Origin of the sequence: Halomonas sp. 11-S5 (genome assembly GCF_029889825.1) — a bacterium.
Lineage (GTDB): Bacteria > Pseudomonadota > Gammaproteobacteria > Pseudomonadales > Halomonadaceae > Halomonas.
Genome location: NZ_JARANW010000027.1, coordinates 1 through 45,978 on the forward strand (window position 1 = coordinate 1; position 45,978 = coordinate 45,978).

39 protein-coding genes and 1 pseudogene are annotated in these 45,978 nt (G+C 67.1%); 15 read left to right on the plus strand and 25 right to left on the minus strand.

Features of this window, described 5'->3' with window-relative positions; all coding sequences use genetic code 11:
- The first annotated feature begins 340 nt into the window (after positions 1-340).
- The 11 genes and pseudogenes from OP497_RS14955 to OP497_RS15005 all read left to right on the plus strand — a co-directional run bounded on the left by OP497_RS14955 (position 341) and on the right by OP497_RS15005 (position 12,638).
- Positions 341-595: an SHOCT domain-containing protein gene (locus tag OP497_RS14955; protein WP_280549806.1), complete on the plus strand. Its 255-nt coding sequence runs from the start codon at positions 341-343 to the stop codon at positions 593-595.
- A gap of 86 nt (positions 596-681) precedes the next feature.
- Entirely contained in the window at positions 682-3,117 is a 2,436-nt protein-coding gene (locus OP497_RS14960) for a copper-translocating P-type ATPase (protein WP_280549808.1), read from the plus strand.
- A 105-nt stretch (positions 3,118-3,222) separates the two neighbouring features.
- Positions 3,223-3,356, plus strand: a pseudogene (locus OP497_RS14965) (DUF2933 domain-containing protein); the annotation flags it as partial.
- Positions 3,349-5,049: a DUF3141 domain-containing protein gene (locus tag OP497_RS14970; protein ID WP_280549810.1), complete on the plus strand. Its 1,701-nt coding sequence runs from the start codon at positions 3,349-3,351 to the stop codon at positions 5,047-5,049. The pseudogene OP497_RS14965 and the gene OP497_RS14970, both read left to right, overlap by 8 nt.
- Positions 5,050-5,112: 63 nt before the next feature.
- Complete coding sequence (locus tag OP497_RS14975; RefSeq protein ID WP_280549812.1) at positions 5,113-5,571, plus strand: ATPase; 459 nt, start codon at positions 5,113-5,115, stop codon at positions 5,569-5,571.
- A 29-nt stretch (positions 5,572-5,600) separates the two neighbouring features.
- On the plus strand, positions 5,601-7,358 hold the full coding sequence (locus tag OP497_RS14980) for an alpha/beta fold hydrolase (RefSeq protein WP_280549815.1): 1,758 nt from the start codon (positions 5,601-5,603) through the stop codon (positions 7,356-7,358).
- Between the two features lie 112 nt (positions 7,359-7,470).
- Complete coding sequence (locus tag OP497_RS14985) at positions 7,471-7,734, plus strand: alcohol dehydrogenase catalytic domain-containing protein (protein ID WP_280549817.1); 264 nt, start codon at positions 7,471-7,473, stop codon at positions 7,732-7,734.
- 10 nt (positions 7,735-7,744) lie between these two features.
- Positions 7,745-8,707, plus strand: coding sequence for an efflux RND transporter periplasmic adaptor subunit (locus tag OP497_RS14990; RefSeq protein ID WP_280549819.1), 963 nt, complete (start codon positions 7,745-7,747; stop codon positions 8,705-8,707).
- Between the two features lie 6 nt (positions 8,708-8,713).
- On the plus strand, positions 8,714-10,444 hold the full coding sequence (locus OP497_RS14995) for an ATP-binding cassette domain-containing protein (RefSeq protein WP_280549821.1): 1,731 nt from the start codon (positions 8,714-8,716) through the stop codon (positions 10,442-10,444).
- Entirely contained in the window at positions 10,441-11,535 is a 1,095-nt protein-coding gene (locus tag OP497_RS15000; protein WP_280549823.1) for an ABC transporter permease, read from the plus strand. The genes OP497_RS14995 and OP497_RS15000 overlap by 4 nt, the downstream gene beginning before the upstream one ends.
- A complete protein-coding gene (locus tag OP497_RS15005) occupies positions 11,535-12,638 on the plus strand; it encodes an ABC transporter permease (protein WP_280549825.1) in 1,104 nt (367 codons plus the stop codon). Before OP497_RS15000 ends, OP497_RS15005 begins: the two co-directional genes overlap by 1 nt.
- 303 nt (positions 12,639-12,941) lie before the next feature.
- Here OP497_RS15005 and ppc read toward each other — a convergent pair whose 3' ends face one another.
- The 5 genes from ppc to cysM are packed head-to-tail and all read right to left on the minus strand — an operon-like array spanning position 12,942 to position 21,078.
- Positions 12,942-15,590 (minus strand): phosphoenolpyruvate carboxylase, encoded by a 2,649-nt coding sequence (ppc, locus tag OP497_RS15010; protein ID WP_280549827.1) that lies wholly within the window; start codon positions 15,588-15,590, stop codon positions 12,942-12,944.
- A complete protein-coding gene (gene mazG, locus OP497_RS15015) occupies positions 15,587-16,459 on the minus strand; it encodes a nucleoside triphosphate pyrophosphohydrolase (protein ID WP_280549829.1) in 873 nt (290 codons plus the stop codon). The genes ppc and mazG overlap by 4 nt, the downstream gene beginning before the upstream one ends.
- Positions 16,456-18,741, minus strand: a complete 2,286-nt coding sequence (gene relA, locus OP497_RS15020) for a GTP diphosphokinase (RefSeq protein ID WP_280549831.1) — start codon at positions 18,739-18,741, stop codon at positions 16,456-16,458. Before relA ends, mazG begins: the two co-directional genes overlap by 4 nt.
- Positions 18,734-20,179, minus strand: coding sequence for a TRAM domain-containing protein (locus OP497_RS15025; RefSeq protein WP_280549833.1), 1,446 nt, complete (start codon positions 20,177-20,179; stop codon positions 18,734-18,736). Before OP497_RS15025 ends, relA begins: the two co-directional genes overlap by 8 nt.
- A gap of 2 nt (positions 20,180-20,181) precedes the next feature.
- Positions 20,182-21,078, minus strand: coding sequence for a cysteine synthase CysM (gene cysM, locus OP497_RS15030; RefSeq protein ID WP_280549835.1), 897 nt, complete (start codon positions 21,076-21,078; stop codon positions 20,182-20,184).
- 117 nt (positions 21,079-21,195) lie between these two features.
- Here cysM and OP497_RS15035 point away from each other — a divergent pair, with 117 nt between their 5' ends.
- Positions 21,196-23,934 (plus strand): ATP-binding protein, encoded by a 2,739-nt coding sequence (locus OP497_RS15035; protein ID WP_280549837.1) that lies wholly within the window; start codon positions 21,196-21,198, stop codon positions 23,932-23,934.
- On the opposite strand, the gene OP497_RS15040 is transcribed toward OP497_RS15035, so the two are convergent.
- The 11 genes from OP497_RS15040 to rpoE form a co-directional block, all read right to left on the minus strand.
- Complete coding sequence (locus OP497_RS15040) at positions 23,874-24,251, minus strand: holo-ACP synthase (RefSeq protein ID WP_280549839.1); 378 nt, start codon at positions 24,249-24,251, stop codon at positions 23,874-23,876. The genes OP497_RS15035 and OP497_RS15040 overlap by 61 nt on opposite strands.
- The gene (pdxJ, locus tag OP497_RS15045; RefSeq protein WP_280549842.1) at positions 24,248-25,048 is read right to left on the minus strand and encodes a pyridoxine 5'-phosphate synthase; all 801 of its coding nucleotides are present in this window, start codon (positions 25,046-25,048) and stop codon (positions 24,248-24,250) included. Before pdxJ ends, OP497_RS15040 begins: the two co-directional genes overlap by 4 nt.
- 296 nt (positions 25,049-25,344) lie before the next feature.
- On the minus strand, positions 25,345-26,055 hold the full coding sequence (recO, locus tag OP497_RS15050; protein ID WP_280549844.1) for a DNA repair protein RecO: 711 nt from the start codon (positions 26,053-26,055) through the stop codon (positions 25,345-25,347).
- 148 nt (positions 26,056-26,203) lie between these two features.
- Positions 26,204-27,103, minus strand: a complete 900-nt coding sequence (gene era / locus OP497_RS15055) for a GTPase Era (RefSeq protein WP_280549846.1) — start codon at positions 27,101-27,103, stop codon at positions 26,204-26,206.
- Complete coding sequence (gene rnc / locus OP497_RS15060; protein ID WP_280549848.1) at positions 27,100-27,804, minus strand: ribonuclease III; 705 nt, start codon at positions 27,802-27,804, stop codon at positions 27,100-27,102. Before rnc ends, era begins: the two co-directional genes overlap by 4 nt.
- 93 nt (positions 27,805-27,897) lie before the next feature.
- Positions 27,898-28,701 (minus strand): signal peptidase I, encoded by an 804-nt coding sequence (lepB, locus tag OP497_RS15065; protein ID WP_280549850.1) that lies wholly within the window; start codon positions 28,699-28,701, stop codon positions 27,898-27,900.
- 14 nt (positions 28,702-28,715) lie between these two features.
- Positions 28,716-30,533, minus strand: a complete 1,818-nt coding sequence (lepA, locus tag OP497_RS15070; protein ID WP_280549852.1) for a translation elongation factor 4 — start codon at positions 30,531-30,533, stop codon at positions 28,716-28,718.
- 181 nt (positions 30,534-30,714) lie between these two features.
- On the minus strand, positions 30,715-32,148 hold the full coding sequence (locus OP497_RS15075; RefSeq protein WP_280549854.1) for a DegQ family serine endoprotease: 1,434 nt from the start codon (positions 32,146-32,148) through the stop codon (positions 30,715-30,717).
- A gap of 71 nt (positions 32,149-32,219) precedes the next feature.
- Complete coding sequence (locus OP497_RS15080) at positions 32,220-33,218, minus strand: MucB/RseB C-terminal domain-containing protein (protein ID WP_280549856.1); 999 nt, start codon at positions 33,216-33,218, stop codon at positions 32,220-32,222.
- Positions 33,218-33,925, minus strand: a complete 708-nt coding sequence (locus tag OP497_RS15085) for a sigma-E factor negative regulatory protein (protein ID WP_280549858.1) — start codon at positions 33,923-33,925, stop codon at positions 33,218-33,220. The genes OP497_RS15080 and OP497_RS15085 overlap by 1 nt, the downstream gene beginning before the upstream one ends.
- Before the next feature lie 190 nt (positions 33,926-34,115).
- The gene (rpoE, locus tag OP497_RS15090; RefSeq protein WP_280549860.1) at positions 34,116-34,721 is read right to left on the minus strand and encodes an RNA polymerase sigma factor RpoE; all 606 of its coding nucleotides are present in this window, start codon (positions 34,719-34,721) and stop codon (positions 34,116-34,118) included.
- A 306-nt stretch (positions 34,722-35,027) separates the two neighbouring features.
- On the opposite strand from rpoE, the gene OP497_RS15095 reads away from it, so the two are divergent.
- Complete coding sequence (locus tag OP497_RS15095; RefSeq protein WP_280549862.1) at positions 35,028-36,107, plus strand: 3-deoxy-7-phosphoheptulonate synthase; 1,080 nt, start codon at positions 35,028-35,030, stop codon at positions 36,105-36,107.
- 3 nt (positions 36,108-36,110) lie between these two features.
- Here OP497_RS15095 and dinG read toward each other — a convergent pair whose 3' ends face one another.
- Complete coding sequence (gene dinG, locus OP497_RS15100) at positions 36,111-38,252, minus strand: ATP-dependent DNA helicase DinG (protein ID WP_280549865.1); 2,142 nt, start codon at positions 38,250-38,252, stop codon at positions 36,111-36,113.
- A 6-nt stretch (positions 38,253-38,258) separates the two neighbouring features.
- Positions 38,259-39,533, minus strand: coding sequence for an ATP-dependent RNA helicase RhlB (gene rhlB / locus OP497_RS15105; RefSeq protein ID WP_280549867.1), 1,275 nt, complete (start codon positions 39,531-39,533; stop codon positions 38,259-38,261).
- 168 nt (positions 39,534-39,701) lie between these two features.
- On the opposite strand from rhlB, the gene OP497_RS15110 reads away from it, so the two are divergent.
- Positions 39,702-39,953 carry a hypothetical protein gene (locus OP497_RS15110; RefSeq protein WP_280549869.1) on the plus strand — a complete coding sequence of 84 codons (252 nt, stop codon included), beginning with the start codon at positions 39,702-39,704 and terminating at the stop codon, positions 39,951-39,953.
- 2 nt (positions 39,954-39,955) lie between these two features.
- Positions 39,956-40,810 carry an exodeoxyribonuclease III gene (gene xthA, locus OP497_RS15115; RefSeq protein ID WP_280549871.1) on the plus strand — a complete coding sequence of 285 codons (855 nt, stop codon included), beginning with the start codon at positions 39,956-39,958 and terminating at the stop codon, positions 40,808-40,810.
- A gap of 90 nt (positions 40,811-40,900) precedes the next feature.
- On the opposite strand, the gene OP497_RS15120 is transcribed toward xthA, so the two are convergent.
- The 7 genes from OP497_RS15120 to OP497_RS15150 form a co-directional block, all read right to left on the minus strand.
- On the minus strand, positions 40,901-41,719 hold the full coding sequence (locus tag OP497_RS15120; protein WP_280549873.1) for a TonB family protein: 819 nt from the start codon (positions 41,717-41,719) through the stop codon (positions 40,901-40,903).
- A complete protein-coding gene (locus OP497_RS15125) occupies positions 41,716-42,126 on the minus strand; it encodes a biopolymer transporter ExbD (RefSeq protein ID WP_280549875.1) in 411 nt (136 codons plus the stop codon). Before OP497_RS15125 ends, OP497_RS15120 begins: the two co-directional genes overlap by 4 nt.
- Entirely contained in the window at positions 42,119-42,652 is a 534-nt protein-coding gene (locus OP497_RS15130; RefSeq protein ID WP_280549883.1) for a MotA/TolQ/ExbB proton channel family protein, read from the minus strand. Before OP497_RS15130 ends, OP497_RS15125 begins: the two co-directional genes overlap by 8 nt.
- Complete coding sequence (locus OP497_RS15135; protein WP_280549885.1) at positions 42,636-43,973, minus strand: MotA/TolQ/ExbB proton channel family protein; 1,338 nt, start codon at positions 43,971-43,973, stop codon at positions 42,636-42,638. The genes OP497_RS15130 and OP497_RS15135 overlap by 17 nt, the downstream gene beginning before the upstream one ends.
- A 47-nt stretch (positions 43,974-44,020) precedes the next feature.
- Positions 44,021-44,824 (minus strand): DUF3450 domain-containing protein, encoded by an 804-nt coding sequence (locus OP497_RS15140; RefSeq protein ID WP_280549877.1) that lies wholly within the window; start codon positions 44,822-44,824, stop codon positions 44,021-44,023.
- Between the two features lie 153 nt (positions 44,825-44,977).
- Positions 44,978-45,589: a superoxide dismutase gene (locus OP497_RS15145; protein ID WP_280549879.1), complete on the minus strand. Its 612-nt coding sequence runs from the start codon at positions 45,587-45,589 to the stop codon at positions 44,978-44,980.
- 196 nt (positions 45,590-45,785) lie between these two features.
- Positions 45,786-45,978, minus strand: a 193-nt coding sequence (locus OP497_RS15150; protein WP_280549881.1) for an FAD-binding protein, incomplete at its 5' end; no start/stop codon positions are given.

Below are 45,978 nucleotides of genomic sequence, written 5' to 3' on the forward strand. Positions count from 1 at the left end.
ACTTCATTCGATCTGATTCGTTAAATAGCGGGCTATTCGCCTCATCAGATCGATAAACTTGTCTCGAAATCCGTCTCTCTCGCTACGATCGGTCAAACCCGACAGGCTCCTAGCGGATACCTCACGCAATACTCACAATGAGCCGGGGGATCATTGACATCCTGAACTCACACCTCAGCGCAAGCGTGCGGTGTTGATTCCATGCCACTGAAGATGTCTAAAGTTGACCGGGATCAAGACACGCATGCTTGCACCTCTATCTTATCTTGACCCTTGGGTTACCCACAGGTCTTAACCTGACGGTAGGGCAGGGTGATTCAACATGACAGGAGATCCGACCATGTGGGGTGACATGATGGCGTATATGGGGAGTTACGGCTGGGGGCATATGCTCTTCGGCGGGCTCATGATGGTGTTGTTCTGGGGCGCTGTCCTTGCCCTGGCCGTTCTCCTGGTCCGTCGCCTGACCCGAGACCGAGGCGAGGCCCTTTCTCAACAGCGGCCAACGGCACTGGATCTTCTGCAAGAACGCTACGCTCGGGGAGAAATCGACCGCGAGGAATACGAGCAACGCAGGCACGATCTACGAGATTGACGACGCGGCCTAGGCACCAGGGCGTCCCTCGCACACGGAAAGACCCGGAGATACCCCCAGCCAACGAAGGTAACGGAGACGGCTTCATGACTCAGCAGCACATCAAGCGGCGTGAGCACTCGCATCACGGCAAGCAGCAGGAAGGCACAGATGCCGGCTCCATGAACGCCAGCGATCAAGGGGCTTCCCAATATACTTGCCCAATGCATCCCGAGATCGTCTCCGACCAGCCGGGTGACTGCCCGAAGTGCGGCATGCACCTCGTGCCCATGGGAAGTGACGGCGCTCAGGCACCTTCCGATCATGGCAAGGATGGCGGATGTCACGGGCATGGCACCGGTCATTCAGCCAGCGAACCGGTGCGCGGCGGCAAGTACGACAAGGTACCGGCCGGGCATGCCGGCGCCGTCTACACCTGCCCCATGCATCCCGAAGTGCGCCAGACCACCCCCGGTGCCTGTCCGCTGTGCGGCATGGGGCTGGAGCTGGAGTCGGCAGCGGTCGGCGATGAGGGGCCGAATCCCGAGCTGGTCGATTTTACCCGACGCTTCTGGGTCGCGGCGTTGCTCACGCTGCCGGTCCTGATTCTGACGATGAGCCCCTACCTGGGCTTCGGGGCGATCCGCGACTTCTTCGGCGAGCGAAGCGCGATGTGGATCGAGTTCGCGCTCAGCACGCCGGTAATCCTGTGGTCGGGCTGGCCGTTCTTGGTGCGCGGCGTCACTTCCTTTCGCACGATGAACCTCAACATGTTCAGCCTGATCGGCATGGGCGTCGGCGCGGCCTATCTCTTCTCGATCGTCGCGGTGCTGGCGCCCGGCATCTTCCCCGAGGGCTTCCGCCGGGACGACGGCACGGTGGGCGTCTATTTCGAGGCCGCGGCGGTGATCGTGACCCTGGTCCTGCTAGGCCAGGTGATGGAATTGCGCGCCCGCGAAGGCACCGGCAAGGCGATCCGCGCACTGCTCGACATGGCCGCCAAGACCGCCCGGGTGATCCGACCCGACGGCAGCGAAGAGGAGGTGGCGCTGGAAGACGTGCAGGTGGGCGATCACCTGCGCGTGCGGCCCGGCGACAAGGTGCCGGTAGACGGCGTGGTCGTCGAGGGCCGCTCCTCGATCGACGAATCGATGATCTCGGGCGAGCCGGTCCCGGTGGAAAAGGTCCAAGGCGACAATGTCACGGGGGCCACGATCAACGGTACCGGCAGCCTGGTCATGGAGGCCACCCGTGTCGGCGCCGATACCATGCTCAGTCAGATCGTCGAGATGGTGGCAAATGCTCAGCGCTCGCGCGCGCCGATCCAGAAATTCGCCGACAAGGTGGCGGGCATCTTTGTCCCCGCGGTGATCGGCGTTGCCGTGCTGTCCTTCATCGCCTGGGCGATCTGGGGACCAGCGCCGGCGCTGTCCTACGCACTCATCTCGGCGGTGGCGGTACTGATCATCGCCTGCCCGTGTGCGCTGGGCCTGGCCACGCCGATGTCGATCATGACGGCCACCGGGCGCGGCGCCCAGCTGGGGGTGCTGATCAAGAATGCCGAGGCCCTGGAGCGTTTCGCCAATGTCGATACGCTGATGGTCGACAAGACCGGCACGCTGACCGAAGGCAAACCAGTGCTGGTGGCCGTACTGCCGGAGGCGGGGCATGACGAGGCCGAAGTGCTGCGCCTGGCGGCCAGCCTCGAGAAAGGCTCCGAGCACCCGCTGGCCGAAGCCATCGTCGCCGGCGCCGAGGAGCGCGGCGTATCCCTCGCCGATGCTACCGATTTCGAGGCCGTGACCGGCATGGGCGTCAAGGGCGTCGTGGGCGGCCAGTCGGTGGCCCTCGGCAACGCCAAGCTGATGGCCGAGCTGGGCCTCGACGGTGGCCGGATTTCCGAGACCGCGAACGCCCGCCGCGATGAGGGCGAAACGGTGATGTTCGTCGTGCTCGACGGGCAGATCGCCGGCCTGGTCAGCGTGGCCGACCCGGTAAAGGAAACCACACCGGCCGCGCTGAAGGCGCTGCACAAGCTGGGCTTCCGCATCATCATGGCCACCGGCGACAACGATCGCACCGCCCGTGCCGTGGCCGGCCGGCTGGGCATCGACGAGATCCGCGCCGACGTGCTGCCCGAAGACAAGGCGCGCATCATCCGCGAGCTGCAGGCAGAAGGCCGCAAGGTGGCCATGGCCGGCGACGGGGTGAACGACGCCCCCGCCCTGGCCCAGGCGGATGTCGGTATCGCCATGGGCACCGGCGCCGACGTGGCGATCGAAAGTGCCGGCTTCACGCTGGTCAAGGGCAACCTCGATGGCATCGTCCGCGCCCGTAAGTTGTCGCTGGCCACCATGCGCAACATCAAACAGAACCTGTTCTTCGCCCTGGTCTACAACGGGGCGGGGGTACCGATCGCCGCCGGAATCCTCTATCCATTCCTCGGCATTCTGATCGGGCCGATGTTCGCCGCCTTCGCGATGAGCGCCTCTTCGCTGTCGGTGGTGATGAATTCGCTGAGGCTGCGCCGGGTGAGGATCTGAATCATGAATGACGAAAAGGGGTGGCTGGAGCGACGTCCCGGCAAGGGCACCTTCTGGCTCATGGTAGCGCTCGCCTTGGCGGTGATGGGCTTCCTGCTCTGGGGAGAGCACAAGGTGCACCTGATCGGCGGCTGATCCTGCTCGCCTGTCCGCTGATGCATGTATTCATGCATGGCGGGCATGGTGGACACGGAGGCCATGGCGGGCATGATAACCGCAAGGGAGGACAAGATGAGTAGCGATACTTGGGACTGCCACTCGACCCCGACATCATGGCCCTTTGACCTGGCCGCTTATCAGCTCGACCTGTGGCAACGCGGCGTGCGCTACCTGGACACCCTGCGTGAGCGCGCCAACAACATGCTCGAGCACGAGCAGGCCGGCAAGCCGCCGCTGCTCGACTTCGATTACGAGACGATCCTCGATGGCCGGCGGCTGGAAGGTCCCGCCAACTATGCCCTGCTGCGGGTCACGCGCGTGGGCGATGACTGCCTGGAGGACTGCTTCGACGAGACCAGGCCGCCGGTGGTCATCGTCGATCCACGCGCCGGCCATGGCCCGGGCATCGGCGGCTTCAAGCGCGACTCCGAGGTGGGTATGGCCCTCCATGAGGGTCATCCGGTCTACTTCGTGATCTTCTTCCCCGAGCCCGTCCCCGGGCAGACGCTGGAGGACGTGCTGCACGTCCTGCGACGCTTCGTCGAAACGGTGGCCGAGCGCCACCCCGGCCAGCCGCCGGTGCTCTACGGCAACTGCCAGGCGGGTTGGGCCATCGCGCTGCTCTCCGCCGACTGCGAGGGCCTGGTGGGGCCGGCGGTGCTCAACGGCTCGCCGCTCTCCTATTGGTCGGGCGAATCCGGCGTCAATCCCATGCGGCTGGCCGGCGGACTGCTGGGCGGTGCCTGGCTGACGCATCTGCTGGCGGATCTGGGCGATGGCCGCTTCGATGGCGCCCACCTGGCCGCCAACTTCGAATCGCTCAAGCCGGCCAACACCCTGTGGCAGAAGGACTACCAGCTGTTCGCCGACATCGACGGACAGCGCGAACGCTTCCTCGACTTCGAGCGCTGGTGGACGGGCTTCTACGCACTGAGCAAGGAAGAGATCACCGCCATCGTCGAGAACCTCTTTGTCGGCAACCGGCTCGAGCGCGGTGAGCTGCGGGTCTGTCCGGGCTGCACCATCGATCTCCGGCGTATCCGCAATCCCCTGGTGATCTTCGCCTCCAGCGGTGACAACATCACCCCGCCCCATCAGGCGCTCAACTGGATCCCCGCGGTCTACCCCAGCACGGAGGCGCTAAAGGCCGCCGACCAGCGCATCGTCTACCTGCTCAATCCCCATGTGGGGCACCTGGGCATCTTCGTCTCATCCAAGGTCGCGCGCCTCGAGCACCGGGCGATCCTCGAGAGTGTCGGCGAGCTGAACGACATGGCGCCCGGCCTCTACGAGATGCGTATCGACAACCCCACCGGCGACCCCGACTGCCACAAGCCCCAGTTCCAGGTGCACTTCGAGGAGCACCGCGTGGAAGACCTGGACTACCCCGACCAGGCTCCGGCGTTCGACCGGGTGCGCGCCCTCTCCGAGCACAACGTGGCCCTCTACGAGACCTTCGTCGGGCCCTGGGTGCGGTTTTACACCACACCCTGGTCCGCCGAGGCGCTGCGACAACTGCATCCGGCGCGGACCAGCCGGCTGATGCTCTCGGAACGCTTCTCCCCCTGGATGACCGGCGTGAAATGGCTGGCCGAGATGGTGGAGACCGCGCCGGCGCCGATCGATAGTGACACCCCCTATCGGCAATGGGAGACGCTGGTGAGCGACGCTATCGCCTCGACGCTGGAGCTTGCCGGCACGACCCGCGACAGCCTGTACGAGATGGGCTTTCACAGCCTCTACGGCGGGGGATGGTGGAGCCAGAACGAGTGACCCAGTCGAAGCCGACCCGGTTTACAGCCAATACCTATAGAGCAACCCTCTAATGGAGCGTAAATGAATATCGAGACCTTTCACGACCTGATCGACTGGACTCGCCAGCTGCATGCCCAGTTGGCCGAGTGCTTCAGGCACTGTGCCACCCAGCAGGAGGAGGCACGGGCCAAATCGCTGCTGGAGTACCTCGCCGATCACGAGGCGGTCCTGGAGCACACCGTGGCCAGCTTCGAAAAGCAGGCCGACCCCAAGGCCCTAAACACCTGGGTCTACGACTATCTGTCGCATGCGCCCATCAAACCCCATCAGGCGTGCAATTTGCCCTATGCCGAAATGGGCTTCGAAGACATCAGCCGGGAAGTCTTCTCGCTGCACGATCAGGTCATCGCGCTATACCGCTACCTGGAAGGACGCGCCGACATCCCCGAGGCTCGGGATCTCCTTCGCGAGCTCTTGAAGCTGGAGGAACACGAGGCGATGCGTCTGTCCCAGCAGATCAACCGAGACCGAGACCTGTAGTCGGCCTGCTGCCCCAAGGAGACGCGCTGATGAACACCACACCCCAAACCACCACCATCGACGGGCCGAAAGCGAGCCCACCAGCGACGACCACCGACCCGCGCCTGCACGCCATGATGAGCCTCTTCACGGGTGGGCTGTCGCCGACCGCCGTCCAGCAGGCCTGGTGGGACTGGGCGCAACACCTGCTCCTGTCACCGGACAAGCAGGCCGAGCTTCTCGGCAAGGCCCTGCGCAAGTGGCAACGATTCGGTAGTTATTGCGAGCAGGCTTGTCGGGACGCTAACTGCGAACGCTGCATCGAGCCCCTTCCCCAGGACAAACGCTTTCGGGACGACGCCTGGCAGCGCTGGCCCTTCAACATGCTCTCTCAGGGCTTCCTGCTGCAGCAGCAGTGGTGGCATGCGGCCACCATCGGCGTACCGGGCGTCTCGCGCCACCATGAGGCGATGGTGAATTTCGGCGCACGACAGCTGCTCGACGTCTTCTCGCCGTCGAACTTCCTCGCCACCAATCCCGAATTGCTGGAGCAGACGCGGCGCGAGGGTGGGGCCAACCTGGCCCGCGGCGCCAGTAATCTGCTGGAGGACTGGCGGCGCCGGCAGGCCGGCGAGGGGCCGGTGGGCGTCGAAGCGTACCGGGTCGGCCGGGACGTGGCGGTGACGCCGGGCAAGGTGGTCTTCCGCAATCGGCTCATCGAGCTGATCCAATATGCGCCCGTCACCCAGGAGGTCCATGCCGAGCCGGTGCTGATCGTGCCGGCCTGGATCATGAAGTACTACATCCTCGACCTCTCCCCGGCGAACTCCCTGGTCCGCTACCTGGTGGCACAGGGCCACACGGTGTTCGTCGTGTCCTGGAAGAACCCGGGCAGCGATGAGCGGGACCTGGGCATGGCCGACTACCGCCGGCTGGGGGTCATGGCGGCCCTCGACGCGGTCACGGCCATCTGCCCGCAGCAGCGTGTCCACGGCGTGGGGTATTGCCTGGGCGGGACGCTGCTGTCGATCGCCGCGGCCGCCATGGGGCGGGACGGTGACAATCGCCTGGCCAGCCTGACGCTGCTCGCCGCGCAGACCGACTTCAGCGAGGCCGGCGAGCTGATGCTGTTCATCGACGAGGACCAGGTTCGCTTCCTCGAGGACCTCATGGCGATCAGGGGCTACCTGGATACGCGCCAGATGGCGGGCGCCTTCCAGTTGCTGCGCTCCCAGGACCTGATCTGGTCGGCGATGGTGCGCAGTTATCTGGCCGGCGAGCGTCCGCCCATGTTCGACCTGATGGCCTGGAACGCCGACGGCACCCGCATGCCGGCGCGCATGCACAGCGAATACCTCCGCTGGCTGTTCCTCGACAACGACCTCGCCGGCGGGCGCTACCGGGTGGACGAACGGCCCATATCGCTGACCGATATCAGGATTCCCGTGTTCGCCGTCAGCACGCTCAAGGATCATGTCGCCCCCTGGCGCTCCGTCTACAAGGTGCAGTGGCTGACGCCGGCAGACGTCACCTTCGTGCTTTCCAGCGGCGGGCACAACGCCGGCATCGTCAACCCGCCCGGTGATTCCCGCCGCTTCCACCAGATCTCGACCATCCGCCGCGACGACCCCTTCATGGATCCGGACGGCTGGCAGGCCACTGCCGCACATCATGACGGCTCCTGGTGGCCCTGCTGGCAGGGCTGGCTGACCGATCACAGCACCCAGCGCGTGCCCGCCCGGGAGCCGGGGGTGACCAGAGGCTATCCGGCGCTGGACGAGGCGCCAGGGCGTTATGTACTGGAGTAATGAGCCCGTCCTGCGGGCCTGGTAGAGGAAGCGGTGCAACTATAACCGCGAATTGCCCCCTATACGTAGCTCGCCATGAGCTGCCATTTGTGCCACTCAAGGAGGTAACATCATGAAAGCACTCGTCTATCACGGACCGGGCCAGCGTCGCTGGGAGGAAAAACCGCGCCCGAGCATCACCAAGCCCACGGACGCGGTGGTGCGCATTACCCATACCACCATCTGCGGCACCGACTTGCACATCCTCAAGGGCGACGTGCCCGCCGTGGAGGAGGGTCGTATCCTCGGCCACGAGGGCGTCGGCGTCGTCGAGGAAGTCGGCGACGGCGTGAGCAACATCCAGATCCCGGCTCCAACCCAAACGATAATGTCATAAGGAGTGTTTGGTGAAGCCTCAATCCTGGCTCTGGTCTCTGATAGCGGTGTTGGTGCTCGCCGGCGGTTCTTATGGGGTTTTTGTTCTGTTCGGGGAAGAGCCCTTACCCCGGGGAATCGTCTATGGCAATGGCCATATCGAGGGGCGGGAAGTGCGGATCGCGGCCGAAGTGGCCGGTCGGGTCATCGAGCACCATCTCGTGGAAGGCAGCAAGGTTTCGGCTGGCGACCCGGTCGCCGTGATCGACCCCGCTGATGCCAAAGACCGCCTGCGCTCAGCACAGGCCGAGCTGGCCGCCGCGCGGGAAGTCCGTGACGGCTTCGACAGCCAAATCACCACCTGGCGTCATCATCTCAAGACTGCCGAGAAACAACGGCAGCGGATTCGGGACTTGCGGTCCCGCAATCTGGCCAGCGCCAGTGATCTGGATCAGGCGGAAAATGCCGTCAGTGAGGCCCGGGGCCGGCTCCAGTCTCTCCAGCGGCAGAAGGAGGCCGCCGAAGAACAGGTGGCTGCAAGGGCAGCGCAGGTGGCGCTGGCTGAATCGCAACTGGACAAAGCGGAGGTTGCCGCGCCGCTCTCCGGAACCATACTGATCCGGGCGGTGGAGACGGGAGAGGTTGTCGATGCCGGCCAGCCGCTGGCCACAATGGTGAACCTGCAGCAGCTCGAACTCAAGGTCTATGTCCCCGGCGATACCGTCACCCGGATCAGTCTCGGGGATCCCGCCAGAATCCGCGTGGACGGTTTGCCCGGGGACTTTTCCGCCAAAGTCGGCAGGATTGACGATTTCGCCCAGTTCACCCCCCGCGATGTCCACATGCCCGACGAGAGAGTTCGGATGGTCTATGGCGTTACCCTGGTGCTCGATAACCCGGCCGATGCTCTGAAACCCGGTATGCCGGCAGATGCCTGGATTCGCTGGGATCCGGACGCCGAGTGGCCAGCGACCCTCTCGGTTCCGGCGCGCTGAGCCGTCATGTCTTCTCCGGAACCCATCGTCGCCAAGGGCCTTGGCCGCCAATTCGGAGACAATGTTGTCATCGAACCACTGGATGTTTCCGTTGATCGCGGCCAACGAGTGGGCATTGTCGGTGCTGATGGCGCTGGCAAGACGACGCTGTTACAGATGTTGGCTGGCATCCTGGACCCCACTGTGGGGGAATGCCGGGTCCTGGGCTTCGATACCCGTCGTGAGGCCAAGCAGGTTGCTGCCCGGATTGGCTATATGTCCCAGGGGTTTACGCTTTACGATCGACTCAGCGTCAAGGAAAACCTGAGCTTTGCCGCTCGCATCCGGGATGTGCCCGACGAACTCTATCGGGAGCGTTCAGAAAGGTTGCTATCCATGTCGGGGCTTGGCCGCTTTACCGACAGGCCCTCAGCCAAGCTGTCCGGTGGCATGCGGAAAAAGTTGTCGCTATGTACCAATCTGGTCCATGAACCGGAGCTGCTGATCCTTGACGAACCGGGGCTCGGCGTCGACCCCCTGTCCCGGCGCCATCTCTGGGCCATGCTCGACCGCTTCCGGGCGCAGGGCCTGACCATGGTTGTGGCCACCTCCTACATGGACGAGGCGGAGCGCTGCGACAGAATACTGCTGCTGGAACAGGGCCGCGTTCTCGCGGATGGCTCTCTGAAAGAGCTGCTGATGCCCGCCGCAGGAAGGGTGTTCACCGTAAATGCCGGGAATACCGGGCGGGGCTTGCGGGAGTTGTCCGGCATCCTGGCTCAAATTGACAGCGTCCATTCAGTGCAGTGGTTGCCGGATCACCTGCGACTGGTGATGAACACGGACATCGCTGAAAACCGGCTGGCCGACTTACTGCCTGAGGGAACCCGCCTGGCGGCGGCCGAGCCCCGGCTCGAGGACCTGTTTGTGCTGCGGACGGAGAAGAGGGCCGGCGAGCAGCAGTTTCCGGAATTGACCCGGCAAGACAGGGGAAAAGAGGAGGGGCTGGTGGTCACCGGTCTGAGCGTCCGCTTCGGCCATTTCAAGGCCGTTGACCGGGTGAGTTTCGAGGCGCCATCTGGCGAACTGCTTGCGTTGCTGGGGCCCAACGGGGCGGGCAAGACGACCCTGATCAGGGCCTTGTGCGGGCTTGTGGCCATCGATGAGGGCAGCGCCCGGGTGGCCGGGGTGAGCTCCGGTGGCGGTAGCACCGCATTGCGCCGGCAAATTGGTTATATGTCACAACGATTTTCACTCTATCTGGAACTGACCCCCTGGGAGAATCTCCGCTTCTTTGCCAATGCGTACGGCCTGGCCGGAGGCGCGGCGCGGGCTGCGATCGACTGGGCCAGGGAAGTGACGGGGCTGGCAGATATTCCCGACAAGCTCACCGGTGATCTTTCAAGTGCCTTGCGCCAGCGTCTGGCGCTGGCTTGCAGCCTGCTTCACCGGCCCCGGGTGCTGTTCCTTGATGAGCCCACCTCGGGTGTCGATCCCGTCGCCCGGTACCGTTTCTGGCGGGTTATCCGTGAGCTGGCCGCCAGCGGTATGACCGTGCTGGTCACGACCCATTACCTGGAGGAAGCGGCCTACTGTGATCGTCTGGCGTTAATGCTGGACGGGCGGCTGCTCCCACACGGTAGCAGATCGTCACTGAATCATTCGCTCGGCCTCGAAGCCGACGCCACGGTGGAGACACTCTTCACGGCGGCCATAGAACAGACGGGAACGGCCAATTCCCGGGCGTTGGGACCATGAAGGCTCATCGGCTTGGAGCCCTCATCGTCAAGGAAAGTCGCGAGCTGATTCGCGACCCGGTTACCGTTGCGTTGGCCGTGATCATGCCGCTGATCATGCTTTTTCTGTTCGGCTATGCGGTCAATCTGGATGTGGAACAGGTTTCCGTGGGCATTTACGATCTGGACAACACGCCGGCAAGCCGCGAACTGTCAGCCCGTTTCGACAGCTCGCGGTATTTTCAATTAGAGCAGAAAACGACCGATCTCCGCGATCTGGAGCTGGCACTGCAAAGCTCGACCATCAGCATGGGCGTGGTGATTCCAGCCGGCTTTGCCCGGCAACTGCTCAGAGGCGACGAGGCGCCTGTCCAGGTGATCGTGGACGGCGGCTATCCTGTTCTGGGTCGATTGGCATCGGCCTATGCCGAGGCGGTAATCGCAAATTTCCCCGCCCCGCGTCAGAGCGCCGTCCGGGTCCAAGCCAGGGTCTGGTTCAATCCCTCCCTGCGCAGCGTCAATTTCGTCATCCCCGGGTTATTTGCCGTGATCCTGATGGCCTTCCCACCCCTGCTGACCGCCCTGGCGATCGTGCGTGAGAAAGAGACCGGTACGATTGAGCAGATCTATGCATCGCCGGTCACCTCAACCGAGTTTGTTGTCGGCAAGCTGGTGCCCTACGGTCTGGTGGCTTTCCTGGAGATTCTTATGGTCATGGTGGTGGGGTTTGCCTGGTTTCAGGTCCCCATTGCCGGCAGCCCGATACTGCTGCTGACGTCCGCTTTCGTTTATGTGCTGACCACGGTGGGTATCGGCCTGTTGGTTTCATCGCTGGTCCGTACCCAGTTGGCGGCCATGTTGATAACACTGATTGTCACCTTGATGCCGTCGTTTTTGTTTTCCGGCTTTCTGTTCCCCCTGTTCACCATGCCTCTTGCCCTGCAACTGTATAGCTGGCTTTTCCCTGCCGGTTATTTTATGGAAATCTCCCGGGGCATCGTGTTGAAATCAGCCGGCCTTGAAGCCGTTCTGCCGAATCTGATGATGTTGATCGTCTATACGGTCCTGGTTTTTGTCTTCGCGGCCTGGCGAATGAAGCAGAAGGTGGCCTGATGGGAATTGCCTTATTTGGTTTGTTGCGCAAGGAGCTCGTGCAGTTCTTTCGTGACCGGTTGATACTGACCCTGATACTTTGGCTTTACACCATTGAAGTCGTCATTTGTGCCGTTGCGCTCAGTTTTGATGTAAGCCACCTGCCCCTGGCGGTGGTGGACGAGGATCGCAGCGCCTTGAGTCGCTCGTTGATCCAGAAATTTGCGGTGAGCGAAACCTTCGACCTGAAATTTCAGGAGACCCGTGTGGCAACCGCCACCGACCTCCTGGAGAAAGGCGATGCCACTGCGGTGTTGGTCATTCCCGCCGGGTTCGAAGGTGATCTGCTCGCTGGCGAGAGTGCTCAGCTCCAGTTCCTCCAGGACGGCACCAATTCCAACATTGCCGCCAATGCCGTCAATGATGCTCTGCGGATCGTCCAGCGCCAGGAGCGCGAAGCGCTCCCTCCTGCCGGGAAGAAGGGGGGCGCGGTACCCCTGATCCGTATCTGGTATAACCCCGACCTGACAACATCGGGTTTTATCGTGTTATCCATGATTGCTCTGGCCGGCATGATGGTGGGCGTTATTCACCCGGCAGCCTCTATTGTCCGGGAAAAGGAGCGCGGCACCATCGAGCAGCTGCTGGTAACGCCCATTTCCACCCTGGAACTGTTCCTGGCCAAGGTCACACCGACGCTGATCATGGGTGTACTGTCTATCTTCCCGAGCCTGGTGATTGTCAGAGTCTTTGATGTGCCCCTTCAGGGCAGCCTGCTTTTATTTCTGGTGCTGACCGCCATCTTTTTGCTCAGTGCGATTGCGCTGGGCGTACTGATTGCCGCCTACAGCCGGACCCTTCAGCAGGCGCTGCTGCTCTCCTTTTTCGGACTTTTCCCGCTGATGTTCCTGTCGGGCAGTCTGACGCCGGTAGAAGCCATGCCGGCTTTCCTGCAAAGCCTCTCCCTGCTGAGTCCACTGCGTTATTACATGGATATCACCGTCGGTATTTTCCTCAAGGGTGCCGGTCTGTCGGTTCTCTGGGATGAGGCTCTGGCCATGCTGGCAATCGGTGTCACCCTGTTTCTGGTATCCCTCTGGGTTTTTCGGCGCCGGGTGCAATGAGATCGGCTGAGTGAGCGTCCAAAAAGGCTGCTGTGTGACATCCCCCAGTGTCAGCACCGCTCGACGCCTCGAACGCCGCGCAGACTCCCCGAGCCGTCAGCGCCACGCCGCTGGCGAACCCGCCCCGACCCCTTTGCCAGGATGTGGGAGGAGGGGCTCGTCCAGCAGCTGGCCGCCGCCCCGAGCTTGCAGGCCCTGACCCTGCTGGAGTGGCTGCAGGAGCACTACCCCGGCCAGTACCCGGACAGCTTGCTGCCGGTGAACGATGGCATCAAAAACGCCGAATACCAGGCGCTGCCGGGTTCAGCCGGTGTTGCGCAGCCCGGCGGCGATCCCCGCCATGGTCACCATCAGCGCCCGGGAAAGATCCGCGCTGATCGCCCCGTCGGCATCGCGGTTACGCTGCAGCAACTCGGCCTGCAGACCGTGCAGCGGATCGATGTAGGGATTGCGCACTTCGATGGCCTGGCGGATCAGTGGCGTCTTCTCCAGCAGCTCCTGCTGGTCGAGCACCTGCAGCAGCGCCTCGTGGAGGCGGCCAAAACGGGTGCGCAGCCGCTCCCCGAGCGCCTTGAGGGACGGCTCGTCGACCAGCCGATGCTCGTAGTAGGCGGCGATGCCCACGTCGGCCTTGGCCAGCAGCATCTCCAGCATGTCCAGGTAGGTCCCGAAGAAAGGCCACTGGTCGCGCATCTCGCGGAGCACCTCGAGTCCGCCCTCCTCCTCCAGCCGCTGGCTGAAGGCCTCGCCACTGCCCAGCCAGGCCGGCAGCATCAGGCGAATCTGGGTCCAGGCGAAGATCCAGGGGATCGCCCGCAGGGTCTCGACGCCACCATCCTGGCGACGCTTGGTGGGTCGCGAGCCCAGCGGCAGGCGGCCGAGCGCGCCTTCCGGGGTCACCGAGCGGAAATAGGGGACGAAATCGGGATCCTCGCGCACCACCCCCACATAGGCGCCGTGGGCCACCTCAGCCAGGCGATCCATCTCCTCGCGCCATTCCGGCCTGGGCGCCGGCGGCGGCAGCAGGCTCGCCTCGAGGACCGCACAGGCATAGATCTCCATGGAACGCAGGGCGATCTCCGGCTGGCCGAACTTGAAACGGATCATCTCGCCCTGTTCGGTCACCCGCAGGCTGCCGTTCACCGAGCCCGGCGGCTGGGAGAGGATGGCCGCGTGGGCGGGCCCACCCCCCCGGCCCACGGTGCCGCCACGGCCATGGAAGAGCGTGAGGTCGACCCCGTGGCGATCGCAGACCTCCACCAGCGTCTCCTGGGCCCGGTACTGGGCCCAGGCGGCGGCCAGCTGGCCGGCGTCCTTGGCGGAGTCCGAATAGCCGATCATCACTTCCTGGCTGTCGCCGGCCAAGGCGCGATAGCCCGGCAGCGCCAGCAGGTGGTCGATGACCTCGCCGGCATGGTCCAGGTCATCGAGGGTCTCGAACAGCGGCGCGATGGGCAGGCTGACCGTGCCCCCCACCTCCTTCATCAGCAGCGCCACGGCGAGCACGTCGGAAGGCTGGGCCGCCATGGAGATGATGTAGGTCCCCAGCGCCTCGCGGTGCTCGGAGGCGATCACCCGGAAGGTGTCGATGACCTCGCGGGACTCGGCGGAGCACTCCCAGCGCCGCGGGATCAGCGGACGCCGCGAGGCGAGTTCGGTGAGCAGGAATTCCTGGCGCTGCGCCTCGTCCCAGTCGCGGTAGTGGCCGAGCGCCAGGCCATGGGTGAGTTCCTCCATCACCTGGGCGTGGCGACTGGCCTCCTGGCGCAGGTCGAGCTTGGTCAGGGTCACCCCGAAAATCGCCACGCGGCGCAGGGTGTCGAGCAGCACGCCGTTGGCGATGGTGTCGAGCCCCACGTCACACAGCGAGCGATAGCAGGCCAGCAGGGGGGCATAGAGCTGGTCGCGGGTCTCGATGATGGCACCGCCCTCGTAGCTGCGCCCGTCGAGTTCGGCCTTGGCCCAGTCGCGGGTCGCCTCGACCCTCGCCAGCAGGCGCTTGATCAGCTCGCGGTAGGGCTCGGCCACCTCCCCCACCTCGGCCTTGAGCGCGCTGTTGGCCTTCCACATCGAGAGCTCGGCCTTGAGCTGCTCCAGGTCGCGCAGGTAGAGGTCCGCCGCCATCCAGCGGCCCAGCAGCAACACCTCCCGGGTCACCTTCGCGGTGACGTTGGGGTTGCCGTCGCGGTCACCGCCCATCCAGGAGGCGAAGCGGATCGGCGCGGCATCCAGCGGCAGGCGCTCGCCGGCGGTCTCCAGCAGCAGGTTATCCAGGTCGCGGTGGAAGTCGGGCACCGCCTGCCACAGGGAGTTCTCGATCACCGCGAAGCCCCACTTGGCCTCGTCCACCGGGGTCGGTCGCTCGTGGCGGATCTCGTCGGTGTGCCAGGCCTGGCTGATCAGCTCCTCCAGGCGGCCCTGGGCACGCGCCCCGCGCTCCGGATAGTCCGCGGAGGACTCGATGGCCGTGAGGCAGTCGTCGATGGCGTCGTATTTCTGGATCAAGGTGCGGCGGATGACCTCGGTGGGGTGCGCGGTCAGCACCAGCTCGACGCGCATGCCTGAGAGGGTCTCCACCAGCTTGCGCGGCGAGTGGCCGGCGCTCCGTGCCCGCTCGAGCAGCTCGGAGAGCACCGGCTGGGAACCGGGCTTGTAGTCCTCGACCCGGCGGAAGCGCGCCCGATAGTGCTGCTCGGCGATGTTGGCCAGGTTGAGGAACTGGTTGAAGGCCCGGGTCACCGGCAGCAGGTCACGGTCGGGCAGCTTGCGCAGGTACTCGATCAGCGCGCGCTGGCTGCCGTCCTCGCCCTGGCGGCCGCGCTTGGCGAAGCTGCGGATGGTCTCGATGCGGTCGACGAAGCCCGGACCCAGGTCATCGGCGATGGTGCGGCCCAGGCTGTCACCCAGGATACGGACATTGTCACGCAGCGATTCGTGCAGGTCATGGCTCATGGCCGGGACTCTCCTTCTTGCGACGGTTCCTGAACGGGGGTGTCGAGGTGCTTGGCGGCCTGCCAGTGCCGCTCCATGGCCGCCAGGCCGGCCTCCTGCAGCGGCACCTCGGCGGCGGCCAGGGCCGCCTCCACGTGGCGAAAGCGCCGCTCGAACTTGGCATTGGTGGCGCGCAGGCACTGCTCGGGATCGGCCTTGAGCGTGCGCGCCAGGTTGGTCACCGCGAACAGCAGGTCGCCCACCTCCTCGGCGGCATGCGCCCGAACCCCCTCTGCCAGGGCCTCTTCCACCTCGTCGAGTTCCTCGCGGATCTTGGCCAGCACGCCGCTGGCATCGGGCCAGTCGAAGCCGACCCGGGCGGCGCGCTTGGAGAGCTTGGACGCCCGGGAGAGGGCCGGTAGGGTGCGGGGGACGTCGTCGAGCACCGAATGCGCCTCGGCCCGCGCCCGCTCAGCGCGCTCCTCGGCCTTCAGCGACTCCCAGCGCGAATGCACCTGCCGGGTCTGGACCTCGGCCGCACTCACCCCCTCGCGGCGCGAGGCGAGGGTGCCATCGGGGAAGACGTGGGGATGGCGGCGCAGCATCTTGGCGGTGAGGACATGCACCACCTCATGGAAGTCGAAGCGACCCGCCTCGGTGCCGAACTGGCTGTAGTAGACCACCTGGAAGAGCAGGTCACCGAGCTCGCCGGGCAGTTCGTCCCAGGCCCGCCGCTCGATGGCATCGGCGACCTCGTAGGCCTCCTCCAGGGTATGGGGCACGATGGAGTCCCAGTCCTGCTTCACGTCCCAGGGGCAGCCCTGCTCGGGGTCGCGCAGCACGGCCATCAGCGTGAGCAGGTCGTCGAGGTCATAGCGGGGCAGGCTCATGTCGTTCTCCTCCTGCGCTTGCCGGACTTGCCTTGCCCCCCCCCGCTACGCAGCCGTCGCACCTCGATGACGTTGGGTAGCTGCTGGATACGCGAGAAGAGGCGGCCCAGGGTTTCCAGGCCGTCGACCTCGACGGTGATCGACATGCGCGCGATGCCGTCCTCGGTATCGGTGAGGGTGTTCACCGAGAGCACGTTGACGCGGTCATGGCTGAGCACGCCGGTGACATCGCGCAGCAGGCCCGAGCGGTCCCAGGCCTGGATCTCGATGTCCACCGGGTACTGGGTGCGGGCCCGCTCGCCCCATTCCACCTCGATGATGCGCTGGGGTTCGTCCAGGCGCAGCTGCAGGATATTGGGGCAGTCCTGGCGGTGCACGGTGACGCCGCGCCCCTGGGTGATGAAGCCGACGATGGCGTCACCGGGCACCGGATGGCAGCAGTTGGCCATGCTGGTCTTGAGGTTGCCCACCCCGAGCACGGTGATGTCGCCGCCGCTGCCCTTGCCCGGGGCCTTGCGGGGCTTGGCCAGCAGGCGGTCGAGCCGTTCCTGGTCATCGCTCTCGCCGAACAGCTGCTGCGCCTGGTGCAGCACCTGGCCGATGCGCAGGTCGCCCGCGCCCAGGGCCGCATACATGTCGTCCGGGGTGGGGTAGTTGACCTTGTTGGCCAGGGTGGTCAGGTCCATGTCCTCGACGTCGAGACGCTTCATCTCGCGCTCGAACAGCGCCCGGCCTTCCTCGAGGTTGCGGTCGCGGGCCTGCAGCTTGAACCAGGCCTGGATCTTGGCCCGTGCCCGGGAGGTACGCACATAGCCCAGGTTGGGGTTGAGCCAGTCGCGGCTCGGTCCGCCCTTGCTGGCCGTGAGGATCTCCACCTGCTGGCCGGTCTTGAGCCGGTAGGTGAGCGGCACGATGCGGCCGTTGACCTTGGCCCCCCGGCAGCGGTGGCCCACCTCGGTATGCACCCGATAGGCGAAGTCGATCGGCGTGGCGACCCGGGGCAGGTCGATCACGTGGCCGTCCGGGGTGAAGACGTAGATGCGGTCCGGGGCCACGTCGCTGGTCAACCCCTCGCGCAGGTCACCGAAGTCGCCCACTTCCTCGTGCCATTCCAGCACCTGGCGCAGCCAGGCGATCTTCTCCTCGTAGCTGGCGCTGCGCGCGTTGGTGTCGTGCCCCTTGTAGCGCCAGTGGGCACAGACCCCGAGCTCGGCCTCCTCGTGCATGGCGAAGGTGCGGATCTGGATCTCGAGCACCTTGTTCTCGGGGCCGAGCACCGCGGTGTGCAGCGACTGGTAGCCGTTCTTCTTGGGGTTGGCGATGTAGTCGTCGAATTCGTTGGGTACGTGATGCCAGCGCGAATGGACGATGCCCAGCACCGTGTAGCAGTCGGTCACCTCGGGCACCAGGATGCGCACCGCCCGGATGTCATGGACCTGGGAGAAGTCGATGCGCTTGCGCTTCATCTTGCGCCAGATCGAGTAGATGTGCTTGGCGCGCCCGTCGACCTGGTAGCGGCCGATCCCCTGGGCCGACATCAGCGACTTGAGGGTCTCCACCACCTCGCTGATGTAACGGTCACGGTCCAGGCGCTTCTCGGCGAGCTGGCGGGCGATGGCCTTGTATTCCGCCTCGTGCAGGTAGCGAAAGGAGAGGTCCTCGAGCTCCCACTTGAGATGGCCGATGCCCAGGCGGTGAGCCAGGGGCGCATAGATGTCGAAGACCTCACGGGCCACCTGCAGGCGCTTCTCGCGCGGGGCATCGCGCACCTGGCGCAGGGCGCAGGTGCGCTCGGCGATCTTGATCAGGGCGACGCGGACGTCGTCGATCAGGTTGACCAGCATCTTGCGCAGGTTGTCCTGCTGGTCATGCTGGCTCAAGCCCTGGCTGGGTGCCTGGAAGGTGCTGATGGCGGCCATCTGCAACACGCCATCGATGAGGCCGGCGACTTCGTGGCCGAAGCGCTTGTCGACCTCCTCGAGGCCGATCAGCCTCTCGCGGACGGCGCGATAGAGCACCGCGGCCTCCAGCGCCGGCTGGTCGAGCTTGAGCTCGACCAGGATGTCGGCCATCTCCAGGCCCATGCGAAAACTCGAGCCATCCTTGAGCCAGGCCTTGTGGGGGCGGTCGGACGCCAGTTCCAGCTGCTGGGCCAGCTCGCAGGCACGGCGCATCTCGTCGACGTCGCGCAGCTTGACGTCGTCCTGCAGGCGTGTGAGCCACTGGTCGATAGCGACCCGCCCGTCCCGGGTCAGCGGCTGCTCTTCACGCACTTTAACCATTGCTTGACGCTCCTTGGGCCTGCTGCGCCGAGCCGGGATACTCGAACAGCAGCATGGATTCCAGGTGTGAGGTGTGCACGAACATGTCGGCCACGGCCGCACGCACGATCCGATAGCCACCATGCACGAGGTGTGCCGCATCCCGGGCCAGGGTGGCCGGGTCACAGGAGATGTAGAGCAGGCGCGGCACCGGTTGTTCCACCAGTGCACGGCTCACCGCCGCGGCCCCTTCCCGGGGCGGGTCCAGCACCACCACCTCGGGAGCGGCCTCCTGGAGCAAGGCGCGCACGGCCGGCAGCGCGGCGAGATCCGCCTGGCGCGCCGCGATGTCCAAGCCCCGCCCTGGTGAAATGGCGCAGGCATTGTCGCCGAGCCGTGCGACCATCGCTGGGTTGCCCTCTGCCGCCGTCACCCGGGCACCGGCGGCGGCCAGCGGCAGGCTGAAGTTGCCCACGCCGGCGAACAGGTCCAGCACCCGCTCGCCGGCGGCCAGCGGCGCCAGCCAGGACAGGGCCGTCGTCACCATCAGGCCATTGACCTCGCCATTGGCCTGCAGGAAGTCCCCGGGGGCGATGCCCAGGGAGAGCTCCCCGTCAGGCCCCGGCACCCCGCAGCTAAGCGCCGGCGGGGGCGTCAGCCAATCGAACTCGGGCGCCTCGCGACCCAGCCAGCGCGCCAGGTGGACGCCATGCGCCGTGGCGAAGGCCTGCCAGCGCCGGGCGTCCCCGGGGTGGTCACGCAGCTGGCGCACGACCACCACCACCGCCTGGTCGCTCGCGAGCAGCTCGAGGTGCCCCACCTGGCGCGGGGCCTCGAGGTCTGCCAGCAGCTGGTGCAGCGGCACCAGCAGGGCGTCCAGGGTCGGCACCAGCACGGTGCAGGCATCGATGTCGACCAGGCGGTGGCTATGGCGCGCGCGAAAGCCCAGGTGGACGCCGCCGTCGGCGTCCACCTTGACGCCCAGGCGGGCGCGCCGGCGATAGCCCTCGCCCGCGCCGGCGAGCAGCTCGGGCGACGCGGCCAGGGCGATGCCCTGGCGCTCCAGCAGTTCCTCGAGTACCGCCTGCTTGTGGCGGCGCTGCGCCGGCAGGGCGAGGTGCTGCAGGTCGCAGCCGCCGCAGCGTCCAAAGTGGGGACAGGGCGGCGCGACGCGCTCCGCCGAGGCCACCAGCAGCTCCCGCACATGGGCCTCGTCGAAGCGCTGGCGGGTGCGATGAACGGCGACCCTCACGCGCTCGCCCGGGAGCGCGCCCTCGACGAACACCATCTTGCCCCGGGCGGTGCGTGCCACCCCGCGCCCGTCATGGGCCAACCCCCGGATCTCCAGGGCATCCTGCTCCCCGGCGGCGGAAGCCTCCCGGCGCTCTCCCTGGCGCCTCTGCAACCCCGAGACGCCCAACGGCGCGCGCGTAGGACGACGCTTGCCCAGCATGGCCATTCTCAGCGCTCCGGGGCGAACAGGCCGGTAGAGAGGTAGCGGTCGCCGCGGTCGCAGACGATGAAGACGATCACCGCGTTCTCGACCTCGGAGGCGACACGCAGCGCCCCGGCGAGCGCCCCGCCGGACGACACGCCGGACAGGATGCCCTCCTCCCGGGCCAGGCGACGCATATGCTCCTCGGCCTCCTGCTGGCCGATGTCCAGCACCCGGTCGACGCGGCTGGCGTCGAAGATGCTCGGCAGGTACGCCGGCGGCCAGCGGCGGATGCCGGCGATGCTGGCGCCATCCTCGGGCTGCAGGCCGATAATCTGCACCTCGGGGTTGCGCTCCTTGAGGTAGCGCGACACGCCCATGATGGTGCCGGTGGTGCCCATGGAGCTGATGAAGTGAGTGATGGTGCCACCAGTCTGCTCCCAGAGTTCCGGGCCGGTGGTGCGGTAGTGCGCCAGGGGGTTGTCCGGGTTGGCGAACTGGTTCAGCGGCTTGCCCTCGCCGCGGGCGATCATCGCCTCGGCCAGGTCACGGGCCTCCTCCATGCCCCCTGCCTTGCTCACCTCGATCAGCTCGGCACCGTAGGCGGCCATGGCCTGCTTGCGCTCGGCGGAGGCACTCTCCGGCATGATCAGCACCATGCGATAGCCCATGAGGGCGGCCGCCATGGCCAGGGCGATCCCGGTGTTGCCGGAGGTCGCCTCGACCAGGGTGTCGCCGGGCGAGATCTCGCCGCGTGCCTCGGCCTGCTGGAGCATGGAGAGGGCCGGCCGGTCCTTGACCGACCCGGCGGGATTGTTGCCCTCCAGCTTGGCCAGCAGGGTATTGCCGCGCCCGGCGGTGATGCGTTTGAGGCGGACCAGCGGCGTGTGGCCGACGGTCTCCTCGAGAGTGGAGAAATGCATGTAACCTTCCTGATGGAAACGCCGTTTCGGCATTATATCCCTGCGGCTGCACACTGGACAGGCATCTGCCCGCCCTGTGGCATACTGGACGCCGATTCACCGCCCGACGAGCCGCCGATGTCCCTCAAGACCCGACTGATGCTGATGATCCTCGGCCTCCCCCTGCTGCTGCTGGCCCTGCTCGTCGGCGCGGCCCTGGCACTCGAGGATCGCCAGCGCCACGCGACGCTGCGCGATGAGCTGACACGGGGCGCCGAGCTGGTCGCGCCGGCCCTGGACGATGCCCTGGCGCGGGAGGACGAGCGGGCGCTGTCACGCCTGACCGACGGCCTGCTGGCGCTGCCCCATGTCCAGGCGCTGAGCCTCCTGAATGACCAGGGTGAGTCTCTGCTGGAGCGCGGCCGGTTTCGCGACCCACCGGCGCCGCCCGAGTTCGACGCCTCACACCTGCTGGACCGCGATCATCGTTGGCTGCTGCAGGTCCCCTTGCCCGGCGCACCGACGCCGACCTGGCTGGCGCTGGATATCGACACCACTCCCCTGCTGCTGAGCTTCTACCGCCACCTGGCCAGCGCCAGCCTGGCGCTGATGCTCGCCGGCCTGCTGCTGTTCCTGGCGGCCCATGCCACCACGCGACGGCTGAGTCAGCCGCTGGAGGACGCCGGTCGCGCCCTGGATCGCCTGGCCCTCGGCGTGGTGCCGGAGCGGCTGGCCATCCCCCCGACACCGGAACTGGCCGGGCTGGCCCAGCGCGTCAATGACCTGGCCGCCCACCTGGAGACGGCGCGCGAGGAGATGCAGGCCCAGATCGAGCAGGCCACCGACGAGCTCCAGGAGTCCATGGAGACCATCGAGGTCCAGAACATCGAGCTGGACCTGGCCCACCGCCGGGCCCTGGAGGCCAACCGCGTCAAGTCGGAGTTCCTGGCCAACATGAGCCACGAGATCCGCACCCCCCTCAACGGCATCGTCGGTTTCTGTCGGCTGCTGGGGCGTTCGCGGCTGGAACCGCGCCAGCGCGAATGGCTGGACCACGTGCAACGGGCCTGCGACAACCTACTGATGCTGGTCAACGATGTGCTGGATTTCTCCAAGCTGGAGGCCGGCCGGGTGGAGCTCGAGATGCTAGCGCTGGACATGGTCGGCCTGGTCGACGAGGTGCTGGGCCTGCAGGCCCCGTTGGCCCAGCAGAAGGGCCTGCAGCTGCTCGGCCTGGTCTACGACGACGTGCCGGCCGACCTCAAGGGCGACCCGCTGCGGGTCCGCCAGGTGCTCACCAACCTGGTCAACAACGCCCTCAAGTTCACCGACCGGGGCGAGGTGATCGTGCGGGTCATGCTGGAACAGGCCGAGGCCAGCCAGGTGATCCTGCGGGTCAGCGTCAGCGACACCGGCATGGGCCTGACCGACGAGGCTCGCCGACGCCTGTTCCAGGCCTTCCACCAGGCCGACATCAGCCATCCTCGGGAGTTCGGCGGCACCGGCCTGGGGCTGGCCATCTGCCGGCAGCTGGTCGAGCAGATGGGCGGGGAGATCGACGCCGAGAGCGTGCCCGGCACGGGCTCGACCTTCGCCTTCACCCTGCCGCTGTCGGGCAGCACGCAGACCGAGCGCGCCCCGGAGCTCTGCCTGGCCGGGGAAGTCATCGTGCTCGAGGAGCCCCACCCGCCTACGCGTCGCGCCCTGCAGCACCTGATGAGCCGCTGGGGCGCCCGCGTCACCACCCAGGCGAGCGCCGGGAGCGAGCCTGCCGCCTCGCTGGTCGTGGCGGGGCTGAGCAGCGAGGACCTCGATGAGGCGCGTCTCTCGGGATGGCGGCGCCGGCTGGACGGACTGGGCTGCCCCGCCCTGCTGTTGGTCAACGTCAGTCCCCCCGACCTGCCGGCCCTGCCCCTGCCGCATGGCGGCGAGGTCCTGGGCAAGCCGGTCGCCCGCTCGGCCCTGGCCGATGCGGTGGTCCGCCATCTGGCGGGCCCCCCTCGGGCCCTACCGGCCCCCACGCAGCGCCGGCAGGCCGCGTCGCCGGTCCGGCTGCTGGTCGTCGATGACACCGAGTCCAACCGGCTGCTGCTGAGCGAGCTGCTGGCCGGGCCCGGGCTCACGGTCACCCAGGCGGCGAGCGGGGAGGAAGCCCTGGCGCTGGCGCATGACCGGGACTTCGACCTGGTGTTGATGGACATCCGCATGGCGGGCATGGACGGCGTGGAGACGACCCGGGCACTGAGGCGGCTCGGCGGCGCCTGGCGGCGGGTGCCGATCATCGCCGTCACCGCCCATGTACAGGGTGAACAGCACCGGGGGCTGCGCGAGAGCGGACTCGACGATGTGCTGATCAAGCCGCTGCAGCCGCAACGCCTCGCTCAGCTGCTGGAGGAGCACCTGGGCATCGTGCTGCCGCCGCGGGCTGCAGAGAGCGAGCCGTCGGCGCGCGGTGACGCCCCGAGCCCGGGGAAGGGAGAGGAGGACCAGGAGCTGGCGGTGGTCGACCTGGAACTGGGCGCCCGCCTGGCCGGCGGACGCGAGCCCCTCGCCCGGGAACTGCTGGACAAGCTGGCCGACTCCCTGGCGCGCAGCAAGCAGGCCATCCGTGACGCCGTCGAGCGCGACGACGAGGTGGCCCTGCTCGACGCCCTGCATGCTCTCAATGGCGCCTGTCGCTATTGCGGCACGCCACGCCTGGGGCTGCTGGCCGAGACCCTGGAGACCCGCCTGCGCTCGCGGGGCCTGTGCGCCGTGGTGCCGCTACTGCCCGACCTCTATGCCGCCATGGGCGAGCTGCGCGCCTGGCAGGCGGCTCAGCCCTCGAGCACCACAAAGGCCATCGCCAGGGCCTCCTCGTCGGAGAGCGACAGGTGAAGCGATCTGACGCCGGCCGCCTCGGCCAGCTCATGGGCCTTGCCGGAGAGCACCAGTGACGGGCGCCCCAGCGCATCGTTGACCACCTGGATCTCGGTCCAGCGCATGCCGCGGCGCAGGCCGGTGCCCAGCGCCTTGACGAAGGCCTCCTTGGCGGCGAATCGCTTGGCCAGGAAGGCCGCGGGCAGGACATGGCCACGCAACCGTTCGTGTTCCCGCTCGCCGAGCAGGCGCAACGCGAAGCGCTCGCCGTGTCGCTCCATGGCCCGCTCGAAGCGGGCCACCCGGGCGATGTCGGTGCCGATCCCGATGATCATCGGCAGCAGTCCGCCGCCGCGTCATGATCGTGGTCGTGCGCCTCGAGCGAGGCCACGAGACCCGCCTCCTGGCCGGCGATGGCCAGCCGCTTCATCTCGGCCACGGCTTCCTTGAGGCCGACGAAGAGTGCCCGGGCAATGATCGCATGACCGATGTTGAGCTCGTGGAGGCCGGGCAGCGCGGCGATCGCCTCGACGTTGTGGTAGTTGAGGCCGTGGCCGGCGTTCACGGTGAGTCCCAGTTCGTGGGCCATCTCGGCGGCGGCGGCGAGCCGGGCATGCTCGCGACGGGCGGCCTCGCCCGTGACCTCGGCGTAGGCACCGGTATGCAGCTCGATCACCGGCGCGCCGGCCCTGGCCGCCGCCTCGATCTGGGCAGGCTCGGGATCGATGAACAGCGACACCTCGCACCCCGCCGCCGCCAGGCGCCGACAGGCCGCGCCGACGGCCTCGAAGTTCCCCGCCACGTCGAGCCCGCCCTCGGTGGTCAGCTCCTCGCGCTTCTCGGGCACCAGGCAGACATGGGCCGGGCGCAATTCCTCCGCCAGGCACAGCATCGCCTCGGTGACCGCCATTTCCAGGTTCATGCGGGTATTGAGCACATCAACCAGCAGGCGCACGTCGCGCTCCTGGATGTGGCGACGGTCTTCGCGCAGATGCACGGTGATGCCGTCGGCGCCGGCCTCCTCGGCGAGCAGCGCCGCCTGGATCGGATCCGGGTAGCGGGTGCCACGGGCCTGGCGCAGGGTAGCGATATGGTCGATGTTGACGCCGAGCAGGATACGGGGGGGATGCATGGAAGATCTCCAGGGGACGAGGGTCAAGGAATCAAGGAAGAAGGGTAAGCGCCAAGCGGCCAAGCGGCCAAGCGGCCAAGCGGCCAAGCGGCCAAGCGGCAAGCGGCAAGTGGCAAGGAGTCAAGGGTAAAGCGATAAGCTGGAAGCTGGAAGCTGGAAGCTGGAAGCTGGAAGCTGGAAGCCAGCATGTTGCCACCAACACCTGAGACTAGGCGTTACCTCAAACCCATGCCCGCGATGCGGGCGTTTTACCAGCGACGGATGAAGCACGACTCTTAGAGCTTCAAGCTTATGGCTTACAGCTCCGGGCGAAGCCCGGCACGGCGACGCTGGGCAAGCTGGCGCATCAGCTCGCGGGAGCGCAGCGGACGGCTGCCGAGCAGCGGGGCCAGCGCCGCCCGGGTGACCGCCTTGGCGGGGCCGGCCAGCCCGGGTTGGGACCAGTCACCACGGGCCAGCAAGCGCAGGGTGCGCCCGTCGATGCCGGCCTCGCCGGCCACGAAGGCCCGTGAGGCCGGATCGAGGACATAGCGACGCTGGGGATCGAGCTCACCCCCCTCGGGATCGGTGAAGCGCGGCCAGGCATCCAGCACCTCGAGCACCGCCACCTCGAGCCGACGCAGCACGCCGGCGCGTCCCTCGGGCCGTGGCAGCGCCTCGAGCATGGCGGTGTAGAAGGCGAAGACCTCGGCGACGGGTAGCTCCACCGGCAGCACCCGGGTCAGCAGTTCGTTGGCATAGAGCCCACAGAGCAGCCCCTCGCCGGCCAGCAGGGCCGCGCTGCCGTGTCCCTCCATCAAGCGCAGGCGCTTGAGCTCGCCCTCGCCGACCCAGGTGATGTGCAGCGGGGCGAAGGGCTGCAGCCGCCCGCGGGAGCGCGACCCGGGGCGCTGGACGCCCTGGGCCACGGCCCTGACACGCCCGTGGTGCAGGGTCAGCAGCTCCACCAGGGCGCTGGTCTCGCGGTAGGGGCGCTTGTGGAGCAGGAAAGCTGGTTGGGGTTGCATGATCGATCCTTCGGACAAGCAGCCAAGCGGCCAAGCGGCCAAGCGGCCAAGCGGCCAAGCGAAGGGTAAGATCCAAGTCGCAAGGCGTTCGCCGCTCCTTGCGACTCCTTCCTTGGCGGCTCGACGCTTGTAGCCTGGCGCTTACCAATCAGTCCAGGTCGTAGCCCAGGCTCTTCAGCGCCCGCTCGTCGTCGGACCAGCCGCGCTTGACCTTGACCCAGAGGTTGAGCATCACCTTGGCGCCCAGCACCCGCTCCATGTCCAGGCGCGCCTCGCGGCCGATGTTCTTGATGCGCTCGCCGTTCTCGCCGATCAGGATCTTCTTCTGCCCGGCCCGTTCGACGAGGATCAGCGCGCTGATGTGCACCACCCGCCCCTCGTCGCGGAACTCCTCGATCTCCACGGTCATCTGGTAGGGCAGCTCGTCGCCGAGCTGGCGCATCACCTTCTCGCGCACCAGCTCAGCGGCCAGGAAGCGCTGGCTCTTGTCGGTGATCTGGTCCTCGGGGAAGTAGTGCACGCTCTCGGGCAGGTGCTTGGCGACCTCGCCCTCGAGCTCGGGCACGTTGGTGCCGTGCTTGGCAGAGATCGGCACGATGGCGGCGAAGTCGCGGCGCGCGCCGACCTGCTCCAGCCAGGGCAGCAGGCTGGCCTTGTCCTGCAGGCGGTCGACCTTGTTGACGGCCAGGACCACCGGTGCCTCGACGTGCTCGAGGCGCTGCAGCACCACCTGGTCCTCGTCGCTCCAGCGGGTGCGGTCGATGATGAAGACCACGCAGTTCACGTCGCGCAGGGCCTGGACGGCGGCCTGGTTCATGAAGCGGTTGATCGCCTTGTTGCGATCCTTGGCCATGATATGGATGCCGGGGGTGTCGACGTAGATGAACTGGGCCTCGCCCTCGGTCTTGATGCCCATCACCTGGTGGCGGGTGGTCTGAGGACGCCGTGAGGTGATCGAGACCTTCTGGCCGAGGATCCGGTTCATCAGCGTCGACTTGCCGACATTGGGACGGCCGACGATGGCCACGAAACCGCAGGTGGTGGTCATGGGCGGCCCCCCGTGCTGTTGGATTTGACCGGCTCAAGGCGCGATAGCGCCTGGGCGGCAGCCTGCTGCTCGGCATGGCGCCGACTCGCGCCGACGCCTAGGGTGTGCTCCTCGAGCACCTCAACCTGACACTCGACGGTGAAGGTCTGGGCATGGGCCTCGCCCTCCACCGAGGTCACCTCGTAGCGCGGCAGGGGCACCTGACGCGACTGCAGGAACTCCTGCAGGCGGGTCTTGGGATCCTTCTGGGTATCGTCGAGGCTGATGGCTTCGAGCCGCTCGGCATACCAGGAGAGCACCCGGGCCCGGGCGACTTGCATGCCGGCGTCCAGGTAGATCGCGCCGAGCACCGCCTCGACGGCATCGGCGAGAATCGATTCACGGCGATGGCCGCCGCTCTTCATCTCGCCGGAGCCCAGCCGCAGGCAGTCGCCGAAGGCCATCTCCCGGGCCAGCTCGGCCAACGTCGGGCCCTTGACCAGGCGCGCGCGCAGGCGCGACAGCTGCCCTTCCCGGGCCTGGGGAAAGCGCTGGAAGAGCACCTCGGCGATGATGAAGTTAACGATGGAATCACCGAGAAACTCGAGGCGTTCGTTGTTCTGGCCGCCATAGCTGCGATGGGTCATGGCCAACTCGAGCAGACCGGGGTCGGCGAAGTCATGGCCAATGCGGCGGCTGAAGGCGTTGAGGGAGTTGCTCACGGAGCTCCTGCATAATTGATGGCGAACGTGGGGGTGTGTCTGGATCTGGCGACGTACGCAAGCCGCCAGGCCCAAGGAGCGGCAGGTGCTGCCCTACTGGATACGGCGCACGCTGGTGAAGCTCGGCAGTCCGCCGTCCCAGTGCATCCAGACGGCGAAGGCCTGGCCGACGATGTTCTCCTCCGGCACGAAGCCCCAGTAGCGGCTGTCGTTGGAGTGGTCACGGTTGTCGCCCATCGCGAAGTAGTGCCCCTGCGGCACCACCAGCTCGCGCACCTGGGGGCCGGGGGCCCGAGGATTATTGTAGATGCGGTGCTCCTGTCCGCCCATCTGCTCGGCCAGCAGCAGCTCGGTGGGCGCCTTGAGGGGGCCGGCCTCGAGCAGCCGCTTGGGCACCGCCTCGCCGTTGACGAACAGCTGCTTGTCCGCATAGCGGATCCGGTCGCCCGGCAGGCCCACCACCCGCTTGATGAAGTTGACGGAAGGCTCGTCGGGGAAACGGAACACCATGACGTCGCCCCGCTCCGGCTCACCAATTTCAAGAAAGCGGGTGTTGACCACCGGCAGCCGCAGGCCGTAGGTGAACTTGTTGACCAGGATGAAGTCACCGACTTCAAGCGTCGGGCGCATCGAGCCGGACGGGATCTGGAAGGGTTCGACCACGAAGCTGCGCAGTATCAGTACCACCAGCAGCACCGGGAAGAAGGAGCGGGCGTAGTCCACCGGCCAGGGCTCCTTGAGCGCCTTCTCGCGGGCCCGTTCGCCGAGTCCCTCGGTGGTGCCGGCCTCGGCCGTGCCCAGCCGCTGTCGGCGGGCAGGACGCCACCAGAGCAGATCGATCAGCCAGATCATTCCGGTGACGGCCACCGCCACCACCAGCATCAAAGAGAAGTCCATGCGGTTATCCGTCCCTAGTCGTTGACCCTGAGCACAGCAAGGAAGGCGTCCTGGGGAATTTCCACCCGCCCGACCTGCTTCATGCGTTTCTTGCCTGCTTTCTGCTTCTCGAGCAGCTTCTTCTTGCGGCTGACATCGCCGCCGTAGCACTTGGCAGTGACGTTCTTGCGTAGCGCCTTGACGGTGGAACGTGCCACCACCTGGCCGCCGATGGCCGCCTGGATCGCCACGTCGAACATCTGCCGCGGGATCAGTTCCTTCATCTTCTCGACCAACAGGCGGCCGCGACTGTGGGCATGGTCGCGATGGATGATCACCGCCAGGGCATCGACCCGGTCACCGTTGATCAGCACGTCCAGGCGCACCAGTAGGGCCGCCTGGAAGCGCTCGAAGTTGTACTCGAGCGACGCATAGCCCTTGGAGATGGACTTCAGGCGATCGAAGAAGTCCATCACCACCTCGCTCATCGGCAGCTCGTAGGTGAGCTGGATCTGGCTGCCGAGGAACTGCATGTCGAGCTGGGTGCCGCGGCGCTGCTCGCACTCGGTGATGACATTGCCGACGAACTCCTGGGGCACCAGGATGCTGGCGCGCACGATGGGCTCGCGCATCTCCTCCACGTCGGCCATGTCCGGTAGCTTGGAGGGGTTGGCGACGTAGCTGACCGCGCCGTTCTTCATGGCCAGCTCGTAGACCACGGTGGGCGCCGTGGTGAGCAGATCCAGGTCATATTCGCGCTCGAGGCGCTCCTGGACGATCTCCATGTGCAGGGTACCGAGAAAGCCGACCCGGAAGCCGAAGCCCAGGGCGTCGGAGTTCTCCGGCTCATAGCCCAGCGAGGCATCATTGAGCGCCAGCTTCTCGAGGGCGTCGCGGAAGTCCTCGTAGTCATCGGCACTGACCGGGAACATCCCGGCGTAGACCTGCGGCTTGACCTTCTGGAAGCCAGGCAGGCGCGCGACGTCCGGGGTCTTGGTGTGAGTGATGGTATCCCCCACCGGGGCGCCATGGATCTCCTTGATCCCGGCCACGATGAACCCCACTTCACCGGCGCGCAGGATGCCGGTCTCACGGCGCAGCGGGGTGAAGATCCCCACTTCGTTGACCTGCCAGTCGCCGCCGGTGGACTTGATGCGGATCTTCTCGCCCTTCTTCAAGGTGCCATCGAAGATCCGCACCAGCGAGACCACGCCCAGGTAGTTGTCGAACCAGGAATCGATGATCAGCGCCTGGAGGGGCGCCTTGGGGTCGCCCTTGGGGGGCGGGATGTCGCGCACCAGGCGCTCGAGCAGCGCATCGATGCCCAGCCCGCTCTTGGCCGAGACCTGACAGGCGTCGGTGGCATCCAGGCCGATGATCTCCTCGATCTCGTGGGAGACCTTGTCCGGGTCGGCCTGGGGCAGGTCCATCTTGTTGAGCACCGGCAGCACCTCGAGACCCTGCTCGATGGCGGTATAGCAGTTGGCCACCGACTGTGCCTCGACGCCCTGACCGGCATCAACCACCAGTAGCGCGCCTTCACAGGCATACAACGACCGCGAGACCTCGTAGGAGAAATCCACGTGCCCCGGGGTGTCGATGAAGTTCAGCTGGTAGGTGTTACCGTCCTGGGCATGGTAGTCCAGCGTTACCGACTGCGCTTTGATGGTGATGCCACGCTCGCGCTCGAGGTCCATGGAGTCGAGCACCTGCTCCTTGAGCTCACGCTCGGTCAGCCCACCGCAGGTCTGGATCAGGCGATCGGCCAGGGTCGACTTGCCGTGGTCGATGTGCGCGATGATCGAGAAGTTGCGGATGTGCTTGAGGGGGTCGGAGGTTGCATCTTGGGACATCGAGTCGATTCTGCCTTGTGGGTGTCGGGCCACGGCCGACAGGATGGATCGCGTTGCGGTCGGCTGGCGGGCTCTGATCGGATTGGGCGCCATTGTAGCGGGATGCGCCGGCCAGATACAGCGACCCGACGGCGGCTGCCGTCGGGTCGCGCGATCACTGTCGCTTGGTGGGACAGCGAGATCAGCCGTGGGAGAGTCGCAGCGCCACGAACAGCGAACGGCCGTCGCGGTAGAGACGCACCGGGATCGCCCGATCATCGGGCAGCTCGGCAACCAGTTCGGCAAGCTGGTCGGGGTCCTCCACCACGCGTTGGTCGATGCTGACCAGGATGTCGCCGGCACGGATGCCCGCCTGCGCGGCGGCGCCACGCGGGTCCACCTCGCGCACCCGGGCGCCGCCCTCGATGCCGAGATCACGCCGCTCGGCCTCCTCCAGCGGCTGCACGGCGATGCCCAGCCGTGCCGACGCCGGCTCTTCGCCCTGGCCATTCGCCGCACTAACCTCGCTGTCGGGCCAATCGCCCACGGTGATGGTCTCCTCGCGACGCTTACCGTCGCGCAGCAGCGTCAGTGCTACCTCGCCGCCCGGGCTGACCCGTCCGATCAGCCGCGGCAGGGTGCTGGCACTCTCCACCGCCTCGCCGTTCACCTCGAGGATGACATCACCGGCCTGGAGCCCGCCGCGGGCGGCCGGCCCCTCGGGGTCGAGGTCGGCGATCAGCGCGCCCTCAGGGTTGTCCATGCCGAAGGACTCGGCCAGGTCACGGGACACCGGCTGGATCATCACCCCCAGCCAACCACGATTGACGCGACCGCCGTCACGCAGCTGGTCGGCCACGTCCAGCGCCACGTTGATGGGGATCGCGAAGGAGAGCCCCATGAAGCCGCCGCTGCGGGTGAAGATCTGCGAGTTGATGCCGACTACCTCGCCATCCAGGTTGAACAGCGGACCGCCGGAGTTGCCCGGATTGATCGCCACGTCGGTCTGGATGAAGGGTACGTAGGCATCGCGGGGCAGGGTGCGATCGATGGCACTGACGATGCCGGCCGTCACCGAGTGGTCGAAACCGAAGGGCGAGCCGATCGCGGCGACCCACTCCCCCACCCGCAGATCATCGGAGTCGCCCAGGGTGAGGGTCGGCAGGCCCTCGGCGTCCACCTTGAGCAAGGCGACATCGGTCTTGGCATCGGCCCCGATCAGCTCGGCCTGGAGCTCGCGCCGGTCGTTGAGCCGCACCAGGATCTCGTCGGCGCCCTCCACCACATGGGCATTGGTCATGATGTAGCCGGCCTCGTCGATGATGAAGCCCGACCCCAGCGACTGGCGCTCCTCACGGCGCTCCGGCCCCCCGCCGGGCGGCATCGGGACACGGTCGTCGAAGCGATCACCGAAGAAGCGACGCAGGATCTCGGGGATCTCCTGATCGCCGAAGTTGTGCAAGGGCGACGCCGTGCGCTCCACCATCCGCGAGGTGGAGATGTTCACCACCCCGGGCGCGGCCTGATCGACCAGTTCGGTGAAGTCCGGCAGGTCCCGGGCCACGGCCGTTTGCCACACCAGCAGGGCCGTGGCGAGCAGCATCCAAAGGGAAAGGTGTCGTGTCATGCGCTTCATGAAAGGCTCCTGCTCGACAAGGGATAGGAAAAAAGGATGTGTCCTTACATACCGCCTGGGTGTCAAAAGGTTCAGGGCATATCGCCCTCAGCGCCGTCCTGCCACTCCACCGAATCGGCCACACGCAGCAGGACACCGGGTGGCAGCTCCCCCATCGCCACGACCTGGCGGGTCCGACCGCCGAGTTTGCGTTGGCGGACGGCCGCGTAGGAGACGCCGAGGCGATGCATGCCCGGGATCAGCTGGTCCGCCCCCTCCACGGGTTCCACGAACAGGCTGAGGGTGGCGAGGCCGTCACTGAAGACCCGGTGGCCGATGTCATCGTCATGACGGGAACTGCGGGACTCCACCGGCTGGGGGATGAAGCCCGTGGGCAGCCAGGCGGGGTGCCAGGGATCCTGCGGGCGGGCACGGCGTCGGTCGAGCTCGATCTCCCCCTGGTGCAGCTGGGGCTGACGCAGCTCGGTGATCTGGAAGGTCTCCACCACGCGTCCATGCTCGTCCAGCAGGATGTGCTTGAGCGGCAGCCCCGTGGCGGTGTCGAGCCAGAAACGGTGGCCGTAGCGCATGCCATCCAGGGGTTCGATGTCGAGGCGGAGGGTGGTGCGATTGGCAAGACGCTCCTCACCGCTCAGCTGGAGGCGATAGAGGCCATCGAGGTGTTCGGCGATGCCCGACGGTGAGGCCGGCACCGGGGCGTTACCCTCGGCCCAGCTCAAGCGACCGATGCGCCCGCGCCGCTCGAAGACCACCGGGGGGCCGTCCAGAAACCGCGCCACCTCGCGCTCGACGCCTTCCACGACATCATGGGAAAGCGCCAGGGAACGGACCCCGTCGCCGCCGATGCGTACCGCCCGTGCCTGGAAATCGTAGCAGTGGTTGGACCAGAGGCTGCGCTCCAGCCACTCCTGGGCGGTCTCGGGTGGCTCACGCTCCGCCAGGGAGCGGCAGTCGAACCGCTCGGCCGGGGCCGGATCGGCGTCGGACTGAGCCACGGCGCCTGACGAGAGGCTCAGCAGGGCCGCGACCAGCATCGCGCCGAGCAGACGGGTCGGACGACCCTGACGCATCAGTGCTGCCCCAGGGACTCGCTACCGGACGCGCGCAGCAGCGGCATCCAGGTATCTCCACTGCGGTAGGCCGCGCCCTCGGCATGGCGGTCCAGATAGGACTGCAGCAGTTGTGCCTGTTGCTGGTCACCCCGGGCAGACTGCCGCGGGGAGAGGAACAACGGCGAATCGAAGTCCGCCCCCACCGTCATCACGCCCCGGGAATCCCCGGAGGGGGTCTGGAAGAGCGGCAGACCCGGCAGCGAGGAACGGCTATCGACGCCAGAGGCGGCCAGCCCCGACCCGCCGAAAGCGGCAGGACTCGCCTGCTGCTCGCCCACCGGCTGGCCCTGGGAAGCCACTTCGGTGGGGGTCTGACCCGCATCGAGGCTGCCGTTGTAGAACTGCACGCCGCTGATGACCATCAGCGACACCGCGGCCGCGATGCCGGCGCCACGCGCCAGCGTAATGGGACGCCCGGACGCCTCGCCGGCATCGACCCGGGGCACCGGCTCGTCCTGAAGACGCGCCATGATGCCCGCCGAAAGATCGGTAGCGACATCGACCCCCGGTTCGCGCCGCATCAGGCTGCGCATCAGATGGTAGCGGCGCCAGGTCTCGGCCGCATCCGGGGCGTCGTCCAGTGACGTAAGCACTCGACGAAGCTCCAGCTCATCCCCTTCGTTGTCCATCAGGGCAGAAAGCGATTCCCGTGCGTTCTGACTCATTCTTCACACCCTCACACTCGACAAGGCGACCCGGTCCGGGTCCTTTGACAGCCTGTTGATCCCGACATCGGCGCGTGTCGCCCTGACCGCGTCGGCATGTAGTTGCCTGCTAGTGGCAGGCCGGTCACCGCATATGACGTCGCGGATGGCGGACAGTTCAGCAAATCGTCAAAAAGCTTGCAGTTTCGCCTCATTCGACCACCGTCTCCTGGTTGCGGGAGGTGGTGACGAGCGGGCGGATATGCTGGTCCACCGCCTCCCGGGCCCGGAAGATCCGCGAGCGGACGGTACCCACGGGACACTGCATGATAGCGGCGATGTCCTCGTAGGAGAGGCCGTCGAGCTCACGCAGGGTGATCGCGGTCCGCAGGTCATCGGGCAAGCCCTCGATCGCCTCGAAGATGGCCGCCTCGAGCTGGTCGCGGGCCAGCGCGGCCTCGGGGGTCTCGGTATCGGCCAGTCGTCCGCTGTGGTCGACGATCTCGGCATCGACGATGTCCAGGTCGCTGCCCGGCGGACGCCGCCCCTTGGAGACCAGGTAGTTCTTCGCGGTATTGATGGCGATGCGGTACATCCAGGTGTAGAAGGCGCTCTCGGCGCGGAACTTGCCCAATGCCCGGTAGGCCTTGATGAAGGCCTCCTGCGCCACATCCTGCACCTCGGCGTGGTCATGCACGTAGCGACCGATCAGGCCGATGATCTTGTGCTGGTACTTTTTCACCAGCAGGTCGAAGGCGCGGGTGTCCCCCTTCTGGGCGCGCTCGACGAGCTGCTGGTCGGTTTCCCGGGTGCCCATTCAGGCCCTCCCCGAACAGAGAGGTGCGGATAGCGACCCAACGGCGGGTCGCGAACGGTCTGGCATTACTAGCATAGTGTCAACCTGGGCCTTGGAGCCGCTGAATGGTCAGGGTCATGAATCACGAGAGGTACAAGTGTTCCTGTTTCTTGAACGTCCATCAAGCCGGTTGCCTTGCCCTGCTGCCGTCGATGGGACCGGCCGCGCCCGGACGGGTTCGCATGGCGATTGAATTTGCTGGCCCCGCGCGCGATAGTAGACGCCACTGGACATCGCCATCAGCGCAGACACGACACAGGAAGCACAATGTCAGAGCAGCAGGTCAATAACCTCAACGTTCTCGCCCAGGACGTCCTGATCACGCCCGAGGCCCTGAAGCGGGAGATCCCCCTCACCGAGGCCGCCGAACACACGGTGATCGAGGGACGCGAGACGATCCAGGCCATCCTGGACGGCCGTGACCCTCGCCTGCTGATGGTGGTGGGCCCCTGCTCCATCCATGACGTGGATGCCGCCCTAGACTACGCCCGCCGCCTGCGCCAGCTGGCCGACGATGTCAGGGACAGCCTCTACATCGTGATGCGCGTCTACTTCGAGAAGCCCCGCACCACGGTGGGCTGGAAGGGCCTGATCAACGACCCCCACCTCAACGGCTCCTTCGAGATCGAGGAGGGCCTGCACATCGCCCGCAAGCTGCTGGTCGAGCTCGCCGAGATGGGCCTGCCGCTGGCCACCGAGGCGCTGGACCCCATCTCGCCCCAGTACATCCAGGACTGCATCAGCTGGTCGGCCATCGGTGCGCGCACCACCGAGTCCCAGACCCACCGCGAGATGTCCTCGGGGCTCTCCTGCCCGGTGGGCTTCAAGAACGGCACCGATGGCAGCCTGGACGTCGCGGTCAATGCCCTGCAGTCCGTCTCCCACCCCCACAACTTCCTGGGCATCGACCAGGCCGGCCAGGTGGCGATCATCCGCACGCGCGGCAACGCCTACGGGCATGTGGTGCTGCGCGGCGGCAACGGCAAGCCCAACTACGACAGCGTCAGCGTGGCGCTGGCCGAGCAGGAACTCAAGAAGGCCGGGATCACGCCCAACATCATGATCGACTGCTCGCATGCCAACTCCAACAAGGATGCGGCCCTGCAGCCGCTGGTGCTGGAGAACGTCACCAACCAGATCCTCGACGGCAACTACTCGATCATCGGCCTGATGGTCGAGTCCAATATCGGCTGGGGCAACCAGAAGCTGACCGAGGATCTCAGCCAGCTCAAGTACGGCGTCTCCATCACCGATGCCTGCATCGACTGGGACACCACGATCGAATCCTTCAAGCGCATGAACGAGAAGCTCGCGCCGGTGCTGGCCGAGCGACGCCAGGCCACCTGACCCCTAGACCTCACGTACCCCGTCGATCTCGCGCACGAAGGGCGGCAGGGCATCGAGCAGCGCCCGCCCGTAGCGGCGGGTCAGCACCCGGCGATCGAGCAGGGTGATGCGCCCATGGTCGGCCTCCTTGCGGATCAGCCGGCCACAGGCCTGCACCAGCTTGATCGAGGCATCCGGCACGCTGATGCGCATGAAGGCATTGCCGCCGCGGCTCTCGATCCACTCCGCCAGCGTCGCCCCGACCGGATCATCCGGCACCGAGAAGGGCAGCCGGGTGATCACCACATGGGTGAGGTAGTCACCGGGCAGGTCGATCCCCTCGGCAAAGCTCGCCAGGCCGAAGATGATGCTGCCCTCCCCCGCATCCACCCGCGCCCGGTGGCGGCTGATCAACTCGCGCTTGGGCAGGCGGTCCTGGGCCAGCACCCGCTCGCGGCGGCCCCGGGAGAGCGCCTTTTCGACACCGCGCAGCTGGGCCCGTGACGAGAACAGCATCAGCACTGCCTCCTGCTCACCGAGCGCTTCCACGAAGTCGACGATGGCCCGCTCGTGCCCCTCGCGGTCGGCGGGATCAACCGCTTCACGGGGCACGCTGAGCACCGCCCGCGAGTAGTCGAAGGGACTGGGCAGGCGCTGATAGCGATAGCGGTTGGCCAGCCCCGCGCGTTCCTGCAATCGCTCGAAGCGACCCAGCGCGGTGAGCGTCGCCGAGGTGATCACCGCCCCGAAGGTACTTCCCCACAGAGACTTGGCGAGGGTGTGGGCGGCAGAGACCGGGCTCGCCGAGAAGCTCAGCTCGGGCTCGCCATGGAAGCGCTCCAGGGTCAGCCAGCGCGCGCGCGGGGGCTCGCCGTCGGGATCGGTCTCGGCAAAGGCCAGCCACAGCGCATGGGCCTCCAGGGCACGCCCGTGGAGCAGCGCCACCAGCGGCAGCCAGGCCTCGGCCTGCTCGCGCGGCAGTCCGGTGTGCTTGTCCGGGTCGAGGCTCTCGCGCAGGATGTCGGCCATGCTCTCCAGAGTGCGGGAGAGCTCGGCGAAGACCACCACCAGGCCACCCGCCTGCTCGCGCAGCGCCTCGGGGGCTCGGCCCATCTCCAGACGGTGGTGCCGGCTCTCCTCGCCGTCGGCCAACCCCTGGGGGCGGCCGGCCAGCTGGTGGCCGAGGGCGAAGGTCTCGCCGAGCCGGGGCTCCAGGGCGTTGATCGCCTCCGGGAGCCCCGCCAGCAGCCGCGCCAGGGTCGGCTGGACGGCCAGCGCCTGGTTGAGCTCGCTGAGCGAGCTCTTCAGGGTCTTCAGCCAGCGCAGCGCCCCGCCCACCGCGAAACGGTAGGTGAAATGCTGGAGGGCCTTGTCGGGCAGGTGATGCCCCTCGTCGAAGACGTGGATGCAGTCGCCCGGGGCCGGCAGCACCACCCCGCCGCCCAGCGCCAGGTCGGCCAGCACCAGGTCGTGGTTGGCGACGATGACATCGGCACTCTCGAGATGGCGGCGAGCCCGGAAAAAGGCGCAGGCCCCGAAGTGGCCGCAGCGGCGGTTGGTGCACTGACGGTGGTCCACGGTGAGGCGGCGCCAGTGGCTGTCCTCGATGGCCTCGGGCCAGCTGTCGCGATCGCCCTCCCAGCGGCCGTTGCCGTAGGCCTCGCCCAGGTCCTTGACCAGCGCCTGGAAGTCGTCGCCGCCGCTGGCCAGAGACTGCTCGAAGAGCGACAGGGTGGCGTTCTCCTCCCCGCCGTCCAGCGCCTGGTCGAGACGCGCCACGCAGACATAGCGCCCGCGCCCCTTGGCCAGGGCATAGTCGAAGTCGAGTCCGCTGTGGGCCTTGAGCGCCGGCAGGTCCTGATGGAGCACCTGCTCCTGCAGGGCCACGGTGGCGGTGGCGATGACCAGCCGCTTGCCGCGGGCCTTGGCCACCGGCAGCGCGGCCAGCAGGTAGGCCAGGGTCTTGCCGGTGCCGGTGCCGGCCTCGAGCACGCAAACGTGCTCGTCGCTGACGCGCCGGCCGGCCTCGTCGGCCTCGATGCCCGCCAGGGTGCGGGCGATCTCGGCGATCATCAGCCGCTGACCGTAGCGCGGCGTGAGCTCGAGGCCCTCGAGCACCCGCCGATAGGCGTCCTGGATCTCGGCCTTCAGCGCCTCTTCAAGCATGGGCCGTCAGAGCAGGCCTTCCGGCGGGTGCTCGCAGGGCAGCTTGTCGTTGATGTAGCGCTCGATCTCGGGCAGCGAGAAGGCGTCCTCCTCGCCCACGAAGCTGATCGATACCCCCTTGGCGCCGGCGCGGCCGGTGCGTCCGATGCGGTGCACGTAGTCCTCGGGGTCTTCCGGCAGGGTGTAGTTGATCACGTGGCTGACATCCTCGATGTGGATGCCGCGCCCCGCCACGTCGGTGGCGACCAGCACCTGGATCTGGCCCTCGCGGAACTTCTCGAGGGTCTCGATGCGCTGGTTCTGGGGCACGTCGCCGGAGAGCATGGCGGCGCTGATACCGGCCTTCTCGAGCAGGTCGTCGAGCTTGCGCACCAGGTCACGACGATTGCCGAATACCATGACGCGGTCGAAGCTCTCCTGCTTGAGCAGGTTGACCAGCAGGCGCTGCTTGTCCTCGTCGCCGACCATATAGACGCGCTGGTCGATATCGGCGGCGTTGTCGACGGTGACCTCGATCTCCACATGGGCCGGCTCATGGGTCCACTGGCTGGCCAGGTTGAGGATGTCCTGGCTGAAGGTGGCCGAGAACAGGAAGGTCTGGCGCTGCTCCTTGTTCGGCGTGTGGCGGATGATGCGCTTGACGTCGGGAATGAAGCCCATGGAGAGCATGCGGTCTGCCTCGTCCAGCACCAGCACTTCCACCTGGGTGAGGTCGACGTCGCGCTTCTCATGGAAGTCCAGCAGCCGTCCGGGCGTGGCGACCAGGATGTCGAGCTTGCCCCCCAGCGCCTCGCGCTGCTTCTGGTAGTCCATGCCGCCCACGACGCTTGCGACCTTGAGATCCGTGAAGCGCGCCAGGGCCTTGGCGTCCTTCTCGATCTGCAGCGCCAGCTCGCGGGTCGGGGCCACGATCAGCGCCCGCGGTGCGCCCGGCTTCTGGCCGTTGGGAACCTCCTCTTCGAGGAAGTAGGCCAGGATCGAGATCAGGAAGGCGGCCGTCTTGCCGGTGCCGGTCTGGGCCTTGCCGACCACGTCACCGCCCAGCAGGGTCTGGGCCAGGGCCTCGGCCTGGATGGGCGTGCAGTATTCGAAGTCCAGGGCATGGATGGCCCGCATCAACGGTAGCGGCAAGTCGAAGTCATGGAAGCGCCACTTGCCCGCCACGACGGGGACCTGGAACTGGCGCAGATCCCAGTTCGACTGGCGACGGCGCGGCTTGCGCCGACGACGCTTGGGCTTGCGGTTCTGGGCCGGTGCTGTGGTCTGTTCCGACTCGCTCATAGGCTGTGCTGTCTTATCCGTATCGGTGGATGGGGTGCATGACGCAAACCGGCATTGTACCAGTCTCCGGCGCCGAGGGCGCCCCCGGACGTCTACCGCCGGTTCGTCGCTGTCGGCAGGGCCGCCGCGACTGGTAGAATGGCATCCATTCATGCAAGGAGTTGCATCATGACACGCCAGAAGAAGACTCGCTCGCTCGCCGACAAGGTGCAGATCCGCACCGGCAAGCGCAAGGATTTCAAGAAGTGGCGCCACGAGAATCCCGACCAGGTCACCTCGACGACCCGCTTCACCCAGAAGAAGCGCCAGCAGCGCAAGCTGCAGGCGGCCCGCAAGATGGCCCGCCAGGAATCGGGACAGCCGATCGCCATCCACCCCGAGACATCGGGCAACGACACCCCCGAGTGGAAGGACGACTGACGATGCGTCTCGTCTCTTTCAACATCAACGGCATCCGCGCCCGCCTGCACCAGCTCGCCGCCCTGATCGAGGCGCATCGCCCGGCGCTGATCGGCCTGCAGGAAACCAAGGTCCAGGATAGCGAGTTCCCCGTGGCGGCGGTGGAGGCGCTGGGCTATCGCGTCTTCTACCACGGCCAGAAGGGCCACTACGGCGTGGCGCTGATGGTCGACACGGCCCAGTGCGGCGAACCGGAGGCGATCTTCCATGGCTTCCCCGACGACGGCGAGGCGGCCCAGCGGCGCATGATCGGGGTGCGCCTGCGTGGCGGGGATGGCGACCCGCTGACGGTGTGGAACGGCTACTTTCCCCAGGGCGAGAACGTCGAGCACCCGGCGAAGTTTCCCCACAAGCGTGCCTTCTACACTCAGCTTCAGCACCTGCTGGAGACGCAGCACCGCCCCGACGAGCGCCTGGCGGTGATGGGCGACTTCAACATCTCCCCCGAGGACCGCGACATCGGCATCGGCGAGGCCAATCGCAAGCGCTGGCTGCGCGAGGGCAAGACCAGCTTCCAGCCGGTGGAGCGCGACTGGCTCGCCGGCATCAAGGGCTGGGGACTCACCGACAGCTATCGAGTGCGTTACCCGGAGACGGACGACCGCTTCAGCTGGTTCGATTATCGCTCCCGCGGCTTCGAGCGCGAGCCCCGGCGCGGCCTGCGCATCGACCATATCCTGGTCAGCGCGCCGCTGGCCGAGAAGGTGACGGACGCCGGCATCGACTATGACCTGCGTGGCATGGAGAAGCCCTCCGACCACGCGCCAGTGTGGACGGAGCTCGCGCTGCAAGCCGGCCCGACTGGCCCGCGGCAATAAGGCACCCGGCGCCCGGTGCCGGCAAGGACGCCATCAGCAGCCAGCCGGTGGTGACCCCGAAGACAGGTCATGGGGGCTCCCTGTCGCAGCCTATCTGAGCTGGAACTCCAGCCGCTGCCGCGCCCGACGCAGACGGCCATCTGGCTCGAAACGCCACTCCGCCACCGCCGACTCGGCGGCCGCCTCGAAGGCCCTGCGCGGCCGAGCCTCCAGCACCCGAATGCTCGAGGGGTCAACGCGACCGTCCGGCTGAATCAGGAATTCCAGCTCCACATGGCCTTCCAGCCCTCGTCGCAGGGCTCGCCGCGGGTAGTTTGGCGGCACCCGGCTGACCGGGATGGCCTCACCCACTTCCACGGGCACGTCACTGGCCTGACTCCCCTGACCGGCCGGCTCGGCGGTGGAGACAGCCTCCAGCGCAGCATCGGCGGGCTTGCTTTCCTCGGCGCTTTCCTCGGCGGCGAGGGCCACGGGCTCGGAAGGCGCCGCAGATGCTGGCTCAGGCTGCGGTGCTGGTGCCGGATCAGGGATCGACTCCGGTTCTGGGACTGGCGCCGGTTCGGGAGTCGGATCTGGAGTCGATTCTGGCACTGGCTCCGGCGCTGGGGTCGGCTCCGGCTCCGGCTCCGGTTCGGGCTGCGGATCAGGCTCAGACAGGGGGATCGCGTCGGGTCGCTCAGGCAAGGACTCGGCCTCGGCGAGGGAGGGAGACGGCGCCTCTTCCGGGGCCGGCGCGGCTTCCGGCGCGGCGGGTTCGACGACCTCCGTCATCGAGGCCAGCTTCAGCGGCACGGCAGCATCCGGCCGCTCAATCGTCTGCTCCGGCGGCACGACCAGCAGCGCCAGCAGCCAGAACAGCAGCAGCGCCAGGGACACGCCGGCCAGCGCCGAGAGGGGCACCCGGATCATGGCGTGCCCTGGGTCGCAGCCACCGCGATCTGCTCCACACCGGCCTCGCGGATACGATCCATCACCTCGATCAGCCGGCCGGTGGTGGCCTCGCGGTCGGCCTGGATCACCACCCCGCCGTCGCCACTGACCAGGGCGGCGACCGCCTCGCCGACGCGGTGGGCATCCACCGGCCGGCCGTCCACCCAGACGGCGCCCCCCGAGGTGATCGCCACCATCAGCTGGGCGTCGGGCTGAGGGCTGGCGGCGCTGGATTCGGGCCGCTCGATCTCTACCCCGCTTTCCTTGATGAAGCTGGTGGTGACGATGAAGAAGATCAGCATGATGAAGACCACGTCCAGCATCGGGGTCAGGTTGACCTCGCCGGCGTCGCCTCCCTCGGCGGTCAGGCCGCGGCGTCTACGCATGGTATTCCTCCACGGCGCGGGCCAGGCGGTCATGCAGCCGCTGGTCCTCGCGCCGGATGAGCTGTTCCAGTCGGCTGGTGAACAGCAGACCCACCACTGCCACCGCCATCCCGGCCAGGGTCGGCAGGGTGGCCCGCGCCACGCCGTCGGCCATGGCGCGGGCCTGGCCGGTATCGCTCAGCGCCAGGCTGTCGAACACGGCAATCATGCCGGTGACGGTGCCCAGCAGACCAAGCAGCGGGCAGAGCCCCACCAGCAGCTTCAGCCAGGGCAACGGACGCCGCAGCCGGCCGAGCAGTTCACGGGTCCAGGCCTCACGCAGGGTCCGGGCACTCCAGCTCAGGTGGTCGGGGCGCGACGCCCAGCGCGCGATCAGCGCGCGGCGCGCGCGGCGGTAGGTAATACGAAAGAACAGCAGCCGCTCCAGGGCCAAGCTGAAGAGCAGTGCCGCCACCCCGGCGATACCCACCAGGATGATCCCACCGGCATCGACCAGCCGCGCCAGGGGCTCAAGCCAGAGCGGCAGCACGGCGCTCGCTCCCTGAAGTTTTCGGGGCGACCTGACGATGCTCGAGCTGTTCGGCCAGGGCCGCGCTGGCCTGGCCCTCCATCACCCCGGCAAGGTGACGGCTACGGCCCGCCAGGGCGGTATGGGCGAACAACAGCGGCACGGCGGTGATCAGGCCCAACACGGTGGTGACCAGCGCCTGGCTGATGCCGCCGGCCATCAGCTGGGGATCACCGGTGCCGAATACCGTGATCGCCTGGAAGGTGACGATCATCCCGGTGACGGTGCCCAGCAGGCCCAGCAACGGGGCCACCGCGGCGAGCAGTTTGACCAGCGCCTGGCCGCGCTCGAGCCGCGGCAACTCGGCCAGCACCGCCTCGTCGAGGCGCGCTTCCAGCGCCTCGGGCACCGGATCGTCGGCGAGCGCCCGGAAGCGCAGCAGCACCCGGCCCAGCGGGTTGTCCTCGCGTAGCCGGCTGAGGTCGCGCCGCTGGCGGCGGGTCGCCACGCTCACCCTGAGCAGGTAGGTATACTGCAGCATCGCCATCAGCAGGCCGATGCCGCCCAGGCCCACCACCACATAGCCCACGGCGCCGCCCTGCTGGAAGCGCTCCGTGAGGCTCGGCCGCTGAGCCAGGGCCTCGATGACCTGGCCCCGGGTAGGGTCCAGCGCCAGCCGCTCGCCCTCCCCGGCCTGGAAGTCGGCGAGCAGCTCGCTGACCTCTCCCGGGGTGCGTGGCGCCGTGGCGAGCACGCCCTCCTCGGCGCCGCGCTCCAGCAGTGCGCCCGCGCTGAAAGCGGCCAGATCACCCAGGCGCACCACCTCGCGAGTGGCGAGCCGGCCATCACTCGCCGCCACGGGCATGTCGAAGGCGACGACCCGGCCGGTCTCGGCGGTCAGCGCTATCAGCGCATCGCCCAGGGTCTCCAGGTGCTCGGGTCGGAGTACCTCGGCGTCATCCAGGCGCGGCGGCAATGCCGCGCCGCTCACCGTGATCCAGCTCTCCGCCAGGTCATCGCGCAGCTCGCCGCTGTGACGCGCCAGGGTGTCCAGCACCGCCCTGATATCCTCACCCTGCTCGTCCTGGCGTTCGTCGAGCACGTCGCGGCGGACCTGCTGGGCCTGCTGCTGTTCCGACAGGGCCGCGAAGCGCGCCTCAGCCTCGTCGTGGGCCTCGCGGGCCTGCTGGAGGGCCGCCTGCAGGGCGCCGCGATCCTCGACCAACGCGGCCAGCCGCGCCGCATCGCGGGCCTCGGCCGCCTCGCGCTCGGCGCGCAGAGTGGTCAGGGGCTCGTCCTGAGACTGGGCGGGCAGCCCGACGATCAACAGGCCGCCCATGACCAGCCCCACCAGGGTACGGCGTGCGGCACGCGTCCAGGGATGGCTCATGAGCTCGCCTCCGCATCAGTGGTATCTGCCCGCTCGAGGGGCCGGGAGATCGGCAGGGTCAGCAGTTCCGGTGCCCGTTGGTCGCGGACGATGCGCAGGCCGTGGCGTAGCTCCATGCGTCCGGCTTCATCCAGTGGTTCCCAGCGATCGGCATCGGCCCGCCACACGCCGCCCTCACGCCCGTCGGGGGTCAGGTAGTAGAGACCCACCCGCCCCAGGCGCAGGAAGTCCACCTCACGGCGGGCGTCGCCCTCATCTCTCCCCTCGTTCAGGGTGCCGCGCCAGGCGTCCAGCTCGCGGCCGTAGTCGAGCTCGGTACGCCAGGCGGCGAGGAGTCGATCCAGGCGCTCCGCGGCCGAGGCGCCGGGATCGGCCAGGCCGGCCTCGAGACCCGCGGCGCGGGCCAGGCGCTCATCCTTCAGGAACGGCAGATCGCGCTCCACCCAGGCCTGCAGGCGCGAGATCAGCGCCTGCTCGATTTCCGGCAGCACTTCACGGGTCTCGGCCAGCGTATCCAGCGCTGCCTCGCGGCGGTCCAGGCGCTCGCCCCGGCGCTCGAGGCGTGGCGCCAGGGCGTCGCTGCGCGCCTCCAGGCGCCGGGTCTCGGCCTCCACCCGGCGCAGCTCGCGGAGCATCTTGCGACTCTCGTCGTCGGCCGCGTCGAGGTGCGCCTGAAGCTCGGCCTGGGCGTGCTGGGCCTGGCTCGCCTCCTCGACCACAGGCTGCTGTGCCTGGAGCATGCCGGCGGCCAGCACGCCGATGGCGATGCCGAATGGCAATTGTAAGCGAAAGATCCTCACCGTGGCTCTCCGTCGTGGTCCCGGGCAGAGCGCCCACCATGCCACCAATACGAACGATTATCAATACACATGGTTATCGTCTGCACTGGCGCGACGCACAGAAAAGCCGCACCCCTGAGGGCACGGCTTGTCTGGAGGAAGGAAGGCGCGGCCTCAGGCCGTGGCATTGCGGTAGCGACGCTCGACGTCCTCCCAGTTGATCACGTTGAAGAAGGCCGCCACATAGTCCGGGCGCTTGTTCTGGTACTTCAGGTAGTAGGCGTGTTCCCAGACATCCAGGCCCAGGACCGGCGTATTGCCGTGCATGATGGGACTGTCCTGGTTGAGGGTGTTCTCCACCACCAGCGACTTCTCCGGGGTCACCGAGAGCCAGGCCCAGCCGCTGCCGAAGCGGCCCAGTGCCGCCTTGGTGAAGGCGTCCTTGAAGGCATCTAAGCCGCCCAGTTCCGCTTCGATGGCACGGGCCACCTCGCCCTGGGGCTCTCCTCCCCCGCCGGGCGACATCATCTGCCAGAACATCGAGTGGTTGGCATGGCCACCGCCGTTGTTGACCACCGCCTGGCGCTTGCCCTCCGGCACATGGTCGAGGTTGGCGATCAACTCCTCCACGTGCACGTCCTCGAGGCCGGTCCCTTCGAGGGCGGCATTGAGGTTGTTGACATAGGTCTGGTGGTGACGGGAATGATGGATCTCCATGGTCAACGCATCGATATGCGGTTCCAGGGCATCGTAGGCATAGGGAAGATCAGGAAGGGTATGCGCCATGATCACTCCTCCTTGTTGATGTCGGATAGGCCCCGTAGGCCCGGTTCACCTACGAGGATGGCAGGGAACGGCACTTGTTGCTAATGATTCCTGTTATTCCTTGTATAGAAGACGTTAATCGACGCCCTGAACGACGCGGGCCGCCCCCAAGGGACCGGCCCGCGCGCTGGCGCAACCTGGAAGATCCCGATCTTCCTTACAGCTTGCTTTCCAGCTCGGGCAGGGCCTCGAAGAGGTCCGCCACCAGGCCGTAATCGGCCACCTGGAAGATCGGCGCCTCCTCGTCCTTGTTGATCGCCACGATCACCTTGGAGTCCTTCATGCCCGCCAGGTGCTGGATGGCCCCGCTGATGCCCACGGCGATATAGAGGTCCGGGGCGACGATCTTG

What these genes read in the sequence shown, in the direction of transcription:
- OP497_RS14955 (WP_280549806.1), top strand. Translation starts at nt 341, where the DNA reads ATGTGGGGTGACATGATGGCGTATATGGGGAGTTACGGCTGGGGGCAT.
- OP497_RS14960 (WP_280549808.1), top strand. Translation starts at nt 682, where the DNA reads ATGACTCAGCAGCACATCAAGCGGCGTGAGCACTCGCATCACGGCAAG.
- OP497_RS14970 (WP_280549810.1), top strand. Translation starts at nt 3,349, where the DNA reads ATGAGTAGCGATACTTGGGACTGCCACTCGACCCCGACATCATGGCCC.
- OP497_RS14975 (WP_280549812.1), top strand. Translation starts at nt 5,113, where the DNA reads ATGAATATCGAGACCTTTCACGACCTGATCGACTGGACTCGCCAGCTG.
- OP497_RS14980 (WP_280549815.1), top strand. Translation starts at nt 5,601, where the DNA reads ATGAACACCACACCCCAAACCACCACCATCGACGGGCCGAAAGCGAGC.
- OP497_RS14985 (WP_280549817.1), top strand. Translation starts at nt 7,471, where the DNA reads ATGAAAGCACTCGTCTATCACGGACCGGGCCAGCGTCGCTGGGAGGAA.
- OP497_RS14995 (WP_280549821.1), top strand. Translation starts at nt 8,714, where the DNA reads ATGTCTTCTCCGGAACCCATCGTCGCCAAGGGCCTTGGCCGCCAATTC.
- OP497_RS15000 (WP_280549823.1), top strand. Translation starts at nt 10,441, where the DNA reads ATGAAGGCTCATCGGCTTGGAGCCCTCATCGTCAAGGAAAGTCGCGAG.
- OP497_RS15005 (WP_280549825.1), top strand. Translation starts at nt 11,535, where the DNA reads ATGGGAATTGCCTTATTTGGTTTGTTGCGCAAGGAGCTCGTGCAGTTC.
- ppc (WP_280549827.1), bottom strand. Translation starts at nt 15,590, where the DNA reads ATGAGCCATGACCTGCACGAATCGCTGCGTGACAATGTCCGTATCCTG.
- mazG (WP_280549829.1), bottom strand. Translation starts at nt 16,459, where the DNA reads ATGAGCCTGCCCCGCTATGACCTCGACGACCTGCTCACGCTGATGGCC.
- relA (WP_280549831.1), bottom strand. Translation starts at nt 18,741, where the DNA reads ATGGTTAAAGTGCGTGAAGAGCAGCCGCTGACCCGGGACGGGCGGGTC.
- OP497_RS15025 (WP_280549833.1), bottom strand. Translation starts at nt 20,179, where the DNA reads ATGGCCATGCTGGGCAAGCGTCGTCCTACGCGCGCGCCGTTGGGCGTC.
- cysM (WP_280549835.1), bottom strand. Translation starts at nt 21,078, where the DNA reads ATGCATTTCTCCACTCTCGAGGAGACCGTCGGCCACACGCCGCTGGTC.
- OP497_RS15035 (WP_280549837.1), top strand. Translation starts at nt 21,196, where the DNA reads ATGTCCCTCAAGACCCGACTGATGCTGATGATCCTCGGCCTCCCCCTG.
- OP497_RS15040 (WP_280549839.1), bottom strand. Translation starts at nt 24,251, where the DNA reads ATGATCATCGGGATCGGCACCGACATCGCCCGGGTGGCCCGCTTCGAG.
- pdxJ (WP_280549842.1), bottom strand. Translation starts at nt 25,048, where the DNA reads ATGCATCCCCCCCGTATCCTGCTCGGCGTCAACATCGACCATATCGCT.
- recO (WP_280549844.1), bottom strand. Translation starts at nt 26,055, where the DNA reads ATGCAACCCCAACCAGCTTTCCTGCTCCACAAGCGCCCCTACCGCGAG.
- era (WP_280549846.1), bottom strand. Translation starts at nt 27,103, where the DNA reads ATGACCACCACCTGCGGTTTCGTGGCCATCGTCGGCCGTCCCAATGTC.
- lepB (WP_280549850.1), bottom strand. Translation starts at nt 28,701, where the DNA reads ATGGACTTCTCTTTGATGCTGGTGGTGGCGGTGGCCGTCACCGGAATG.
- lepA (WP_280549852.1), bottom strand. Translation starts at nt 30,533, where the DNA reads ATGTCCCAAGATGCAACCTCCGACCCCCTCAAGCACATCCGCAACTTC.
- OP497_RS15075 (WP_280549854.1), bottom strand. Translation starts at nt 32,148, where the DNA reads ATGAAGCGCATGACACGACACCTTTCCCTTTGGATGCTGCTCGCCACG.
- OP497_RS15080 (WP_280549856.1), bottom strand. Translation starts at nt 33,218, where the DNA reads ATGCGTCAGGGTCGTCCGACCCGTCTGCTCGGCGCGATGCTGGTCGCG.
- OP497_RS15085 (WP_280549858.1), bottom strand. Translation starts at nt 33,925, where the DNA reads ATGAGTCAGAACGCACGGGAATCGCTTTCTGCCCTGATGGACAACGAA.
- rpoE (WP_280549860.1), bottom strand. Translation starts at nt 34,721, where the DNA reads ATGGGCACCCGGGAAACCGACCAGCAGCTCGTCGAGCGCGCCCAGAAG.
- OP497_RS15095 (WP_280549862.1), top strand. Translation starts at nt 35,028, where the DNA reads ATGTCAGAGCAGCAGGTCAATAACCTCAACGTTCTCGCCCAGGACGTC.
- dinG (WP_280549865.1), bottom strand. Translation starts at nt 38,252, where the DNA reads ATGCTTGAAGAGGCGCTGAAGGCCGAGATCCAGGACGCCTATCGGCGG.
- rhlB (WP_280549867.1), bottom strand. Translation starts at nt 39,533, where the DNA reads ATGAGCGAGTCGGAACAGACCACAGCACCGGCCCAGAACCGCAAGCCC.
- OP497_RS15110 (WP_280549869.1), top strand. Translation starts at nt 39,702, where the DNA reads ATGACACGCCAGAAGAAGACTCGCTCGCTCGCCGACAAGGTGCAGATC.
- xthA (WP_280549871.1), top strand. Translation starts at nt 39,956, where the DNA reads ATGCGTCTCGTCTCTTTCAACATCAACGGCATCCGCGCCCGCCTGCAC.
- OP497_RS15120 (WP_280549873.1), bottom strand. Translation starts at nt 41,719, where the DNA reads ATGATCCGGGTGCCCCTCTCGGCGCTGGCCGGCGTGTCCCTGGCGCTG.
- OP497_RS15125 (WP_280549875.1), bottom strand. Translation starts at nt 42,126, where the DNA reads ATGCGTAGACGCCGCGGCCTGACCGCCGAGGGAGGCGACGCCGGCGAG.
- OP497_RS15135 (WP_280549885.1), bottom strand. Translation starts at nt 43,973, where the DNA reads ATGGGCGGCCTGTTGATCGTCGGGCTGCCCGCCCAGTCTCAGGACGAG.
- OP497_RS15145 (WP_280549879.1), bottom strand. Translation starts at nt 45,589, where the DNA reads ATGGCGCATACCCTTCCTGATCTTCCCTATGCCTACGATGCCCTGGAA.